Origin of the sequence: Nocardia harenae NBRC 108248, assembly GCF_001612885.1 — a bacterium.
Classification (GTDB): Bacteria; Actinomycetota; Actinomycetes; order Mycobacteriales; family Mycobacteriaceae; genus Nocardia; species Nocardia harenae.
The window spans coordinates 224,585-281,080 of record NZ_BDBH01000004.1; the positions used below are offsets into that span (position 1 = coordinate 224,585).

Here is a 56,496-nt window from a genome sequence, read left to right on the forward strand (position 1 = left end):
CCACGGTGTGCGCGGGGATCGGCCCGGCGGCGGTCTCGGCCGCGAGGTCGTGCATGGAGATATCGATGAGGCGGGCGTGCTCGTCGAGCAGTGCTTCGGCGGCTTCGGCGGCGGCCACCGCGCCGGTGAGGGGATCGGCGAGGGCGTCGCCGCAGGGGAGGGGGGTTCCGCCCGCGGTGGCGTGCAGCCCGGCGCAGGCGGCGATGTCGTCGCCGAAGCCGACGCGGTCGGACCCGCGGCCGCGGGCGCTGATCGACAGCCAGGAGACTCCGGCGGCCACCAGCGCGTCGGCGTCGAGGCCGAGGCGGCGCAGGGCGCGCGGACGGGACGCCTCGACCACGAGGTCGGCACCGGCGACCAGCCGGGCCAGGCGGTCGCGCTCCGCCGCGTCGTCGAAATCGACCGCGACGCTGTGCTGCCCGTGGTGCAGGAGGTCGTAGAAGGCGGTGGGACCGGTGCGGGCGCCGTCGGGGCGGCTGCGGCTCTCGACCTTGATGACCTCGGCGCCGGTCCGGGTCAGCAGGTGGGTGCAGAGCGGGCCTGCCCACAGGGCGCTGAAATCGATCACGCGGGGTCGCTCGGCTCGGCGCGCTCGGCGGCCGCCGGTGGTGCGGAGGACCGGTTTCCGGGTGGCGGGGGAGCCCAGTGCGCCACCCGGCAGGCCGAGCAGGGCGATGCGGTCGTCGGCGACCCGGGCCGGGAGATTCCGTGCCCATGCGGCGAGCGCGGCCGAGGGATCGGCGCATTCATCGCTCTCGACCAGCGCGGGGACGAGGGCGATGTCGTCCGGGCGGGCCAGGGACAGGCCGATGAACCCGTCGCGTGCGGGCACCGCGCGGAAGCCGCCCCCGCACGACAGGGGCGCGTTGCGAGCGAAGCCGGTGAACGCGGCGCGCTCGCCGAGCAGGGCGACCCCGGGCAGTTCCGGTGCGCTGCCGGTGCGCACGGCCGCCGCGGCGGCGACCCGTTCCAGCGCTCGCTCGACCGCGAGGGCGGGCGTTCCGGGCGCGGCCAGGGGAGGCCCGGCCGCGTACCCGGTCAGCGCCATCGCACCCGAGCGCGCCCACCCGGCCAGCGCCCGCTCGGCATCGGCCTCCGGCAGCACCGCGGCCCTACTCCCGTTCCCGCGACGAATCCGCCAGCCCCCACCGCACCGCGGTCGCCGCATCCACATACGCCCCGGTCAACACCATCCACGCCGCCCGCCAGCGCCCGATCCGATGCACCACCCCGACCGTCCCGCCCGCCCCCGGCACCAACCCCATGGACAACTCCGGCAGCCGCAGCCGAGCATCGGCGGCGACGTGCACGCGGGTCGCGAAGGCGGGAACCTCGAGCCCGGCCCCGATACACGCCCCGTGCAGATGCGCGTGCACGGTCGTCCCCGGCCGGGTCGCCAGCCGGTGCACCGCGTACCCGGCACTGCGCTGCAGCCGGACGGCGTGCGAGGTCGGCCCGTGCGTGGCGGTCCCGAACTCGTCCAGATCGCCGCCGCTGCAGAAATCCGGCCCGGCCCCGTGCAGGTGCACCTCCCGCACATCGGGGTCGAGCGCCGCGATATCGAGCGCCTCCAGCAGCGCCTCGCGGACCTCCCGCGCGAAGGCATTGCGCCGCTCGGGCCGATTGAGCGTGAGGTCGAGCCGATTCCCGCTGCGCTCGGCCAGTACCGGCGGAGCGCTCGGGGCGGGAATCGGCCGCACCGGCCGGGCGGCGCGCCACGCGGCGAACTCCGCACCCGCGAGCAGCATGGAGTACGCCAGCGACTCCGCGACCAGCGCAGGCCCCACCGGCGCACCGGCGGTGAGCCGCAGCAGCCCGTTCATGGCCAGCGCCGCGAGCGGCGCCCGGTCGACCGCGGCGGCGATCGACGGCAGGCTGCCGGGCGCGGCGACCACCTGCGGTGACCACTCCTCCGGCCCCAGCGTGCAGGTGAGCGCCTGCAGCAGCGGCTCGGCCGCCGGTGGCGGACGGCGGGTGGCGATACCGATGGCGACCGGGCTCGCCGGGTGCGCGAGCACCGCGGTAGCGGCTCGCACCACCGAGGCGTCCCGGCCGATGCCGTCGAGTTCGACGACGACAAGGGGCGTCGACGGAACCCCGTCCGCATCCAGCGTGCTGAACGACGCGCCGAGCGCACTCTCGGCAAGCTCCCGCACCGAGACGGCGGTCAGGGTCGGCGACGATGTCATCCCCCGATGGTCGCACGGCGCATTCCCGGTTGCATCCAGAGGTGAACGTGTGTTCACCTCACAGGGAACGTTCGTTTGTCTCGGTAAGGAGCCCGTGTGCACAGTCCGGCGAAAGCGCCGCCGAATCGGCTGCTCACCGCGGTGCTCTGCCTCTCCGGCATCGTGGTGGCGCTGCAGCACACCCTGGTGGTGCCGCTGCTCGGCACATTTCCGGAGATTCTGGGGGTCGACTACGCGAGCGCCTCCTGGCTGGTGACGATCACGCTGCTCAGCGCGGCGGTGGCGACGCCGATCCTGTCCCGGCTCGCGGATATGTTCGGCAAGCGGCTGATGATGCTGGTCTCGCTGGCAACCATCGTGGCGGGGTCGGTGCTCGCCGCGGTCGGCGGGACCTTCCTCGCGGTGCTGGTCGGTCGCGGGCTGCAGGGGCTGGCCTCGGCGCTGGTGCCGATCGGCATCGCCATGCTGCGCGACGAGCTACCGCGGGGCAAGGTCGCAGGCGCGACGGCCATGATGAGCGCGACGCTCGGCATCGGCTCGGCGCTCGGGCTGCCGCTGCCCGGCGTGCTCTACGAGCACCTGGGCTGGGAGTCGATCTTCTGGCTCTCCGCCATCGCGGCGGCGGCGCTCTTCGCGGCGGTGCTCGCGGTGGTGCCGGAGTCCGCGGTGCGCACCCGGGGGCGCTTCGACATCGGCGGGGCGGTGCTGCTCTCGATCGCGCTGGTGGCGCTGCTGCTGGTGATCTCGCGGGGCGGCTCGTGGGGATGGACCAGTGGGTACACGCTCGGCGCTGCGGCGATCGCGGTGCTCGGGTTCGCGCTCTGGTTCCCGTTCGAGCTGCGGGTGAGCCTGCCCATGGTCGACCTGCGCACCTCCGCGCGGCGCCCGGTGCTGCTCACCAATGTCGCGGCGCTGCTCTGTGGCGTCTCCATGTACGCGAACATGCTGGCGACCACCCAGGAGCTGACCATGCCGGCGAGCACCGGGTACGGCTTCGGGCTCTCGGTGCTGACGGCGGGGCTCTGCATGATGCCGGCGGGGCTCATGATGGTGGTGTTCGCGCCGGTCTCGGCGCGGATGATCGGGCGGATCGGGGCCAAGCACACGCTGGTGGCGGGGACGTCGCTGCTCGCGGTCGCCTATGTGGTGCGCGCGCTGCTCAACGGCTCGGTGCCGCTGATCATCGGCGGCGCCATGTTCGTGGTGGTCGGCACCGCCATCGCCTACGCGGCCATGCCCATGTTGATCATGGGGTCGGTGCCGATCACCGAGACCGCGTCGGCGAACGGGCTCAACACCCTGCTGCGCTCGGTGGGCACCGCGACCTCGAGCGCACTCATCGCCGCGCTGCTCACCACCGTCACCGTGGAGGTGAACGGGGAGCGGCTGCCCGCGCTCGCGGCCTTCCAGTTGGTGTTCGTGATCGCGGCGGTGGCGGCCGCGGTAGCGACGGCGGTCGCGCTCTGCATTCCGCGGGTCGAGCCGCCCGCCGATCCGGCACCCGACGACGAGCGGATCCCGGACGAGCTGGTGGTCACCGGCACGGTGCAGGGCAGCGGCGGCGAGCCGATCCGGCACGCGGTGGTCACCGTGCTGCGCACCACCGGCGAGCCCGCCGACTGGGGGCGGGCCGACAACGCGGGGGAGTTCACCGTGGTGCTGCCCGCGCCCGGGCCGTACCTGGTGATCACCGGCGCGGACGGGTGGGCGCCGGAATCCCGGGTGATGGACCTCGCCGCGGGCTCCGAGCGGCCGCGGGTGGTGCTCACCCGGCGGCTCAGCCTCCGGGGCCGGGTCACGGCGGCGGGGGTGCCGTGCGCGGGCGCGATGATCAGCCTGGTCAAGGTCACCGGGGAGTACGTGGCGGCCACGGTCACCGGCGGTGACGGCAGCTACGAGCTGGCGCAGCCGCCGAGCGGGCGCTACCTGGTGACCGTGCTCGCCGCCGACCGGCGCACCGCCACCAAGCACGTCGCCGTGCTGACCCGGCCGCCCGCCGTCGACTTCGAGCTGGACCCCGCGCTGCTGGCCGTCCGGTGAGCGACCGCTCCTCCCGCGACACCGTCATCGCGGCCGCCCGCGAGCTCTTCGCCCGCCGCGGGTACACCGCGACCACCATCAAGGACATCGCCGCCGCGGCGGGCTGCTCCCCCGCCCTGGTCATGAAGCTGACCGGCAGCAAGGCCGAGCTGTTCGCCGCGGCCGACCCCTCCGGCGCCGCCCTGGACGACGCGCCTCCGCCTGCCGGTGAACCCCCCGGCTTCCTCATGGTGCGGCGGCTGGTGGAACGGCGCCGCGCCGACGAGCCGGAGCCGTGGGCCATGGCGCCGGTGCTCATCCGGGAGTCCGAGGATCCGGCGCGCACCCGAGCCGATATCCGCACCCGCTACCTGGACGTCGTCGCCGGGCGGATCGGCGACACCGCGCCGGACCGGCTGCGCAGCCAGCTCGTCATGGCCCAGCTGCTCGGGCTCGCCGCCGCGCTCCGGCACCTGGAGCTGCTCGACCCCGCCGCCATCGACGACGAGGCGCTGATCCGGCGCTACGGTGCGCTGGTGCAGCGGATCGTCGACGGCGACGGGTGAGGGGGCGGTGACGCCGGCGCGGACCCCGCGCTCGCGCCGGAAGCGGCGGTGCTCGAGCGTTCGACGGCGAGGTCGCGCCCGCCGTCGCTACTCCCCGAGCGCCGCCAACCCCGCCGCCACCAGCGGCCCGACCGCCCGATGCGCGTGCTCGAACCCGTCCCCCTCGGTCGCCCCCGCCCGGTGCCGATGGGTGATCCCCTCGGCGATCACCGCCAGCTTCAAATGCGCGAGCCCCAGGTAGAAGCCCCACGCCTCGAGGTCACGCCCGGTGCGCTCGGCGTAGCGCTGGGCGATTTCGGCGGCGGCGGGCAGCCGGGGGCTGGTCCAGGCGGCGGTCACGCCGATGACGGTATCGAGCGCGGGGTGGCGGTACGTGCACATCTGGGCCAGGTCGGCGAGCGGGTCGCCGAGCGTGGAGAGCTCCCAGTCCACCACCGCCGCGACCCGCCCCGGCGCGGCCAGGATGGTGTTGTCGATGCGGTAGTCGCCGTGCACGATCGCGACCGCCGAGCGGGCCGGGATCGCGGCGGCGAGCCGGTCGTGCAGCCGGTGCAGGTCGGGCAGCTCGCGGGTCCGCACCCGCTCCCACTGCCGCCCCCACAGCGTGACCTGCCTGGTCAGGTACCCCTCGGGGCGGCCGAAGCCGTCCAGCCCGACCGCGCCGGGCTCGACCTCGTGCAGCGCCGCGAGCACCCGGATCAGCTCGTCGGTACAGGCGGTGACCTCGGCGTCGGCGAACGCGGCGAGGTCGTCGGCGGTGCGGACCACCCGCCCCTCCACGAACCCGGTCACCGCGAACGGCGCGCCCATCACCCGCTCGTCGGTGCAGAGCGCGACCGTCGGTGCCACCGGCACCCCGCTGCCCCGCAGCGCGTGGCAGACCCGGTACTCGCGCGCCATGTCGTGCGCCGACGGGGTGAGCCCGGCGGTGGGCGGGCGGCGCAGCACCCAGCGGGTGCGGTCGTCGGCGATCAGGAAGGTCAGGTTGGACTTGCCGCCGGAGATGAGCTCGGCCCGCAGCTCGCCCTCGACCGGGACACCCCGCTCGGCGAAGAACCGCTGCAGCGCAACCAGATCCAGCCCCTCGTGCACGGTGGCGGTCACCGCGCCTGCTCCCGTGCGGCCCGCTTGGCCGCACCGACGACCCGCTTGGCCAGCGCCCAGCGGTGCACCTCGGACGGCCCGTCGTAGATCCGGAAGGGCCGCACCTCGCGGGAGAGCCGGGCCAGCGGCAGGTCGTCGGAGACGCCGAGCCCGCCGCACATCTGCACCGAACGGTCCACGATCCGCCCGATGGCCTCGGCGCCGAAGGTCTTGGCGATAGCGGTCGCATCGGCCGCCGGCTCGCCCTGGTCCAGCTCCCAGCAGGCGCGCACCAGCAGGGCGCGGGTGGCGGCGATGTCGATCTCGTTGTCGGCCACCAGCTGCTGCACCATGCCGAGATCGCCGAGCGCCGAGCCGAAGCCGCGGCGCTGCGCCACGTGCGCCACCGCGATGTCGTGCGCGCGCCGCGCGGCGCCGAGCCAGCGCATGACATGCGTCATCCGGGCCGGACCGAGCCGCACCTGGGCGTAGGCGAAGCCCTGGTCGACCGCGCCGAGCACGGCCTCGTCGGGGACGAAGAGATCGTCGAAGAAGACCTCGCAGTGCCCGCCGACCATGGACCGGTCGAGCGTGCCGATGTGGCGCTCCACCCGCAGCCCCGGCGCGTCGGCCGGGCTGAGGAACATGGTGGCGCCGCCGCGGTCGCCCGGCGCGCCCGCGGTGCGGGCCATGATGATGAAGAACCCGGCGCCGTCCGCGCCGGTGATGAACCACTTGTGGCCGTTGATCTTCCAGCCGCCGGGCGCCTTCTCCGCGCGGGTGGTGAGCGCGGAGGGGTCGGAGCCGGCGCCGGGGGCGGGCTCGGTCATGGCGAAGGCCGAGCGCTGGTCGCCGTGGGCCAGCGGCGCCAGGAACTGCTGCTTCTGCGCCGGGTCGGCGACGTGCGCGAGCAGGTGCACATTGCCCTCGTCCGGCGCGGCGATATTCACCGCGAGCGGCCCGAAGAGCGAGTATCCGGCGGCCTCGAAGACCGGGGCGCGATCGCTCATGCCCAGCCCGAGCCCGCCGTACTCGACCGGCGCGTGCGGGGCGAAGACACCGCGGCTCCTGGCCTCGCCCTGCAGCTCCACCCGGATCTTGTCGGAGCCCGCGACGGCGATATCGCCGCCATTGGCGTCCTCGACCGGGAGCACCACCTCGCGCACGAAGGCCTCGGTGCGGGCGACGAGGCCGGTGACCTCGTCCGAATACGACAGCTCCACCGTCATGGCGCGCCCTTCGGAGTCTCGCCCGCCCATCGGCAGGTGCGGGCTAATGACCATTAGCCTAACGTGCCGCTGGATTCCTCGTCCACGACGGGCATACGGCTACTCCTCCGTTGCCGCCGGAATCCGGTCGGATCGCCGACGGGCAGTGCGGGTCGCGCGGGCGGCGTCGCGGGTCAGCGCATCACGCGAGCCCGAGGAGTTCGGTATTGCCGTGCTTGGCGGCCTCGGTCGCCAGGGTGGTCCCGCGCCGGAACGGGTCGCCCGACCCGGTCGTGATCAGGTCGCGCAGGCTGGTCGTGAGGTAGCCACCCCAGGCGTTGGCGCACACGTCGTAGCACTCCCCGGACGGCCGCAACCCGACGTGGGTGAAGCGGATCTCGGTGCGGCCGTCGCGCTCGGTGAGGTCGAAGACCACGTCGGTGTCCTCCCACTCCGCGGTGTCCGCGACGAAGGAGAGGAACGAGTCGGTCACGTGCCAGACCAGGCGCTCGCCCGGGACCGACTCGGTGGTGGTCATGGTGCAGCGGTGCACGCCGGGCACCTCGAAGCGGTAGCTGTCGCCCACCGCGCCGGAGCTGCCCTCGATCGTCTCCGACCACCAGCCGCGGACGTCGTTGACGGCGGCGAAGGCATCGGCGGGGGTGGCGTCGACGGTGATGGCGACGGTGAAATCAGCTGTACTCATGGGGTTTTCCCTCCTGGGTATCGAGATGGTGGCGGAGTGCGGCGAGCGGCCCGTCCCAATCCCGCGCCAGCGCGGCGAGGAACTGCTGGGCCACCCGCATCGGGGCGGAATCGAGGCGGTAGCGGACCCGGCGGCGCTCGCCGGGCTCGGCGATCACCAGCCCCGCCTCGGCGAGCAGGGCGAGGTGCTTGGCGATCGCCTGCCTGGTGATGGGGAGCCGGTCCGCGAGGTCGGTCGCGGTGGCCGGGCCCGCCGCCGCGAGCTCGGCGAGGATCGCGCGCCTGCTCGGGTCGGCGAGCGCGGTGAAGACCCGCTCGGCGGTGGCCTCCGGCTCAGGCGGCATCGAGGTACCGGTCGAGCTCGGCGAGCTCCTTGGCCCAGCCGTCGGTATTGCCGTCGAAGGCGATCTTGTGTGCGTCCGCGCCGAGCTGGGCGAACCCGGTCTCCACCACGGTGAGCCTGGTGCCGGTGCCGGTGGGTTCCAGGGTGAACTCGACGTAGGTGCGGCGCGGATCCTCCTCGGGCAGGCCGTGGATGTGCCAGGTGAAGCCGAAGACCGACGGCTCCTCGACCCGCTCCACCCGCAGGTGCGCGGTGTGCTCACCCGACCAGGTGAGCTGTGCGGCGCCGCCGGGGCGCAGGTCGATGCTCGCGCTGTCGCCGAACCAGCCGCCGAGCCCCTCGGCGGTGGTGATGGCAGCCCAGACGGCGGCGGGCCGGTGCGCGAGGTCGACGGTGCGGACGATGCGATCGGGAAAGCTCATGATGTGCTCCTTTATGGCAACCATTTGATTGCTATCGACATTATTGCAACCTATGGGTTGCGTCAAGCGGTGAGCCGATTCGGTCAGTTGACCAGTTTTCCGGTTGTCGCCTCGCCCAGCGGCTACCTACCATCCGGTAACCGGACCCCCTGCCCACGAGGACTGCGACGATGCCTTCCCATCCCGGCACCGGCGGAATCACCCGCCGCGGCCTGCTCGGCGGCGCGGCGGCCGCCACCACCATCGCCGCGCTCGGCGCGAACCGGGCCTTCGCCGCGCCGGCCGGCGCCGACGCGGATGCCATCGTCGTCGGCGCCGGGCTGGCGGGGCTGGTCGCGACCAGCGAGCTCGTCGCCGCGGGGCGGCGCGTGCTGCTGCTCGACCAGGAGCCGGAGGCGAGCCTCGGCGGACAGGCGTTCTGGTCGCTCGGCGGCCTCTTCCTGGTCGGCTCGCTGGAGCAGCAGGCCGCCGGGATCGCCGACTCCGTCGAGCTGGCGCGCGCGGACTGGTTCCGTACGGCGGGCTTCGACCGCGGGGTCGACGACCCGCTCGGCGAGGACTACTGGGCCGCCCGCTGGGCCGAGGCCTACCTGCACTTCGCCGCCGAGGAGAAGCAGGCGTGGCTCTTCGCCGAGGGCGTGCGCTTCGTGCCGATCGTCGGCTGGGCCGAGCGCGGCGAGGGGCCGGAGACGCCGGGCAACTCGGTGCCGCGCTTCCACCTCGCCCTCGGCACCGGGCCCGGGGTGGTCGAGCCGTTCGAGCGCAAGGTGCGGCAGGCGCCGGAGCGGCTGCTCACCCTCGCCTTCCGGCACCGGGTCGATGAGCTGGTCACCACCGGCGGCGCCGTCTCCGGGGTGCGCGGGCGCATCCTGGAGCCGAGCGGCGCCGCGCGCGGCACGCCGAGCTCCCGCACCGAGCTCGGCGATTTCGAGCTGCGCGCCCCGATCGTCGTCGTGACCTCCGGCGGCATCGGCGCCAACCACGACCTGGTGCGCCGCAACTGGCCCGCGCGGCTCGGCGCGCCGCCCGCCCGGCTCATCACCGGGGTGCCCGCGCACGTCGACGGGCGCATGCTCGGCATCAGCGAGGCGGCGGGCGCGCGGCTGGTGAACCGGGACCGCATGTGGCACTACACCGAGGGCATCACCAACCACTCGCCGATCTGGCCCGGCCACGGCATCCGGGTGCTGGCCGCGCCGTCCTCGATGTGGTTCGACGCCACCGGGCGGCGCTTTCCCGCCCCCGGCATTCCCAGCGTCGACACCCTCGGCACGCTCGAGCTGATCGCGGCCACCGGCTACGACTACTCCTGGTTCGTGCTGAACAAGCGAATCGTCGACAAGGAGTTCGTGCTCTCCGGCTCCGAGCAGAACCCGGAGCTCACCGCCGAGGATCTCGTCGGCTACCTCGCCATGCGGGCCTTCGACGACACGCCCCCGCCGGTGCGGGCCTTCCTGGACCGGGGCGCGGACTTCGTCATCGCCGATGCGCTCCCCGAGCTGGTCGCGGGCATGAACCGGCTCACCGGCGCCGACCTCATCGCTCACGACGACCTGCACGCCCAGATCGCCGCCCGCGACGCCGAGATCGGCAATCCGGCGAGCACCGACCCCGGCATCGTCGCGCTGCGCCGCTCCCGCGCCTACATCGGCGACAGCCTCGCCCGCACCACCGAGCCGCACCGCCTGCTCGACCCCGCGGCCGGGCCGCTGATCGCCATCCGGATGAACATCCTCACCCGCAAGACCCTCGGCGGTCTGCAGACCGACCTCGCCGGACGGGTGCTCGACGCCGCGGGCGCCCCGATCCCCGGGCTGTACGCGGCGGGTGAGGCGGCCGGATTCGGCGGCGGGGGAGTGCACGGCTACCGCGCGCTGGAGGGCACCTTCCTCGGCGGCTGCCTCTTCTCCGGGCGGGCCGCCGGACGCGCCGCCGCCCGCGAAAGCGCCTGATCCCCAGCGGTCCGCGACCGTATGATCGGCGCATGTCGACGGTGGGTTTCCTGCTCCTGATCGCGGCGCTGCTCCTCGCCGTCGTGCTCGTCATCGGGTTCATCGCCTCGGTGGCGGGGCGGTCGAAGGATTCGCCGGAGCCGGGGGAGTGGCCGTCCGGCGACAGCGACCGGTTCGACGGCGGGGGCGATTCCGGCGGCGGGGACTGAGATCCAGGCCCGACGCCGATGCGCCGCAGAGGTTTCGGGGGATCGGCCATTGCTTTCCGCGGGGGCGGCGGTAGCATGACCGCCGATGGGGCTCGCACCGCCGGTGCGGGTCGCATCATCTCGGATACCGAGCTGCCGAGACCTTCGGGTCTCGGTAGTCTCCGGCCGGGTCGCAAACATGTACACATTGCGCTATGCGCATCAAATGATCAGTCCAACTCGACGGGGTGGGAGAATAGCAGCAGGGACGGCGGGTGACGGTATGCGACGGAGTTGTGACCTGCGCCGACCCCGGCGGGCGTCCGGAGCGGGCGCTGCTCGCGGGTGGCGGGCTGCCACCCGGCGAACTGCCGGGAGGCGCGCGCGACCTGCGCTTTCCCGCGCCGCGGATCTCGATCCGGTCTCGGCTGCCCCGGCCGGGCGACGGTCCGGTAACAGCTTGGCGGCGTAGTGATTTCGATCGGCACCACCCGATGCCCCACACCGCTCCCGTATTGCCGCCTTGCACCGCGCGGCCTACGGTCGAACCCCACCACGTTCGTGATCACGGCGGAGCCCGCCGGATCGGGGTCCCCTGGAGTGCGCGATGGGTCAGAAACCTAGGCCGACGACGGCGCCGCCGGGGCGGGCGCGCCCGGTGTGCCTGCGCGACTACTGGGCCAGCCCGGCGCGGGTGCTGCTGGTCGAGGACGACCCGGCCACCGCGGAGATGATCGCCATCGTGCTCGCCGGCCAGAGCCTGGTCGTCGACCACCTCGCGGCGGGCGGGGAGGCGGCCGAGTACGCGCGGCGGCACCGGCCGGGGCTCGTCCTGCTCGATCTCATGCTCACCGATCTGCACGGAGTCGCGGTCTGCCGGGCGCTGCGCGCGGTCTGCGCGGCGCCGATCGTGATCGTCTCCGCCACCCGCGAGGAGGGGGTGATCGCCGCGGCCATGGCGGCGGGCGCGCACGGCTACCTGCCCAAGCCGTTCGCCGTGCACGACCTGCTCGCGCACGTCGACACCCACCTGTCGCCCACCTCCGCGCCCCTCCCGATCACCCTGCCCGGGCCGCGATCGGCGTCTCCGCTGGCAGGTGCGGCGACGGGCGCGCACCGCACGGTTCGCTGAACCGAAAGCTCCTCGCGGACAGGGGGATTGTCTTACGCTGTACGGGCTGGGGGACGGACCGACCCGGGAGAACGATGGCGAGCCTCGAACAGCGCTATACCGATCTCGTCGAGGCCATCGAGGAGATCGCCACGGTGCCCGATCCGAGCAGGCTGGCGGAGCTGCGCGAGCAGCACGCCGAGCTCGACGCCCGGTGCAGACGCAGCACCCTCGACGCACACGAGCGGCACCGCCTCCGACGGGCCAGCCTGGAGGCGGACCGGCTGCTCACCGAGGCGGAGGCGCGGGCGCGCACCGCCGCCGGTGCCGCGCCGTCGAGCTATCCGGTCTCGGCAGGCGGCGGGCTCAGCGCGGACACCATCACCCACCTGCGGGCGGCGCTGGATCGCTACCACGATCGGAGCCGATTCCACTAGCACTCCGTGCGCTCCAGCAGCAGGGCGCGCCCGGCGGTAGTGCCGGGCAGGTCGGCGACGTCCCTCGGGGCCGGGGCCGCGGCTCGAGCACGCCGCCCGCGGTCAGAGCGCGCGCACGCGGGCGCAGACCGCGCGGTAGATGGCGGCGAGCCCGGCGCCCGCGTCCGCCTCGACCCACTCCTCGAAGGCGAGATGCAGGGCGATCTGCGCCACCTGCAGGATCAGCCGGAGCCGGGCGCGGTCCGCGGGTGCGCAGCGGCCGTCGAGCAGCGCCAGCGAGCGCCGGGTGCTGCCCGCGTGGGCGGCGACCGCGGCCCGGCTGAGCGCGGCGTCGGTGGCGACCAGGGTCTGGATCCGGCGGGCGGTCTCGGCGACCTCGCCCTGCTCGTCGGCGCCGATGCTCGCGATCACCGGGGTGAAGGCGGCCTCCACGTCGGCCAGGGTGAGCGTGGCCGGGTCGGCGTCGGCCAGGCAGCGGTCGAGCGCGGTGTCGAAGCCGAACATGTCGAAGAGGACGCACTCCTCCTTGGTGGCGAAGTGGCGGAAGAAGGTGCGCTGGGAGATGCCCGCGGCGGCCGCGATCTCGTCGACGGTGGTGCGCTCGGCGCCCTGGCGCTCGAACAGCGTGAGCGCGGCGGCGCGGATCTCGGTGCGGGTCGCGTTCCGCCTGCGCGCGCGCAGATCGGGCGCGGCCTGAGAATTCACCGGGTCAGGATACGCACCGGCGTGCGATGTCAACATGGCAGTCACTGACATTATTGGATAGTCTGCCCCGGTACCGCTACTGCGAGGATCGGATGAGCACGTGACAGAGACCGAGGTGGCGGCCGACGGCACCACCGGCGCGGCCGGGCGGCAGCCGGGCACGATCCTGCTGATCGGGCTGCTGCTGATCGCGGCCTTCGTGGTGATCCTCAACGAGACAATTCTGTCAGTCGCGCTGCCGACGCTGATGGTCGACCTGGGCATCACCGCGGCCACCGCGCAGTGGCTGACCAGCGGATTCCTGCTCACCATGGCGATCGTCATCCCGACCACCGGGTTCGTGCTGCAGCGCTTCTCGCTGCGCGCGATCTATATCGCCGCCATGGCGCTGTTCACCGCGGGCACGCTGATCGCCGCGCTGGCGCCGGGGTTCGAGGTGCTGGTGGTGGCGCGCGTCGTGCAGGCGGTGGGCACCGCGCTGATGATCCCGCTGCTCATGACGACGATTCTGAACGTGGTGCCCGCGGAGTCGCGCGGCCGGACCATGGGGCTGGTGTCGATCGTGATCTCGGTGGCGCCCGCCGTCGGCCCCACCGTCTCCGGGCTGATCCTGCAGTCGCTGAGCTGGCGCGCCATGTTCTGGATCGTGCTGCCGATCGCGGTCGCGGTGCTGATCCTCGGCGGGATCTTCGTGCGCAACGTGACCGAGCCGCGCCCGGCCCACCTGGACGTCGTCTCGGTGCCGCTGGCGGCGCTCGGCTTCGGCGGGCTGGTGTACGGGCTGAGCAGTATCGGCGAATCGGCCTCCGGGCACGCGCCGGTGCCGCCGTGGGTCTCGCTCACCGTCGGCGCGGTGGCGCTGGCGCTCTTCGTGGTGCGGCAGCTCGAACTGGTGGACCGCGGGCGGGCGCTGCTCGACCTGCGCACCTTCGCGGTCGGGCCGTTCCGGCTGGCGGTGGCGCTGATGGGCAGCCTCATGCTCACCCTGTTCGGCGCGCTCATCGTGCTCCCCATCTACCTGCAGAACGTGCTCGGCAAGGATGTGCTCACCACCGGGCTGGTGCTGCTGCCCGGCGGGCTGGTCATGGGGCTGCTCGCGCCCTTCGTCGGCGCGCTCTTCGACCGCTGGGGCGCGCGGCCGCTGGTGCTGCCCGGCACCATCGCGCTGAGCGCCGGGGTCTGGGTGCTGGCGACGCTCGACGAGCACTCCTCGATCGCGCTGGTGATCACCGCCCACGTCATCGTCAGCGCCGGGATCAGCTGCGGGCTCACGCCGCTCATGACCTCCGCGCTCGGCGCCCTGCCGCCGGAGCTGTACTCGCACGGCAGCGCCACCGTGAGCACGGTGCAGCAGGTGGCGGGGGCGGCGGGGACCGCGCTGTTCATCACCCTGATGACGCGCGGAACCGAATCGGCGCTGCGCGCCGGGACCGAGGCGGTGGCGGCCACCGCCGACGGGGTGCACACGGCGTTCCTGGCGGCGGGGGTGCTGTCGCTGGTGCTGGTGGTCGCGGCGGCCATGGTGCGGTCGCCGAAGCAGGTGGTGGCGAGGTAGTACGCGCGCCGCGCAGCTGTCTTGACGGCCGGATGGACATCCGTCTAATTTCAGGGCTGTACCGCGGTGGCTCCGGCCGCTAGCCCGAGACGATGATCGAGGTCCTGCGATGGGTGATCCGACCGAGCCGCTACTGGGCAGAGCCGCGCTGGTGACGGGCGCCGCCAGGGGCCAGGGCCGCGCGCACGCCGTGCGCCTGGCCGAGCTCGGTGCCGACCTGATCATCGCCGACGTGTGCGCGCCCATCTCGCCCACCGTCACCTACCCCGCGCCCACCGCCGACGACCTGGCCGAGACCGCCCGGCTGGTCGAGGCGGCCGGGCGCAAGGTGCTCAGCCGCGTGGTCGACATCAGGGACCTGGCCGCGCAGCAGCAGCTGGTCGCCGACGGGGTCGCGCTCTTCGGACGGCTCGACGTGCTCGTCGCCAATGCCGGAATCCTGAGCTGGGGCCGGCTCTGGGAGCTGAGCGAGGAGCACTGGGACAGCGTCGTCCAGGTGAACCTCTCCGGCACCTGGCGTACCGTGCGGGCCGCGGTGCCCGCCATGATCGAGGCGGGCAACGGCGGCTCGATCATCATCGTGAGCTCGTCGGCCGGGCTCAAGGCCACGCCGGGCAACGGCCACTACGCCGCCGCCAAGCACGGGCTGGTCGCGCTCACCAACACGCTCGCGCTGGAGGCGGGGGAGTACGGCATCCGGGTCAACTCCATCCACCCCTACTCGGTGGACACTCCGATGATCCAGCCCGACGCCATGCTGAAGCTCTTCGGCGAGCACCCGTCCTTCCTGCACAGCTTCCCGCCGGTGCCGCTGAAAACGGCCTCCGACGGGCAGAGCGGGTTCATGCCCGCCGGGGACGTGGCGGAGGTCGTCGGCTGGCTGGCCGGCCCGGGGTCGGGGCCGCTCACCGGGGTACAGATCCCGGTCGACGGCGGCGCGCTCAAGTACTGACCGTAACCCCGACGCTGGTCCTCTTCGGCGCCGAGACGGTGGTCAACGACGCCGAGGCGGCGGCCGCGCGCGCCCGCGCGCACATCCCGGTGGTGGAGACCCGGCTCTACCCCGGCATCGGCCACGACCTGCTGTGGGCGAACCCGGACGAGGTGATCCCGCACCTGCTCGGCTTCGCCGGCAGGCACGAAGCGGCCAGGGCCTGACCGGTCGAGCGCGCCGGGCCGGCGACGGTGCTCGGCGGGTGTGCCGTCGCCGCCGCGCCGTGAGCCCCCGGAACAGGACGGAACGCGGCGCTCGCCGAACCGGTGATTCGGTATCCCGCCGACTCCTCGATACGGTGGAATCAGGCAACAGCGGGCGTCGGACTATCCGGGGGCGATGGCAGGTGAGCAGAGGCGAGGACACGATGGATTTCGTGGTGTGGAAGGTCGCCGACGCGCCGCCGCTGCCCGCCCGGGTCGCCGCGGACAATATCGCCCGCCGCGGCGGCGCCGCCGTCGACTGGCGGGTGGTGGCCGAGGCCAGCGCGGAGGCGGTGAGCGCCCGGCCCAAGGGGTGGACGCATCGGGAGTGGCGCGAGCACGGGCGGCAGCTCGGGCTGCGCGGCTACGAATTGTTCGCCTGGAGTGAGCTGTTCGCCCGCCCCATCGAGATCGCCGCGAACGGCGCGCAGTGGGTCGACGGCATGCACCGGGCGGCGCTCATGGCCGAGGCGGGCGCCGAGCGGATGGCGGTGCTCGACCCGGACTGGATGCCGGACTGGGAGCCGGACGGCTCCGACCGGGTCTGACCGGCACCGGGCGCGGCGCCGCCGCGCGTGCGGATGCGAGACCGGGTGCCTGGTTGTAGCGTTCTTGCTGGTGGGGCTGCGCATCGCGGCGAAAGCCGCCGGGCGGGAGCGCAGTTGACCACCGCAGGCCGCCCGGCGCCGTGCGGCCCCCGGCCGAGGGCCGTCGGTGATCGTCGGGAGGAGACCGCATGCGCAGCGAAGCCGAGTTCGCCGTCTACACGGCGTTGCCGGTCGAGTACCGCCAGCTCGTGGATGTGGTCGACCGCTTCCCGCACGGCGTGCAGGCCCGGCGGATCGCCCGGATGACCTACCCGGGCATGTGGGACATCGACGAGGCCGATATCGATACCCGCGTGGTCGGCACGCTGCGCGACAAGCTCTCCCAGCTGGCCTCGGCCGGTTTCGTCGCCATCGAGCGCAGCAGCGAGTACGGCGATATCTACCGGCCGGTGAACAGCCCCCTGGATATGGCGACCTGGACCCTCGAGCAGGGCCGCGAGTACTACGCGACCAGGCACGCCGAGCGCTTCGGCGCCGACCAGCTGCCCGCCGCCGCCTACTCCATGGTGCTCGGCGCCTGGCGCACCACCCTGGTCGAGGACGCGCACGCGGGCGACGGGCTGAACCGGATCAGCGACGGCGAGATGTTCGCCGCCAATGTGGGGGCCTTCCGCATCATGCGCGCCTTCCTCACCGCCGCGGACCGCAGCCCCGAAGCGTGGCAGCGGCTTTCGCACACCCTCGTGGACCCGGAGCGCGTCGCGGCCGGCCGCCGGACCGTCGCCGACCTGCTCGGCGAGCACTACCGGGAGTGGGCCGCCGACTGCGCCGAGGCGGTCCGCTATTACGCCAGGCTCACCGGCCCGGACGACCACGACATGGCCTGGTTCATCGCGGTGAAATCGTGTTTCGGTGCGGTGAGCGGGAATTGGTTCGGGATGCCCGGCTGGGCGCGGGTGGTCGAGGCGTTCGCCGCGCGCGCCGAGCCCGCCCTCCCGGAGACCGTCCGCAGCACGCTGCTCACCGCGCCGGACCGGCTCGATCCGGTGCAGCTGGAGCGGTACGTCCGGGCCGGTATCGGCACGCTCTGAGCGGTGCTCGGCGCACCCGGACGGCACGCTCGAGCTGAGCACCGGCGAGCCGAGCACGCCACCGCGCTGATCCTGTCAGCCCCGAGGTGCTGCGCCGGCTCGTCGGCCGGGCGGTCGCCACCGTGCCGCCGCCTGCGCCCGTACCGCTCCCCCCGCGCGAACGGGAACTCGTCGCGCTCGTCGGCTCCGGGCTCAGCAACGAGCAGATCGCGCGGGCCATGCACGTCGGGGTCACCACGGTGAAGTCCTACCTCACCGCCGCCATGGCGCGGACCGGGGCGCGCAACCGGGTCCAGCTGGCGGTGTACGCGGTGCGGCACGGGCTGGTGTGAGCCCGCGGCTCAGCCCGCCGTGAGGTGCTCGATGATCAGCCGGTTGACCAGGGCGGGCTGCTCCAGGTGCAGGAAGTGCCCCGCCCCCTCGACCGTCACGACCCGGCTCCCGGCCGGGAGCCGGCGCTCCAGGCCGCGGAACAGCCCCGGCCGCAGGCAGCCGTCGGTGCCGCCGTGCAGCACGAGGAGCGGGTGCCGCGGCTCGGCGAGCAGCAGCCGGTCCAGCTCGCGGTTGCGGGGGCTGCGGGCGCGCCGGCGCAGCAGGAAGCGGTAGTAGTCGGTGGCGGCGGCGCGGTGCGCGCGGGTCGGGGTGGCGGCGGCGAGGTGCGCCAGGTCCTCGGTGGCGTCGTACCCGGGCGACCAGGTGCGCCAGAGGAACGCGGTGAGCCGGACGAAGGCGCGCTCCGGCAGCGCCGGGAGCTGATTGGCCAGGACGTACCAGCTGTTCCGCGACTGCGCGAGGGTCTGGGCCAGGTGCGGAACCAGGTTGTCCCGGGCCGGGGTGATGCTCGCGAAGGGCGGCACCGCCAGGCTCACCACCGCGCGGAACGGGGTGCCGTCCAGCGCCGCCAGCGCGGTCGCGGTGCAGCCGCCCCAGTCGTGGCCGATCAGCACCGCCTCCGGCGCGCCGATCCGCGCGGCGATGGCGAGCGCGTCGGCCACCCTGGCCCCGGTGGAGAGGTCGCCGTCGGCGGGCATCTCGGAGGGGGCGTAGCCGCGGCTGAACGGCGCCACCACGTGGAAGCCGCGCGCGGCCAGCTCGGGGCCGAGGTGGCGCCAGGTCCAGGCGGTGTCGGGGTAGCCGTGCAGGCACAGTGCCAGCGGGGCGCCGGGCGCACCCCAGGTCAGGGCGTGCAGCGTGACGTCGCCGAGGTCGAAGGTGTCGCGGTTCACCACGGGTTCAGGGTACGAGGCGGGGAGTGGCCGCGCGGCGGTGTAGGCGCGGGCAGCCGCCGACACTGCCGAGCCGGCCGTGATTCTCGACGGTGCAGGAGCCTGCACGAGGCGGCCGTTCCCTCCGGCCGAGCGCAAGACCGCTACGCACTCGGTGCCGGGAGACTTCCCACGGCACCGTCGCCGCGCCCGACCTGGATCCCGACCACGCAGGTGTCGTCGTCGCTGTTGGCGTCGCTGTGGTCGAGCAGGTGGTCGAGCCGCTCGTCCAGGGTGCCGGTGAATCCGGCGTTCATGTCGAGCAGCCGCTGCACGCACTCGTCGAGGTAGCGGTCGCGGCGCTCGATCAGGCCGTCGGTGTAGAGCAGCAGGATGTCGTCGGGCGCCAGTTGCTCGGCGCCCTCCTCGTAGACCGACTCGGCGACCGCGCCGAGCAGCATGCCGGAGAGCTCCGGCAGGTTCACCGCGGTGCCGTCGCGGATGAGCATCGGGGGCAGGTGCCCGGCGCGGGCCCAGCGCAGCACCCTGGTCTCCGGGTCGTAGAGCCCGCAGACGGCGGTGGCGAAGATGTCGTCGGTGAGGTGGTGGGTGACCAGGTTGAGCCAGGTGAGCATCTGGCCCGGCCCGGCGCCGGTGGCGGCCAGGCCACGTAACGCGTTGCGCAGCACCACCATTCCGGTGGCGGCCCGGATGCCGTGACCGGTGATGTCGCCGACCGAGACCATGATCTGCTTGCTCGGCAGCACGATGGCGTCGTACCAGTCGCCGCCGACCAGGTGGTCCTGCTCGGTGGGGCGGTAGCGCACCGCGATCTGCAGCCCGAACGCCTCGATGGCGGGCTGCGCGGCGGGCATGATGGCCTGTTGCAGTTGCCGGGCGAGCCTGCTCTGCTCGGCGGCGTGCTGCTCGGTGTGCGCGAGCCGATCCTGGGTGGCCGAGAGCGCGACCTCGGTCCAGTGCTGGGCGGAGATGTCCTGGTAGGCGCCGCGCACCGCGAGCAGGTGGCCGGCGCTGTCGACCACCGGCTCGGCGATGATCCGGATGTGCCTGGTGTCGCCGTTGGGGCGGATGAGCCGGAATGCCGTCGAGCCGGGGCGGCGGTAGCGCAGCAGCGCGCGCAGCAGCCGCCGCACCGCCTCGGTGTCGTCGGCGTGCACGTGCTCGGGGAGCCGTGCCAGCGGGATCGGGTCGGCGCCGGGTGCGAGGCCGTGCAGTGCGAAGAGATCGCTGCTCCAGGTGATGTCGCCGCTGGCGGCGTTCTCCTCGAAGCCGCCGACCCGGCCGAGCCGCTGGGCGTGCTGCAGCAGCGCGGCCAGCCGGGCGGTCTCGTCCTCCACCCGCCACACCACGAGCACCGCGACGCCGTGCCTGCTGATGCCGAGCGCCGCGGAGACGGTGAGCGGCACCTGGTCCACCAGCTCGGTGAGCTGCACCCGGTCGGCGCGGTAGGTCTCGCCGGTGGCGAAGACGTGCTCGATGTGCTCGAAGAGCCTGCCCTCGCTGGCCGCCATCGGGTACGCCTCGAAGAGCAGCGCGCCGTCGACCAGCCCGCGCGGGCGGCCCGCCGGGTCCACGAAGGAGGCATTGAGGTGGTGGATGCGGAAATCGGTGAGGGTGCCGTCCGGGCCGAGGTGGGGGAGCAGCACGAGTGCCGGGTCGAACAGGCTGTCGGCCAGCCGCACCAGGTCGGCCACGCCGGGCCTGGCCGGGGCGCCGACCGCCACCGGGTCCGACTCCAGGGTGTGCGCGCACAGCTCGGCCAGCGCCTCCAGCTGGCGCCGCACCTGCGGCGGCTGCGGCGCCAGCGGGGTCGGCCAGCACACCTCGAGCACGCCGATCAACCGGCCGCCGAGCGCCGCCGGAATGGCGGCGCGCCCGCCCGCCCGCACCCCGATGGAGGGCAGCCCGGAGCCGGCGATGTCGGCGATCCACTGCGGTGCGCGCAGCGCCAGCGCCTGGCGGGCCGGGGTCACCACGCCGGGCGGCAGGTAGCGCCAGCGCTCGGCCTCGGCGCGGTCGATACCGGCGAAACCGGCGAGCGTGAGCGAGGAGTCGGCGCCGACCGCCCAGATCGCCACGGCGGTGGCGCCGAGCGGCGCCGCCGCGTGTTCCAGCAGCGACTGCGCGACCCGCTGCGGGTCGCCCGCGGCCAGCAGCCCGCTCTCCGCCGTGCGCAGCCGGACCGCCTCGGCCGGTTGCCGCGACACCGGGAGCGCGCTGCCCTCCGCAGGCGCGGCCCGGTCGACCAGCTCGGCCGCGAGCTCCAGCGGGCTCACGCCCGAGCGCTTGGCCAGCGCGTCCAGTTGTCGCGCCGCCTGCGCCGGGCCGCAGTGCAGCCGCTCGATGAGCACGCCCTTGGCCATCTCGACCAGCGCCCGCCCATCCGCGCCCGCCTGCGCCAGCTGCACCTCCGCCCGCAACCGTTCGACGGTCGCCGCGAGCCTGGTCACCACCGGTTCCGCCGCATCGGATGCGCCCCCCGCCGTGCCGGGAACGCCACCCCCCGGCTCGATCCGAGCCCCGCTCACCGCGCCCCCAGCCAGTGCTGGATGCAGGTGAGCAGCGCATCGGCGTCCACCGGCTTGGTGACGTAGTCGTTGGCGCCCGAGGCCAGGCTCTTCTCCCGGTCGCCGAGCATGGCCTTGGCGGTGACCGCGATGATCGGCAGCTTCGCGTAGCGCGGCATCTCCCTGATGGTGGCGGTGGCGGTGTAGCCGTCCATCTCCGGCATCATGACGTCCATCAGCACCAGGTCGGTCTCCGGGTGCGCGACCAGCGCCTCGATTCCCTCGCGGCCGTTCTCCGCGTGCAGCACGGTGACCCCGTGCAGCTCCAGGATGCTGCTCAGCGCGAACAGGTTCCGCGCGTCGTCGTCGACGATGAGCACGGTGCGCCCGGCCAGCCGCCCGTCCGGGCGCTGCGGCGCAGGCGCGGGCTTCTCCTCGCCGCGGACCAGCGGCAGCACGTCGCCCGGCGCCTCGGCGGTGATGTGCAGCGCGATCCGCTCGCGCAGCTCGTCCAGGCTGGAGAGCAGCTCCAGCGGCCGCTGCGCGGTGCGCTCCTGGAGCAGCCGCTCCTGCTCGGAGCCGAGCCTGCGGTTGTTGTGCGCGAGAACGGGAACCGTGCGCGCGGCGCTGTCGCCGTCCATGGTGGCGAGCAGCCGCAGCGCGGCGTCGCCCGGCATGTTCAGCTCCAGCACCACGCAGTGGAACACCTCCGCCGCCATTGCCGCGGCCGCCTCCTGCACCCCGATCGCGGTCACCACCTGCACCGGCCCGCGCGGGTCGTTGTTGTCGGCGAGATCGGCGACCGCGCTCTGCGCGACCAGCGAGAGCAGCCCCTGCGGCCGCTCCTCGACCACGAGCAGCCGCCGCGGCTGGGGCGGCCCGGCGGGGAGCGGAATCGGTTCCGGGCTGCGCACATCCTCGCGCGCGGGGGCCTCCCGGAAGTCCGGCCGCGCCACCGGCAGGTAGAAGGTGAAGGTGCTGCCCCTGCCCACCGAGCTCTCCGCGGTGATGGCGCCGCCGAGCAGGTAGGCGATCTCCCGGCTGATCGAGAGCCCGAGCCCGGTGCCGCCGTACTTGCGGCTGGTGGTGCCGTCGGCCTGCTGGAACGCCCCGAAGATCGACTCCAGCTGGTGCTCGGCGATCCCGATGCCGGTGTCGATCACCCGGAAGGCGATGGCCGGGCCGTGCCTGCGCGCCGCCGCGGGCAGCTCGCCGGGCGCGGCCGGTTCGATGCGCAGCTCCACCGACCCGGTCTCGGTGAACTTCACCGCGTTGGAGAGCAGGTTGCGCAGCACCTGGCGCAGCCGGGAGTCGTCGGTGAGCAGCTCGGCGGGCAGTCCGGGCGCGGTGCCGACCCGGAAGCCGAGGCTCTTCTGCGTGGTCATCGGCCGGAAGGTGGCCTCGACGTAGTCGAGCAGCTTGCGCAGCGGCACCTGCTCGGGGGCCAGCTCCATCTTGCCCGCCTCGACCTTGGAGAGATCGAGGATGTCATTGATGAGCTGCAACAGGTCCGAGCCGGCCGAGTGGATGATCCCGGCGTACTCCACCTGCTTGGGGGTGAGGTTGCGGTTCGGGTTCTGCGCGAGCAACTGGGCGAGAATGAGCAGGCTGTTCAGGGGCGTGCGCAGCTCGTGGCTCATATTGGCCAGGAACTCCGACTTGTACTTCGAGGCCAGCGAGAGCTGCTGGGCCCTGGTCTCCAGCTCCTGGCGGGCCTGCTCGATCTCCAGGTTCTTGGCTTCGATATCCCGGTTCTGGGTGGCGAGCAGCGCCGCCTTCTCCTCCAGCTCGGCATTGGAGCGCTGCAGCTCGTCCTGCTGCACCTGGAGCTCCTCGGAGCGGGCCTGCAGCTCGGTGGTGAGCCGCTGCGACTCCACCAGCAGCTCGTCGGTGCGGGCATTGGCGATGATGGTGTTGACGTTCACCCCGACCGTCTCCATGAGCTGGTCCAGGAAGTCGCGGTGGATGCGGGTGAAGCGGTGCAGCGAGGCCAGCTCGATCACGCCGAGCACCTGGTCCTCGACCCCGATCGGCAGCACGAGCAGGTTCATCGGCGCGGTGCGGCCGAGCCCGGAGGAGATGGTGACGTAGTCGCCCGGCACTTCGTCCACCGCGATGGTGCGCCTGCTGCGCGCCGCCTGCCCGACCAGCGACTGCCCGAACGCCAGCCGCGGCGCGCTGTTCTCCGGGCTGCCGTAGGAGCTGATCAGCCGCAGCTCCGGCCGCTCGGCGGTGTCGTCGGCCAGGTAGAAGGCGCCGAACTGGGCGGAGACCAGCGGGGCCAGCTCGTCCATGATCAGCTCGGCCACCACGTCGAGCTCGCGCTGGCCCTGCATGAGCCCGGAGATCCGGGCCAGATTGGTCTTGAGCCAGTCCTGGTCCTGGTTGGCGGTGGTGGTCTCGCGCAGCGAGCCGACCATCGAGTTGATGTTGTCCTTGAGCTCGGCGACCTCGCCGGAGGCCTCGACGGTGATCGAGCGGGTCAGGTCGCCCTCGGCGACCGCGCTGGTGACCTCGGCGATGGCACGCACCTGCCTGGTCAGGTTGCCCGCCAGCTCGTTCACGTTCTCGGTGAGCCGCTTCCAGGTGCCGGAGACGCCTTCGACCTCGGCCTGCCCGCCGAGCCGCCCCTCCGACCCCACCTCGCGGGCCACGCGGGTGACCTCCGCGGCGAAGGCGGAGAGCTGGTCGACCATGGTGTTGATGGTGGTCTTGAGCGCCAGGATCTCGCCGCGCGCGTCCACGTCGATCTTGCGGGTCAGGTCGCCCTGCGCCACCGCGGTGGTCACCTGGGCGATATTGCGCACCTGGTTGGTCAGGTTGTTGGCCATGGAGTTGACGTTGTCGGTGAGGTCCTTCCAGGTCCCCGCCACATTCGGCACCCTGGCCTGGCCGCCGAGCATGCCCTCGGTGCCCACCTCGCGGGCCACGCGGGTCACCTCGTCGGCGAAGGCGGAGAGCGTGGTGACCATGGTGTTGATCACCCCGGCCAGCGCCGCGACCTCGCCCTTGGCCTCCACGGTGATGGTCTGGCTCAGGTCGCCGCGCGCCACCGCGGTGGCGACCTGGGCGATCGAGCGCACCTGGTTGGTCAGGTTCGAGGCCATCACATTGACGTTGTCGGTGAGGTCCTTCCAGGTGCCGGAGACCCCGCGAACGGTTGCCTGCCCGCCCAGATTGCCCTCGGTGCCCACCTCGCGGGCCACGCGGGTGACCTCGTCGGCGAAGGCGGAGAGCTGGTCGACCATCGTATTGATGGTCTCCTTGAGCTCCAGGATCTCGCCGCGCGCGTCGACCCGGATCTTCTGGGTGAGGTCGCCGCGGGCGACCGCGGTGGTCACCTGGGCGATCGAGCGCACCTGGGCGGTCAGGTTGTCGCCCATGACGTTCACCGACTCGGTGAGGTCCTTCCAGGTGCCGGAGACGCCCTTGACGTCGGCCTGCCCGCCGAGCCGCCCCTCGGTGCCCACCTCGCGTGCCACCCGGGTCACCTCGTCGGCGAACGAGGAGAGCTGGTCGACCATGGTGTTGATGGTGTTCTTGAGCTCCAGGATCTCCCCGCGCGCGTCCACCGTGATGTTCTGCGTGAGGTCGCCGCGGGCCACCGCGGTGGCGACCTGGGCGATCGAGCGCACCTGCGCGGTCAGGTTGCCCGCCATGAAGTTCACCGAGTCGGTGAGGTCGCGCCAGGTGCCGGAGACGCCCTTCACATCGGCCTGCCCGCCCAGGCGGCCCTCGGTGCCCACCTCGCGGGAGACGCGGGTCACCTCGTCGGCGAAGGACGACAGCTGGTCGACCATCGTGTTGATGGTCTCCTTGAGTTCCAGGATCTCCCCGCGCGCGTCGACCCGGATCTTTTGCGTGAGGTCGCCGCGCGCCACCGCCGTGGTCACCTGGGCGATATTGCGCACCTGGGCGGTGAGGTTGCCCGCCATGGCGTTGACCGAATCGGTGAGGTCCTTCCAGGTGCCGGAGACCTCGGGCACCTCGGCCTGGCCGCCCAGCCGCCCGTCGGTGCCCACCTCGCGGGCCACCCTGGTCACCTCGGAGGTGAAGAGCGAGAGCTGGTCGACCATGCCGTTGAAGACGGTCGCGATCTCGCCGAGCAGCCCGTCGGCGTCGGCGGGCAGCCTGGTGCCGAAATCGCCGTCCCGCACCGCGGTAAGCCCGGCCAGCAGCTGTCGCAGCTCCACCTGGTCGCCGGGCAACGCTGTCTCGATCATGGCCGTCCTCGTTCCGGGGTGCCGGGCCGGGCCGGGATCGCACCCGCCGGGCTCGCTGTGTTCGCAGAAATGCGTGCGCGGGCGTGCAACCGATATCGTCGCTGTGAAAGCATGGCTCCGAGGGACTTTCAAGTCGGGTCGGAGCGGCGCCCGGAGCACGCGCGGCGTGGCATCGGGTCGGTGCTCGTCACGGGCGGGCGGCTACACCGTGCCCCGGCCCGAAGCGGGCGACTCGAGGTCACCTCGGAAGTCAACCAGACCGGCCGGGCGCGCGCACGTCGCTTGCCGCAACACGTGCCGCCCGGGCGGGTTCGGCGGCGCCGATCCGGGGAAGTCCGACGGCGTGCGCGCACCGCGCACGACAGCGAAGGGATCGTGGATGGCCACCTTCATCGACCTCGGCGACGAGTTCGAGGGTTTCGTCAATGCCGAGCAGGTGGTCCGGATCGGGATCCGGAACGATCGGGCCTGGATCTACACCGCCGAGAACCGGCACCGCTTCCCCGGCGGCACCGACGGCACCGAGCCGGTGCCCGCCGCGACCGTGCTGGAGCAGCTGCTGCACGAGCTGAGCGAACCGGCGGTGCTGCCGGGCACCAGGGTGATCGCCTTCGCGAGGGGCCGGGTCGTCTCCCGCTACATCTGACCGCGGCCCCCGCGCTTCAGCAGATTTTTGTGGCGGGCCCGCCGCCGGCCAGCACCCGGCCCGCCTCGGTCACCGAGGCCCCGACCTTGATGCAGGTGCGGCCCGGCGCGAACACCTGCGGCGAGATCTGCCGTCCGGTGCGCGCGGCGGTGCGCTGGTAGCGGATGTCGGTGGCGGCCACCGCGATCAGGAGGTGCACCTCGGCCGCGGGGTAGGGGTTGTCGATCTCCACCCAGGTGGTGTCGCAGGCCGCCGAGCGCAGCACCCGCAGCGTGAGCGCGGTGGTCTCGCCCCGCTCGTCGGGGAGCGGCAGGTTCGCCGCGACCACCGCCTTCGCCGCGCAGCCGGTCGCCACCGGGTCGGTGCCGTTCAGCGACATGTCGGCGCCGGCGGGGCCCGACCCGAGCGCCGCACCGCACAGCGCGAGCACCGCACCCACCGCGACCATTCCTGACCTGCTCACCTGACCTGCCTTCCGACGAGTTGCCCGATAGTTCCGGGACTGTGTCGTGGCAGTGCGGTCCGGTGTAACGGCCGGGCGAAACATATCGCCCGGTTCGGGTGCGGCGCCGACCGGCGGTCGGTATCGAGGGCGCGGTCCGGTCCCCGGGATCAGCGCTTGGCGTAGTCGGCGACCCCTTGCCAATCGATCATGACGCAGGGTTCGTCCCCGACGGTCCAGGCATCGTGCCCGGGCGGGACGACCATGAGATCGCCGGGTCCGTACTCCTGCTTCTCACCGTCGTCCATGACCACCGCCAGGTGCCCCGAGACGCAGTAGCCCAGGTGCGGCGCCTGGCAGCTGTCGGTGCCTGCGATCGGAGCGACGTGCTCCGACCACCGCCAGCCCGGCTGGAAAACGGCCCGGCCCACCGGCCCGCCGTCCAGCTCGACCAGATCGAGGCGGCCCGTGTCCCGCTCGAAGGGGCGGGTCTCCTCGGGTGAATCGAAATTCTTCCGTACCAAATTGGACATGACTGATCTCCTCGGTGCTCGCGCCCCCGGAAGTGATTGTGATGGGGGTCACACTTTACGCCGAGGTCGGCGGTAACGGCCAGGTGCGCGACCCGGTGGTTCAGCGGCCCTGGGAGTCGTCCTCGTCCGGTTCGGTGAGTTCCGGCGCATGCTCGCGGGTGGCCATGCCGCCGTCCCCGCCCTGATCGGTCGGGCCGGGTCGGCCGCCCTTCGGCTCGTCGTCGGTGTGCTCGGGCTCGGTCACGGCCGCTCCTCTCGTCGGGTACCGGGGTGGTACCCCGGAGCGGCCGCCGTGAACGGGTCAGCCGTTCTCGGTGACGGTGGTGTCCGGGTGCCTGCGGCTGGTCTCCGGCTTGACGAAGTGGCCGGTGATGGCCGATCGGTCACGCCGGTCGTCGCCGTCGTGCGGCTCGTTCTCGCCGAGCGTGGTGCGCGGGTTCCGTGCCGCGGTCTGCTCGCTCACGTACTCGCCGGTCTCCGCCGAACGGTGGCTCTCCGCCATTGTCATCGCCTCCTGCTGCACGAATGTCTTTGCATGAGGGGTGATGCCACGGGAAGCCGGGGGAAAACGTGGGCGGCGCAGCCCGTTCGACCGGCAGCGGGTCGAACGGGCTGCGCCGCAACGCTTTCCAGCCGGTGAAATTTCCGGGGATCAGCCGCGCGCCGCGAGCCGGTGCAGCGCGGTGCGCAGCCCGGTGTGCGGCCGCCCCGGAATCCGCACCGGCGGCAGCGGGGCGTGCGCGAACTTCTGCTCGGATGCGGTCTCCGGGGCGTCGTGACAGTCCGCCGTCAGGAAGCGGTCCGGCAGCGAGAGCTTGTGGATGGTGCGCAGCGTGAGCAGGTACTGCGCGAGCAGCGGCCCGCTGGTGTAGGGCAGGTCGTAGCGCTCGCAGACCGCGCGCACCCGCACCGCGATCTCGGCGTACCGGTTGCTCGGCAGCTCGGGGAACAGGTGGTGCTCGATCTGGTAGCAGAGGTTGCCACTCAGGAAGGCGAGCGTGCGCCCCGCGTCGAAGTTGGCGGTGCCGAGCATCTGGCGCAGGTACCACTCGGCCCGGCTCTCCCGCTCGGTGACGCTCGGATCGAACTTCTCCGCGCCGTCCGGGAAGTGGCCGCAGAAGATCACCAGGTACGCCCAGACATTGCGGACGACATTGGCGGTGACGTTCGCGGCCAGCGTGCGCTTCCAGCGCCGCCCGCTCAGCAGCGGCAGCACCAGGTAGTCCTTGCCGAGCTGACGCAGCATCTTGGCGCGCATGGCGGCCAGGTGGCCGCTGCGCTCGCCCTTGCTGATCGAGCGGTCCAGCTCGGCGTAGAGCCCGTGCAGGGCGATGCCCCACTCGAAGGTCAGCGCGAGCAGCAGGTTCTGGAGCGGCGCCAGCAGGTGCGCCGGGCGCCACTCCTGGTCCCTGGTGACCCGCATGACGCCGAAGCCGAGGTCCTCGTCGTGGTCGATGACGTTGGTGTAGACGTGGTGCTGGTAGTTGTGCGAGTACCGCCAGTGCTCGGAGGCGCCCATCATGTCCCACTCCCAGGTGGCGGAGTGGATCTCGGGGTCGTTCATCCAGTCCCACTGGCCGTGGCCGATGTTGTGGCCCAGCTCCATGTTCTCGATGATCTTGGCGAGCGCGGTGCCCGCGGTGCCGAGCACGACCGCGGTCCGCGACCGGCCGAACACCGTCAGGGCGCGGGAGACCACGTCCAGGGCACGCTGCGCGGCGATGGTGTGCCGGATGTAGGCGGCATCCTTCGCGCCGAGGCTGTCGGTGATGTCGGCGCGGATGGCGTCGAGTTCGCGCCCGAGTTCGTCGATGTCGGTGGGGCTCAGGTGCGCGTAGGCACCGACCTGGGTGATGGCGATGGGGGGATCCTCCCGGGTTGCCCGGCGGGTCAGCGCCGGGGGCGGCGGTGCGGCGCGGGGTCGAGGTCGCGCGGCTGCGTGGAGTTCGGGTTGCTGAACACCGGGGTCGGCACCGCGCCGGTGTCTGGCTGCTGCTCGGTCTGCTCCGCTGCCGGGGCATGGCTGAACAGTTCGGGCATGTCGTTGCTGGTCACAGGGTCCTCGAAATCGAATGCTGGGGGAGCTGGGCTCCGGGTGTGCGGCCCGGCGGGGACCGGAAGGGGTCCGCCGGGTGGCCGCGGCGCGGGCCGTGGTCCGGAAAGCTCCTGTCCTGATCGTGCCGTGCGCCGTCGGGCTCCGGCGCCGTGCGCCGAGTAAAGGCCGCGATACGTCTGCCGGATGCCTCCACCCTACCCGTCCCCGTCTCCTTCTCCGGCCCGGTGCGGCCGGAGCGAATCGGGCGAAATCGGACATTGCGCGCGCATGCATGGGAGGCAATGCTTTTCGTCGCTCGGGATGCTCCGCTGCGGCCGACGGGTTTCGCCGCGAGCCGACGGCGCGTAGGGTACGGAAGGGTAAGGCCGCCGCGAGCCGATGCTTCGACATATCTCTTTCCGGTCATCGCGGGGCGGCCCGCCAGGAACCCTCTGGGTGGAGTGAACCGCTGAACAGGGTCGGCTGGGTCTGAATTATGCGTTTCACAACGGAAGGTGCCTCGATGCGCCCGACGAACTCTGCTGTGCGCGCCCGGCGCGGCCCCGATTCCTACGACGACCTCGAGCCCCGGCTGGCCGAACTCGCCGCGCTCGACGACGGCGATCCGGCCCGCGCCCGGCTGCGCGACGACATCATCACCGCGGCGCTGCCGCTTGCCGAGCACATCGCGACCCGTTACGGCGGCCGCGGCGAGGCGCTGGAGGATCTGACCCAGGTCGCCGTGGTCGGGCTGGTCCAGGCCGTCGACCGGTTCGATCCCGGGCTCGGCAGCCCGTTCCTCGCCTTCGCGGTGCCCACCGTCATGGGCGAGGTGCGCAGGCACTTCCGCGACAAGTCCTGGGGCGTCCGGGTGCCGCGCCCGGTGAAGGAGCTGCAGCAGCGGCTCGGCGCCACCGTCGAGCTGCTCTCGCAGCGATTGCAGCGGATGCCGACGGCCCGCGAGATCGCCGCCGAGCTCGATGTCGACGTGGTCGAGGTCACCCAGGCGCTGCTGGCCCGCAACGGCTACCGCTCGGAGTCGCTGGAGGCGATGAGCGCGGGCGGGGACGATTCCGGCTCCGCGCCCGCCGCCGTCGAGCAGCGCAGCGGCGCCGTCGACCCGTCCTACCGCCTGCTCGAGGAGGCCATGACGGTCGGCCCGCTGCTGCGCGAGCTGCCCGAGCGGGAGCGGCAGATCCTGGTCTGGCGGTTCTTCGAGAACCTCACCCAGAGCCAGATCGCGGCCCGGCTCGGCATCTCCCAGATGCAGGTCTCGCGGATTCTGAGCCGGACCCTGGAGCGGCTGCGCGAACAGGCGCTGGCCGAGCCCGCCGCCTGAGCGGGCCGCGCCCGCGCGCGACGGGCCGCGGCCCGCCCGCGGGGAACCGTCCGCCGCATCGGTGTCGCGCACCTCCACCGTGGCGGACTTCACCACCGTAGCGCAGCGCGGAATGATCGGAAACTTATTCGTTGAAATACCCCGCTGTCAGGGTGTTTTCGGATAGTGCGATTGAAATCGCGCGCTGACATCGACGCGCCGGCCCGGTAACGCGCGGGTGGATGCGGGTTGACTATCGCGAACGATGTAGTTCACTGAACAGCGACACACGGTTCAGCCAGCAGCCGTGCGCGGGGCGGGCCGAGCCCGCCGCGGCACTGGGCAGAGGGCGGTGACGGGTGCGGAACCTCACGTTCGACAGCACGAACCTGAGCGAGACCGAAGAGTTCCTGAACCGGAATTACACCAGCATGCAGATCGGCAACGTCGGCAGGCGGGCCGCCGAGACGCACGTCCGCCGCGACCTGCTCGGCCCGGTCAGCCTGGACCGGCTGCACCTCGCCTTCGACATGGCCTACGACGCCGCGCCGCTGCACAAGATCTGCCTGGTCAGCGTCTACACCGGCGCGGTCGAGGAGAACTACCACGATGTCGGGCCGGATACCTTCCTGCCCGGCGAGACCGGGCTGCTCACCCCGCACGACCTGCCCTTCTCCGGGGTCATCCGCTCCGCGCGCTACGACATCACCATGTTCGACCCCGCCCGGCTGGATCGGGTGGCCGCGCGCGGCGGCGAGCCGGTGCGGCTCACCGGCCACCGCCCCCTCGACGCCGCCGCGGGCGAGCGCCTCACCGCCGTGATCAAGCACCTGCAGCAGATCGCCGCAGGCCCGGAGTTCGCCGCGGACTCGCTGGTCGCCGGCACCGCCGCCGACTACCTGGCCGCCACCGTGCTCGCCACCATGCCGACCACCGCGCTCGCCGACCCCACCGCCACCGACCGCCGCGACGCGCACCCCGACACCGTGCGCCGCGCCATCGCCTACCTGGAGACGCACCTGCGCGAGGACATCGCGCTCGCCGACGTCGCCGCCGCCGCCTTCGTCACCCCGCGCGCCCTGCAGCTGGCCTTCCGCAAGCACCTCGACACCACCCCGCTGCAGTACCTGCAGCGGTTGCGGCTGCACGCCGTGCACGAGCAGCTCATCACCGCGGGGCCGGGCACCGGCCGGACCGTCGCCGCCATCGCCAGGGAGTGGGGCTTCGCGCACGCGGGGCGCTTCGCGCTCGCCTACCGCAAGCTCTACGGCCGCTCACCCAGCGCCACGCTGCGCGGCTGAGGGCGGTGCGTCGGGCACGAGGGCGACGTCCGCACCCGTGCCGCCCCGTCGTCCGCTACCGGGTACTCCCTAGTGGACCTTGCGGAACCGCGCATCGAGGAACGCGAAGAACGCGAACGCCGTCAACCCGGCCGCGACGACGAGCAACAGCACGGGGCCGTACGGTTGCGCCGCCAGCGTCCTGAGCGCCACGTCCAGCCCGGTCGCCTTCTCCGGCCTGCTCTGCACCGCGGCCACGATGACGAGCACCCCGCCGCCCGCGTACACCGCGCCGACGGCGGCGTACCCGACCTGCCCGAGCCGGAGCACGACCCGCTCCGTCGTCCGGCTCGCACCGCGGAAGTCCTGCTCCTCGCGGAACCGCTTCGACCAGCCATGATGCGCGATGAACAGCCCCGCGACCACGATGGCGAGCCCGATGGCGATCACCACGGCCCTGCCCCACTCCTGCCGGAGCAGGCCGTCGATGATCGCGAACTGCGCCTGGTCGGTCGAGGAGGCGGGAGAGCCTTTCGCGAGCTTGGCCGCGCTGTAGGCGAGGTAGCCGAACAGCGCCGCCTCACCGGCGTTCATCGCCCGGAGCAGCTTGTCCTTGCGGCTGCTCCGGGCGCCGGTGGCAGCCTCGAGCAGCTGCCACAGCACGGCGACGCCGAGCCCGCCCGCGATGAGCCACAGCACGAACGCGCCCTCGCCGTTCTCCGCGAGGCTCTGCAGCGCGCCGGTCTTGTCTGCCTTGCCGACGGCATCACCGAGTGCGAGCTGTACGCAGAGCCACGCCACGAGCAGGTGGACCACGCCGTATGCCACCAGTCCCGCCCGCGCCGCCAGCTGGAACGGCGCACTCCTCGACACCTCGCGTTGAACTCGACTCGACCTGCTCACGGGAAGACCGTAACCGTGCGTCACAGGTCACCCATCGGGATCGGACGGCGCATGATAGTGACGCACATTACAGTCGCAGTCCCGGAGAACCGGGTGGTACCTGTCCGCGCGGTTATGCGGCGACGACCGTGCCAGGCGTTACAGTCGAAGTCACGTGATCACCGGGACTCGGACTGCCGCTCGAGCTGAGACCGCGAAGGGAACCCCTGTCGGTGGGAGTCGCACCGATCTCGTGCGGCACGGGACGCAGCCTCTGACCCGGCTGCAGGGAGAAGGTTCCGCATGGCCTACTACCGCACCGTCGGGCGAATTCCCCCCAAGCGTCATACGCAGTTCCGGCAAGACTCCGGCGAGCTGTACTCCGAGGAACTCGCCGGTGCCGACGGCTTCTCCGGGGACTCCTCCCTGCTGTATCACCGCGGGACCCCGGCGGCCATCACGGCGGCCGAGCCGTGGCAGCCCGGCGATCTGAGTCTGGCACCCAACGCGCCGCTGCTTCCCCGGCACCTGCGCCTGCACGACCTGTTCCGCACGGCCACCGCGGACATCGTCACCGGACGCCGGCTGGTACTCGGCAATGCCGACGTGCGCATCTCCTACGCGGTCGCGTCGGAGCCGTCGGAGCTGTACCGCAACGCCACCGGCGACGAATGCGTCTACATCGAGCGAGGCTCGGGCGTCCTGGAGACGGTCTTCGGCGCACTCGATTTCCGCACCGGCGATTACGTGCTCGTGCCCCGCGCCACCATCCACCGCTGGCTACCCGCGGAAGGGACGACGGTCCGCGCCTACATCATCGAGGCGACCGGGCACATCGCACCACCCGGGCGCTACCTGTCGCGGTTCGGGCAATTCCTCGAGCACGCCCCCTACTGCGAGCGGGACCTGCACGGCCCGACGGCACCGTTGCTGCGCGAGGGCACCGACGTGCGGCTTCTGGTCAAGCATCGCGGCGTCGACGGAATCACCGGCACCCGCTACCTGCTGCCCGCGCATCCGTTCGACGTCGTCGGCTGGGACGGCTGCCTGTACCCCTACACCGTCAATATCGAGGACTTCGAGCCGATCACCGGGCGAATCCACCAACCCCCGCCCGTGCACCAGGTCTTCGCGGGCCACAACTTCGTGATCTGCAATTTCGTGCCCCGCAAGGTCGACTACCACCCCCTCGCCGTCCCGGTGCCCTACCACCACTCCAATGTGGATTCCGACGAGGTGATGTTCTATTGCGGCGGTGACTACGAGGCGCGCAGGGGTTCGGGGATCGGGCTCGGCTCGATCTCGCTGCACCCCGGCGGGCACACGCACGGCCCGCAGCCCGGTGCCGCGGAGCGTTCGCTGGGTACGGAGCGGTTCGCGGAGACCGCGGTCATGGTCGACACCTTCGCCCCGCTCGGGCTCGGCGCGGGCGGGCTGGCCTGCGAGGACCCGGAGTACGCCTGGTCGTGGGCGTGATCGCGCCGTACGGGGTGTTCTCGGTCGCGGGGGGTGCGCCGCGCGTGGGGGTCCGGGTGGGGGAGGGGGTGATCGATCTGGCGGCCGAGCTGGGCGACGAGGTCTTCGCCCGGCCGAGCCTGAACGCCTTCATGGCGCAGGGGCCCCGGAGGTGGGCCGAGATCGGTTCGCGCGTAAACGAACTCGACGCGACATACGCGCTGGACGAAGTCACTCCGCGGCTGCCGGTGGCGATCGCCGACTACGTCGATTTCTACGCCTCCGAACACCACGCGAGCAATCTCGGAAAACTGCTCCGGCCGAATGCCGCTCCGCTGCTGCCGAATTGGAAACACATGCCGGTCGGGTACCACGGCAGGGCGGGGACCGTGGTCGTCTCCGGGACCGATATCGTCCGGCCGTGCGGCCAGCTCGCGACGCCGGACGGCCCCGTTTTCGGGCCTTCCCGGCGGCTGGATATCGAGGCCGAGCTGGGTTTCCTGGTGGGGGTGGGCGGTGCGCGCATCACCCCGGCGAACGTCGCCGAGCACGTCTTCGGCGTCGTCGTGGTGAACGACTGGTCCGCCCGGGACATCCAGTCCTGGGAGTACGCGCCGCTCGGGCCGTTCCTCGGCAAGAGCTTCGCGACCTCGATCTCCCCGTGGGTCACGCCGCTGGCCGCCCTCGACGCCGCCCGCATCCGCACCCCGATCCAGGACCCCGAGCCGCTGCCGTACCTGCGCGGGGCCGAACGCTGGGGCCTTGATATCGACCTCGAGGTCCGCTGGAACGGCCGGCTGGTCTCCCGCCCGCCGTACGCGGGCATGTACTGGTCACCGGCGCAGATGCTCGCCCACCTCACCGCCAACGGCGCCACCGCGCGCACCGGCGACCTCTTCGCCTCCGGCACCGTCTCCGGCCCCGCCCGCGACCAGCGCGGCTCCTTCATCGAGCTGACCTGGAACGGCGCCGAGCCGATCGCGATCGGCGGCGAGCCGCGCACGTTCCTGGAAGACGGCGACGAGGTCACCATCGCCGCCGCCGCACCCGGGCCGGACGGCACCCGCGTCGAACTCGGTGAGGTGCGGGGCCGGATCCTGCCAGCGTGAAGCCGTCAGCCGGTCTGCCTGCCGGACCGGCCGAAGGCCGTGGGATACCCCCGCTACCGCGTGGCGAGGTCAGGAAGGGGTGTCACCCTCGGATTGCATCTCCGCCGCCTGCTCCTCGGTGTTCGGCGGGGTCTGGTCGGTGGAGTCCGGCCGGTGCTCGACGTCGTCGCGGCCGGCTTCGACGCTGTTCTTCCGCTCTTCGGGGTCGCTCATGATCGGGGAGTTGACCGGAACGGCGCGCGGAAACAGCTCCTCGGGATCGAGGGGGCTCGGCAACCGATATCACCCCGAACGGGTGATGACCACGACCCCACGGACGCGGATCATCGGAGGCGCCGATTCCGACCGGGAGGTGCGCCGTGCACGCGAAAACCGATTCCGCGCAGCCGAGGCAGTCGCTGCTGGCCAAGGTCTCGACGGGGCAGTGGCTGGCGCTGGTGTTCGTGGTGCTGGCGTTGATCTTCGTCGTGTCCAACCGGGGGCGGGTGAACATCGAGTTCCTGCTGGTCACGGTGACCTCGCCGATGTGGCTCATCCTGCTGATCATGTTCCTGATCGGGCTGCTCACCGGCGCGCTGCTCACGCGGAGGAAGGGGCGCGCGCCGCGCTGAGCGATCGGCTTTCGGGTGGCAGTGCGGCCGCTCGTCGCGTGACACCGCATTCACGGACCCGTGAAGGAGGGCGACCGTGTACGCCTACCCACCCATTGCCGACCACGGAATGGTCGGCGACCTGCAGACCGCCGCGCTGGTGTCGTCGGCGGGCGCCGTCGACTGGTGGTGCGCCCCGCGTTTCGACTCACCCAGCCTCTTCGCCGCGCTGCTCGACGCCGAGCGCGGCGGCTCCTGCACCATCACCGCCGACCCGGCCGCGGGCGAGGTCACCACCAAGCAGCTCTACCTCTCCGACACCGCCGTGCTGATCACCCGGTTCATGACCGCGGGCGGCGTCGGCGAGATCGCCGACTTCATGGAGCCGCTGCGCGACCCGGTCGCCACCGACCGGCACCGGCTGGTCCGCGTCGTGCGGGTGGTGCGCGGGAGCATGACCTTCGACCTCGCCTGCCGCCCCCGCTTCGACTACGCCCGCGCCGAGCACACCCTGGAGCTGAACACCGACGCCGTCTTCCGCGGCCCCGGGCTCGACCTGCACGTCCAGATCAGCGGCCCGATCGAGCTCCACAGCGAGAACAGCGATCTCACCGCGCATTTCACGCTGCAGGCGGGCCGGACGGCGGCGATCGTGCTCACCACCGCCGAATCGAACAGCGCGCCCCCACCCGCCCCGGACGCCGAATCGGTCTTCGCCGCCTTCGACCGCTGCTGCCGCTTCTGGCACACCTGGCTGCGCGGCAGCAGCTACCGCGGCCGCTGGCGCGACATGGTCAACCGCTCGGCCATCACCCTCAAACTGCTCACCTACGCCCCGACCGGCGCGCCGATCGCCGCGCTCACCGCGGGGCTGCCCGAACAGGTCGGTGGCGAGCGCAACTGGGACTACCGCTACACCTGGATCCGGGATGCCTCGCTCTCCGTGCGCGCCCTGCACGACCTGGGGTTCACCGCCGAGGCGCAGGCCTTCCGCCGCTGGCTGCGCGACCGGCTGGAGGCGGGCGCGACGGCGTCGGGGGAGCCGCTGCAGATCATGTACCGGGTCGACGGCGATCCCGAGCTGACCGAGGAGACCCTCGACCACCTGGCCGGCTACCGGAACTCCCGCCCGGTGCGGATCGGCAACGGCGCGGCCGGGCAGATCCAGCTCGACATCTACGGCGAGGCCGCCGACGCGCTCGCCCAGACCACCGATATCGCGGTGCGCGGCTGGCAGTACTTCGCCCGGCTGGTCGACTGGCTCTGCGACAACTGGGACCGCCCGGACGAGGGCGTCTGGGAAACCCGCGGCGGACAGCAGAACTTCACCTACAGCCGGTTGATGACCTGGGTCGCCTTCGACCGCGCGGTCCGCGCCGCCACCGCACACGCCCGCCCGGCCGACCTGCCGCGCTGGACCGCGGCCCGCGACGCCGTCTTCGAGCAGCTCCTCGACCGCGGCTGGAACGCGAAGCGGCGCGCCTTCACCCAGCACTACGACACCGAGGTGCTGGACGCCGCGCTGCTGCTCATGCCGCGCATGGGCTTCCTCTCCCCGCGCGACCCGGACTGGCTGAGCACGCTCGACGCCATGGAGGCCGAGCTGGTCAGCGACAGCCTGGTGTACCGCTACGACCCGGCCGCCGCGCCGGACGGGCTGGCCGGGGCCGAGGGCACCTTCACGCTCTGCAGCTTCCTGTACGTGGAGGCGCTGGCCAGGGCGGGGCGGCTGACCAGGGCCCGCTACGGCTTCGACAAGATGCTCACCTACGCCAACCACGTGGGCCTCTTCGCCGAGGAGATCGGGGCCTCCGGCGAGCAGCTCGGCAACTTCCCGCAGGCCTTCACGCACCTGGCGCAGATCGCGGCGGCGCTGGCCCTGGACGAGGAGCTGGATCGGGCCGAATCGCGGCCGGATCCGGGCGCCGGGGTGGCGGCGGAGTTCCGGTGACCGGGCGCGGGGTGCTGATCCCACTGGCGCTCGCCCAGTTCCTGTGCAGCTTCGCCGGGTCGAACATGACGGTGATGATCAGCGATATCAGCGCCGACCTGGACACCACGGTGCACGGCGTGCAGGTGACGATCACGCTGTTCCTGCTGGTGATGGCGGCGCTCATGATCCCGGGCGGGGTGCTCGCCGACCGCTTCGGGCGCAGGCGCTGCTTCACCGCCGGGCTCGCGATCTACGGGCTGGGGGCGGCGCTCAGCGCGTTCGCGCCCACGCTCGGGATACTGATGCTCGGGAACTCGATCCTGGAGGGGATCGGCACCGCGCTGCTGATCCCGCCGATCTACATCCTCACCAGCCTGCTGTGCACCGGGACCGCCGAGCGGGCCACGGCATTCGGCGCGATCATGGCCGCGGGCGGGGTCGGCGCGGCGGCCGGGCCGCTGATCGGCGGGGTGATCACCACGGCGGTGAGCTGGCGGGCGTCCTTCGCCTTCCAGACGGTGGTCGTGGTGTTGATCCTGGTGTCGAGCAGGCGCATCCGCGACCCGCTGCCCCCGGACCCGGCGCGCCGCATCGACGTCCGCGGGGCATTGCTCTCGGCGTCGGGGCTGGTGCTGATGGTCGCCGGGATCCTGGCCGCCGCCACGAACCTGCTGGTGACGTTGGGGCTGGTGGTGCTCGGCATCCTGCTGCTCGCCGGCTTCGCGGTCTCCGCGCGCGCCGACGAGCGCGCGGGGCGCAGGCCGCTGCTCTCGCTCGGCCTGTTCCGCAATCGGGTCTCCGACCTCGGGCTGCTCACCCAGAACCTGCAGTGGCTGCTGCTGATGGGGATCTCCTTCGTGGTCGCGGCCTACCTGCAGGTGGAGCACGGCTACAGCGCCATCGGGACCGGGGTGGTGTTCACCGCGGCCACCGCCGGGCTGCTGGTCTCCTCGCTGGCCGCCGGACGGCTGGTGCGCCGCCACCCGCGCCGCACGCTGGTGCAGGCGGGGTTCGCGCTCACCGCCGCCGGGATCGCGCTCCTGCTGCTGCCCGGAGCGGCGGCGGTGTCGGCATGGGCCCTCGCGCCCGGGCTCGGGCTGGCCGGGCTCGGCCTCGGAGTGATGCTCACGCCATCGGTCGACCTGGTGCAGTCGGCCTTCGACGAGCGCAGGCAGGGGGAGATCTCCGGGCTCTCGCGCTGCGTCTCGAATCTGGGGTCGGCGCTCGGCACCGCCGTCGCGGGGACCGTGCTCGTGCTGAATCCAGGGGGCAGGGGGTACGGCGCGGCCATGGTGCTGCTCGGCGTGCTCGCGCTCGGCGGGCTGGCCGCGGCCGCCCTGCTGCCGAGGGAGCCGGTCACCCCGCGTGGGTGATCTGCGCCCGGGGCGGGGTGCGTGGTGCGGGTCACCCGGATCGGATGAGGGCGGGGTGGGGTGCGCGGCGCGACACTCGAGCTCGTCAGCCGGATCCGGGAGAGAGGAACTGCCGTGTCGTTCTGGGAGATCGTCGGAGTCGTTGTGGTGTCGTTCCTGTTCGCGGCCTACCTGATCGTGCTGTTCCGGATCGTCACCGATCTGTTCCGCGACCACACCACCTCGGGGTGGGGCAAGGCGGGCTGGATCGTCGCGCTGGTGCTGCTGCCGCTGCTCGCCGCGGTGCTCTACGTGGTGCTGCGCGGGCCGGGAATGGCCGAGCGGGCACAGGCCGCGTCGCTGCGCGAGTGGGAGGCGCGCAACGACTACATCCGGGTGATCGCGGGCACCGACACGGTCGCCCGGATCGGCGAGGCGGGCCGCCTGCTGGACAGCGGGACGATCACCGAGGCCGAGTTCGCTCGGATCAAGGACTCGGTGATCGGCCGCTGAGCCCCGCGGCGGGCCGGTCAGAGCAGCCCGGCTCGCCGCGCGTGCTGGAGCGTGCCCGCCCGGCTGCTGGTGCCGAACTTCGCGTAGATGCGGCGCAGGTGGGTCTTGACCGTGTTCACCGAGACGCCGAGCGCGTCGGCGATCTGGCGGGCGGTGCGGCCGCTCGGCAGCTGCGCGAGCACGGTGCGCTCGGTCTCGGTGAGCAGCGGGGCGGCCGCGCGCTCGGCGCCGGGGTGGGTGCGGATCGCGGTGACGAAGGTGTTGTGCGCGGTGAAGGTGCCCGCGTTGTCGTCGAGCAGCTTCAGGATGCCCGGGGTCTCCAGGAAGGGGCGGATGATCCGCTCCGGCCCGGCCAGCTCCAGTGCGCGGGCCAGCGCGGCACGGGCTTTGCCCGGTGTCCCGATGGCGGTGTGCGCGCCCGCTTCGAGCAGGTGGACCAGCACCGTGTGCTGCGGAACCGTCGCGGACGGGTCGCGTTGCAGCGGGTCGAGGAGCGCGCGGGCGAGGTCGGGGCGGTGCAGCCCGGCGGCGAGCACCGCCCTGGCCAGGAGCACGCCGGGCCGGTCGCCGAGTTCGGCGCGGGCGTGGCCGAGCAGCAGCCGCGCGGTGCGCGGCGTTCCGGCGTCGAGCAGCGCCCGGACCACGTGCGGCAGCAGCAGCTCGGCGGCGACGCGGTCGGGGAGCGCGCCGGTGCGCAGCAGCTCGGTGATGTGGTGGCGGAGCTGGTCGGCGCGGCGGTGCCGGTCGGCGTCGTCGCCGGTGGCGGTGAGCCCGTCCAGCACGGCCCCGAGCGTGCCCCGGGTAGCGGGCGGCAGCTCCGCGGCGCGCAGGAGGGCGATGTAGGCGGCAGCCGAATTCGCCTCGTCGAGTGCGGAATTCAGGCCGGAGACCGCCGCTGTCGCCTGCGCGGCGGCGGCCTGCTCGGCACCGGCGGTGAGCCGCCCGCTCCAGCCGAGCAGCGTCGCCAGCCGGGATTCCGCGCGCAGTACCAGCCGCGGGTCGCCTGCCACCCTTGCCAGTGCCAGCGCCCGGTACAGGTCATCGATCCCGGTCGCGCGGTCGCCGCGCATCGCGCGGGCGGTGCCGGACTGGACGGCGGTGTAGGCGTCCACCCCCGGGCTGCCGGAGGCGGGGACCACGTCGGGCAGCTGGACGTCGTCGAGTCCGGTGGCCATGGCCAGCGCGGTGGCCAGCGTGGCCGCCAGGATGAGCGCGACCAGCTGCCCGCGCGGCACCGCGGTGCCGTTGCCGGTGCGGCGGCAGGCCAGGTCCAGGTAGGTGAGCGCGTGCGCGGGGTCGGCGCGCTCGACCGCGTCGACGGCCCGCAGTGCCCAGACGGCCGGGTCGTCGGCCTCGACGCTCTGCGCGCCCGCCAGCCCGTCGAAGAGCGCCCGCCCCGCGCCCTGCAGGATCATGCGCAGCGCCGGGTCGCCGAGGAACGCGGGCAGCCCACGCTGACCGTTCTCGCCGAGAACGTGCGGCAGCGCGGCGGCGGGCGCGCCCGCGCCCAGGTGCCAGGCGGCGGTGATCCGATGGCACTCGGCCCCGGCCCCGGCCCGCTCGGCGGCGCCGAGCAGGTGCGCGCGGACCAGCGGGTGGTAGCCGAACCACAGCGCGCCGTCCCGGTAGACCGGCGCCAGCGGGAAGTTCTCCCGCAGCAGCCGATCCAGGATCTCCGGCGCGGCCTCGCCGGCCAGCCGCCCGGCCAGCGCGGTGGTGAAACGCTCCGGAATGCTGGTGCGGATCAGGAATTTTCGCACCGGCGCCTGCTGCGGCGCCACCAGGGTCTCGGTCAGGAAGGCGCCCGCCTCGGTGCTCGGGTCGAGCAGCGCGGCGGCCGCCGCGCGCACGTCGGGGCGGCCCGCCAGCTCGGTGGCGGCGATCCGCACCGGCGCCGCCCAGCCGTGGGTGAGGCGCAGCAGCGCGTCCAGATCGACCCGCTCCGGCCGGATGCCGCACCCGGCGAGCAGCTGTGACGTCTCCTCGCGGTTCAGCGCGAGCTCGGCGGCGCCGACCCGGACCACCCGCGTCTCCAGCACCAGCGAATGCCACGCGAGCGGCGGGTCGCGGCGCGCGATCAGCACCAGCGCGGTGTCCGCGCCGTGGTGCATGAGGTAGTCCACCGCGGCCAGCGAACGGGGATCGCTGACGAGATGCGCGTCGTCGATGACCAGCACCCGCGCCGGAGCGGCGGGGCCGGTGGGGGCGGCCCCGCCGGTCCGCGCCGGTGGCAGCAGCTCGGCCATCGGCGGGCCGGTGAGATGACATGTCACCCAGTGCATCTCGGCTTCCGGCGCGCTTTCCCGGAACTTGCGGAACCATTCCGCCACGGCCACGGTCTTGCCGCTGCCCGGTGGCGCGCAGATCAGCACCACCCGGCGCGGGCGGGTGGCCACCGCGGAATCCAGAATGCGCTGGATCCGGCGGCGCGGGACGGGGTCGAACGCGAATTCGGGTGAAAGGGTCATCTTCTCCTGCTCGGGTGGGGGAATAGCGGCCGGACACCGGGCCGCGCGACCCCGGAGACTCCGGGATCGCGCGGCGTGCGGTGGCTCTCAGGACGGCAGCAGCAGGGCGAACGGCGCGTAGTCGCGCACGTGGCCGTCCACCCACTGCCAGACCGTCGTGGTGTCGACGGCGACGCCGTTCTGCAGGCAGAGCAGCCAGCCGTGCTCCGCGCGCACCCAGACGTCGCCGTCGCGATCGCGGTAGACGCCGGGTGCGGCCGGCTCGGGGGCGGAAGGGCGCGGTGCGGGCGGGGCCGGGGCGGCGATGTCGGTGCCGGTGGCGGTCATGGGCAACTCCCGTTCGACTCGGAGACAATTCCTGCGCAATATTCGCCTGCCCCGCTGAATATTCACTTCCGCGCCGATTCCGTATTTCTTCGGAGATTCTTTGTTATGCAGTGTTGACCTTTTTCGGATGGTAGTTACGCGGATGTCGTGAATAGAGTGTCGGTGTTCTCCGGAGAGGTCGGGGACAGGCGAGAGGCGGAGTTATGGATTGGCGCAGTGGCGCCGCGTGCACTGGGATCGCGCCGGGGCTCTTCCTGCCCCCGCTGCCGCCGCGGGGCGACCCGCGCCAGGCGCTCGAATATTGCCGTCGCTGTCCGGCTCTCGTGGAATGTGCCGAGAGTTCGCTGCGTACCGGGCAGCGGCACGGTGTGGTGGCCGGAGTCTGGCTTTCGGCCGACCCGCGTGCGCACGAAATGCTGCGCGAGATTTCCGCGGGGCGGGTGCGGCAGCGGCGGTGTGTGCGCTGCTGGCGGGTACTGGATCCGGGTGCCGCCGAGCGGTCCTGTGAATTGTGCGGATTCGCCGAGGTTCCGGTTTGAGCCGAAATCTCGCGCGCGATCGTGTTTGTGAGCACAACTGTTACCTACCGTTTGTCAGTTGTGTGAACGGGCGGTAATTTACCGGTCGGTTTATCTGTGCTCGAGGACCGGATGTGAAATATCCGGCGGCTGAGGGGTGTCGTTTCATGACAGAGGTGCGAGTTCAGGTTTTCGGTCCGCTGCGGGTGGTGCTCGACGGCAGGGCCGCCCGCCTCCAGGCGGGAAGGCAGCAGGCGCTGCTCGGCAGGCTCGTGCTCGCCGGCGGCACGACAACGCGGGTGGATCGCCTGATCGAGGATGTGTGGGAGGGCAGCCCGCCGGCTCAGGCCGCCTCGGTGCTGCAGGTGCAGGTGCACAATCTGCGGCGCGTTCTGGAGCCGGCGAGGCCGCCGCGGACGCCCGCGTGCGTTCTCGTCTCCGAGGACGGGGGATACGCGCTCCGGCTCGATGCCGACAGCGTGGATTCCTGGCATTTCGAGCGGTTGCTCGCCCGGTACGAACATCATCTGCGAGAGCACAGGGACACCGGCCCGGCCGAGCGGTACCGGATGCTCGACGAGGCACTGGCGTGCTGGCACGGTGAGGCGTTCGAATCCTTCGCCTCCGCCTCGTGGGCCTCTGCTGAGGTTTCCCGGTTGTCGGATCTGCGGTCCACCGCCATGGAAATGCGCGCCCGCGCGGCGCTGGAGATGGGGCTGGACGCCGATGTCGTCGCGGCACTGCACCAGCTCGCCCGCGACAATCCGGGCCGCGAGGAGAGCGCGCGATTGCTGGCCACCGCGCAATACCGGCTCGGACAGCAGATCGACGCGCTGGAGACCGTGCGCCGCACCCGCGAACATCTGCGCTCGGAATACGGTATCGACCCCGGAAGGCCGCTGCACGAACTGGAAATGGCGATCCTGAACCATTCGCTGGAACCGGAAAGTCCGCCGCCGGGCACCGCGCTGGTGGTGGCCGCCGTGCCGCGCCCGGAAAAACCGCCGCCGCGGTCGGCCTGCTACCCGGACGAGGCGGCCGCCGTCCACGCCGCGGCCGCCGCGGCGGCGGCCGGGGAGCCGCGACTACTGTGGCTGGTCGGCGCCGCGGGGTCGGGCAAGACCACGCTGCTGACCGGCGTTCTCGCGGAACTGGCCGCGCGCGGGAGCCACACCGCGTACGCCTCCTGCCCGGAACTCGACGGCGCGCCGGAGGCATGGGCCTGGAGCGAGTTGCTCGAGGGGCTGCCCGGCGCCGCCGAGGTCACCGCCGCCGACGGCGTCTTCGGCGTGGTGCGCGCGGTCTACCGGCGCAGCCACGAGCTCGCGCTGCGCGGGCCGGTGGTGATCGCGCTGGACGGCGCGCACCGCGCCGACGCGGCGACGCTGCAGGGCATCCGGCAGCTCATGACCTGGCTGCACGGCGAGGCGGTGCTCGTGGTCGTCGCGGTGCGCGACACCGAGCCGGGGCACGCGCCCGCCGAGGCCGCGCTGGCCGACCTGATCACCGACCGGGTCGAGCTCACCGGCTTCGATCTCGCCGGGACCAGGGAGTTCCTGAGCCGCGGCGGCATCGACGGCGGTGACGATGCCCTGGTGCGCAGCCTGCACGAGCGCACCGGCGGAAACCCCATGCTGCTGCGGATCTGGGCCCAGGTGATCGCCGCGCGCCCGGATTCCGGCGAGCCGCCGCACCGGATCCGGGCCCTGGTCCTCGATGTCGCCGAGCGGCTGCCCGCCGGCTCGCTCGCGGTGCTGCGCGCGCTCGCGCTCTGGGGTGCGCCGATCGACGTCGACGCGCTGGCCCGGCTCGCCGACCTCGCCGAGGAGCGGGTCGCCGACCTGCTCGACAATGCCATGGCCGCCTCGCTGGTGCGCTTCGACGGCACCGGCCGGGTGACCGTCCGCGACGAGCTGGTGCAGCGCATCGTGCGCGACAGCATTCCGCCCATGCGGCGCAGGCGGATGCACGGCCACATGGCCGAGTTCGCCGCCGACCGGATCGCAGGCGGCGCGCTCGACGAGGCGGGCCCGGCCGCGCTCGCCGTGCACGCGCTGCACGGCAGCACCCCGGCCAGCGCGGGCCGGGTGCTGGAGCGGCTGGTCGAGGCGGCTAGGCGCTGCGCGGGGGCGGGCAGGCGCGGCGAGGCGGCCACGCTGTGGCGAGCCGCCGCCGAGCTGAACCGGCGCGCCGCCCCGGTCGAGGCCGAGGCCGCGGGCGAGCGCGCCGCGCTGATCGACGCGCTGTGCCTGCTCGCCGACGCGCTGGCCCACGAGGGCGACCGCACCGCCGCCGCGGCGGCCCGCGAGCGCGCGCTCGACCTCGCCGAGAGCCTCGCCGACCCCGCCTCGGTGGCCCGCGCGCTCACCTGCTTGACCGCCCCGGTGATCCCGGGCATGCGCTACCGCGGCACGGGCAGCCCGCGCATCCGCGCCGCGCTCAAACACGCACTCGCCGAGCCGCTCCCCGACCACACGAGGGCCCGGCTGCTGATCACCCTCGCCGCCGAGTCGGACGGCGCGGTGCCCGCCGCCCAGCGGTACGCACACGCGGGCGAGGCACTGGCACTCGCCTACCACGCCGGTGACCACCCGCTGGTCTGCGCGGCGCTGAACGCCGTCGCCTGCGCCCTGGTCGACGCGGGCGCCGCCGACCTGTGCGGCCCGGCCACCGCCGAGCTGGTGCGGGTGGCCGCGCTCACCGAATCGCCCGAGCACCAGGCGCTCGCGCTGTACCTGCGCTTCCTCGACGCGTGCAGGCGCGGCGACCTGGTGGCCGCGGCCCGCTGCGCGCTGGAGTCGCTGGCCGCGGCCGAGCCGGGGCACTTCCCCGAGCTGCGCCAGGCCCTGCTGTGCTTCGTGGCGGCCACCGACCTCATCCGGGGCGACCGGGCCGCCGCCGAGCGGCGCTACGCCGAGTGCCGCGCCGCCGCGCGCGCGGTCGGCGCCTGGCAGCCGGACGCCCTGCTGCTCACCGATCTCGCCGTCGCCTGGGACCGCGGCGACCTCACTCCGCTGCGGGACGTGCTCGAGCGCCGCTACGCGCAGGAGCCGGAGCGCTTCGCCCACGTCTACGCGCTCGCCCTCGCGCAGGCGGGCGAGCCGGCGCGGGCCCGGCTGATCTTCCGGGAGAACCCGCCGCTGCAGCGCGGCCCCGGCCGCCCGCTCATGACCGCCTTCTCCGCCTGCGCCGCCGCCGCGCTCGGCGAGAGCGAGGCCGCCGCGCTGCTCTTCGAACGGCTCACCACCTGGTCCGGCTCGACCGTCGGGCTGGACACCGGGCTGGTCGGCATGGGCCCCATGGACCTGGTGCTCGCCCGGCTCGCCGAGGCCGCGGGCGACGAGGTCTCCGCCCGCACCCTGCGCGAGCGGGCCGCCGCCCAGCGCGAGCACCTGCGCGGGATCGCCGAGTCCATCCGCCCGCAGACCGACCTCGTCGCCGCCCGCTGCGCCGGCGCGCCCGCCCCGGTCCTCGCCTGCCCGGACCCGCACGCCTCCATAGCCTGAGCTGCGCCGATCCGTTGCTCACCCGGTATGGATGACCCCGCCCGCCGCCTCCGTCACTAGCGTCGCCCGGCGTACGTTCCCCCGACGAAGGAGAAGCCCATGGCCGGAACCCTGACCGTCTGGAAGTTCCCCACCGAGACCGGCGCCGAGACCGCCGCGACCAGCCTGCGCGAACTCACCCAGCAGCGGCTGGTCACCGTGCACGACGCGGCGATCGTCAGCTGGCCCGCCGGAGCGCCGAGGCCGAAGACCAAGCAGCTGCACAGCCCGACCGGCGCGGGCGCGCTCGGCGGCGCCTTCTGGGGACTGCTGTTCGGGCTGCTGTTCTTCGTGCCGCTGCTCGGCGCCGCCGTCGGCGCGGGCATCGGGGCGCTCGCCGCCTCGCTGGCCGATGTCGGGATCGACAACGCGTTCATCGCCCGGCTGAAGGAACAGCTGACCCCCGGGACATCGGCGCTGTTCGTGCTCTCCTCCGACGCCGAGCTCGACCGGGTGCACGAGGAGTTCCGGCACCAGACCGCCGAGCTCGTCACCACCAACCTCAGCCACGAGCAGGAGCGGAAGCTGCGCGCGGTCTTCGCCGAGTAGCGGGTCAGGAGTGGTCCGGGCCGAGGTGCTCGCCGAACCACACCGAGGCCAGGTAGGCCGACCAGCTGCCCAGCCGGTCCCGCGGGACCGGCTGGGTGGTCACCGCCAGCTCGGTGATCCGGGTCGGGGCGGGGACGAGCGCCGCGGCCGTCCGGACGCACCGGCGGATCCGCTCGTCGGTGCCGCCGGAGACGAACAGGGTCGGGGCGAGGACCTGGGTCAGCCGGTCGGCGGCGAGGTCGGGGCGGGCGCCGTGCACCACGACGGTCCCCAGCCGGATGTCCGGTTCTCCGGCGGTCCAGAGCGCGACCGGCGCGTCCGAGCCGATGCCGAACAGCCCGACCGGCATCCAGCTGTGCGGGGACCCGGCCAGCCAGTGCCTGACCGCGAGCAGCCGCCTGCCGAGCAGGATGACATCGAAGACGAGGTCGGTGGTTGCCTCGGCCGGGGTCAGCAGGTCCAGCGTGAGCGAGCCGAGGCCGCGGGCGGTCAGCTGCCCCGCGATGTGTGCGTTGCGCGGGCTGTCGCGCCAGGTGCCGCTGCCGTGCGCGACCAGCACGATGGCGCGCGCACCGGGCGGGATCCGCAGGTGGCCGCGGAGCGCGGCGCCATCGGCGTAGACGGTGAGCTGCTCGTCGGACTCCAGGGCGGTGAACGTCTCGGTCATGGAATCAGTCTGTGCGACAGCGCTTTCCGGGCGCTTCCGCACCGATTCCGGGCGCCGGGCGAGAACTCACCCGCCCGCGAGCACGACCGCCCTGCCGTTGGCGGACTGCGCGGGCCGATTCGTGTGCGGGAAGCGCGCCAGATAGCGCTCCACCTCGTCCCGTGCCACTGGAACCGGGTGCCGGAGAACGGTCCAGGCCACCCCTTCGGTGCACGGCGGGGTGGTGAGCGAGCCGGTGTAGCGGAACTGCGCGAGGTCGCCGGGGAGCAAGGTCCGTGGATCGAGCGCGGCGGCGAGGCGCGACCCGCGCACCGGAGGCAGCTCCCCGAGCACCGGCAGCAGAGCCGCCCCCTGCTCGGCGACCTGCATCAGCACTCCGAGCACGGCGATCGCCCCGTCCTCGGCGACATGCACCAGGTGCAGCTCCATGTCCGCACCGACACCATCGACGGTGTGCTCACTCGGCGCGTGGAAGTGGAACTGGGTCAACGCGAACCGCCGCCCGTCGACGGTCACGTGCTGACCGGCGCCCGCGGGGATGTTCGCCTGGATCGTGTGGCCGTTGTCGACGATCTCGACGCCCCGCACCGGGCCGTAGCCGATCTCGATGTGGTCGGCGGGCGCCACCCGCGTCGGATGGCCGAGGTCGATCGGGGACTGCCCGGCGCCGGTGCCGCACATGCGGTAGCGGCCGTCGAGCTCGGCCCAGTGCGCAGGCCCGTCCGCGTCGTAATCCCAGTGCGGCGGGCTGTCGTCGGTGTGCGACCCGGTCGACGCGCACCCCGAAACCATCAGCAGTGCGGCGGCGGCGAGCATCCGGCGGCGGGTGATCGGGCTGGTCGGCCGTGACATCGAGACTCCTCGCGGAATGGGCACGCGGACCGCCCCAGCGACGATCCGTGCCGATTGCGTTGTCGAGCAACGTGATCGAGTCAGGCTAGCCCCGCCGCCGAATCTCCGACAGAGGGTAGTAGAGCGACCTGCGTCACAGGGCCGCATCGCGCTCGCCGCCGTGGCCTCCTGGTCCAGCTGCCGTGCCGTGGGGCGGGGAGACCCGGTGCCGGGCGGCGAAACCCGGTGGGTCGAAACATTCGTCGCGGTTCGGGGGTGGAGAAAGACCTCGGGCCCGGTTCCCGATCACCCCCGGGCTGCGGGTGCGGCGCTGATGAGGGCGTGGGTGCCGCGGGTGCGCCAACCGGGTTCGCGGGTGTCGAGGGTGCTCTCCTGCTCGGCGCCGAGCCCGACCACGACATCGGACTTCACGGTCCGCAGCGCCACCACGGCGGTGGGGAACCGCTCGACCGTCTCGGCGAACGGCGTGGTGGCAGGCCAGTGCAGGTCGCCGACCAGGCGCCGGTAGTTCAGGTCGCCCTTGAGCACCGTGACCCGCGCGCCCGCCAGCTCCCCGGCGAGATCCTCCGGCATCTCGGTGAACGGCAGCGGGGCGCAGAAGAAGTCGTGGGTATCGATCCTGAGCCGCGCGGTGGTGATGTGGCCTTCGAGGCGACGGCCGAGGCCGGTGGCGGTATCGCGCAGCAGCGCGAGCGTGGCCAGGACATCGGCCGTGGTGGCGTCGGAGACGTAGTACGGCGCCGGCTTGACCCACAGGCGGACCTCGGCGGCGAGCCCGGCGGTCAGCAGGTGGTCGATGAGGACCAGGTCGGGCAGGAGCTCGCCCGCGGCGTTGTCGGCGATCAGGTCCAGCCGCGGTGCCTCCGCCAGCATCGACCACAGCACGGCGCTGTCGTCGATGAGCAGCGCGCCGGAGGCCTCGCTCTCGGTGGCGGTGAGCTGGAATCCGAGGTCGGCGCGGTTGCCCCACAGGCAGGCCAGCAGCAGCTGCTCGCGGTCCGGGGTGTCGAGCCGGGCGAGGGTGTCGAGCTGGCCGGCCACCGTGGCGCCGTGCAGTTCGGCGGTCTTGAACGGGGCGAAGGGATCGATGCCCTGCCAGGGGCCGGGGCGGTGGTAACCGGTGGCCTGGAGCAGTCGCCGGTAGAAGAAACTCTCCGCCCACAGGAACGGCGCCTCGGCCCACGGCTTGCCGTAGTGCTCGGCGCCCCAGGCCAGCCAGCGGTCGCGGTCGGCGGTGGGCTCCGCCAGCGGCCGCATCACCCCGGTGGTGCTCTCGGCGAGCAGCTCCTCCAGCGCGGCGCGCTGGGCGGGCGGGTACGGGAGGGCGCTCAGGACGCGCTCGATGAGCTTCGGGTGGCGTTCGTGGAAGACGGCGCGCGCGAAGGAGCCCGGAGTGCCTGCGAGGATGGGTTGCGGGGTCGGTGGTGTCAGCGCCCTGTCCTTTCTTCGGTGGTCCGGTCGATCATCGTCGCCGTCGTGCTCCGAAGGGTGACGGGCCCCGCCCCGGGGGTGGCCGGCCGCCCTACGTCAGCGAGCGCACCTCGGCGATGTCGTACTCGGCCACCGACGCGGCGAGCATCTGCGCGCTCTGATCCGCCCCGGGCCCGCTACCCCGGAACGCCTCCACCGCCGCCTGCGACTCCCAGCGCTCGAAGATATCGATCCGCCCCGGATCGAGGAGATCCGCGCTGATCGAGAAGTCGAGACAGCCCGGCGCGCGGCGCGCCTGCTCGACCACGGCCACGCATCCCGCCAGGTAGGACTCGCGATCAGCGGGGTCGACGGTGATGTGGCCTGCGACGATAACCATGGACGGCTCCTTCTCGTGGTGTCGGGTATACCGACGACGGAGGTGGCCGAAGTTCATCGGTCGAAGGAATCGCGGCGCGCTTCGTCCGGTCCATCGGGTGGCCTTTGGTTGGCTCCGCCCCGGTAGGGACTGTCGTCGACCCTGGCAGGGGATCCGGGGCGGAGCCGCACCCGGACCGGAGATGAGCGGTCCGTCCCGGGTGCACCCTGTAGTTCTACCCGGCCCGGCGCCGGTTTCCTGTCCGTCGTTCGCCCGATGCCGTTACCGTTCGCTATGAGGTAACTGGCCTGTCGATGAGGCGGTGGCCGGTTCGCGCGTCACCGGCTTTCCTCCGGGTCGGCACAGGTCTCGGCGGCGGCGAGCTCGGGAGCGAGAAAGACTGTCTGCGCCATCATCCGGTAGCCGGACATGCGCTCGCGGAACACCTCCACCGACTCCTCCGGGTGCACCGAGTCGATGACGGCGTGCGGGCCGACGGCATTGAACTGGTGGCTCACCCCGCGCGGGATCTGCATGTCCACGAAGGAGCAGGGCGGCACGATCAGGTTGTGCCGGGTGCGGTGCACGCCGGGCGGGGTGCCCGGCAGGTCGTCGGTGAACTGCCGCGGCGCGAACGGGGTGACGCCGGGGACGTCGGTGACCACGAACGGCGACAGGCTGCCGACCCGGATGCTGGTGCCCGGCCCGGTCATCATGCGGACGAAGCGCAGCCCGGTGTGCAGGTGCATGCGCGAGCAGATGCCGCGCTCGGCGGTGTCGTAGAAGTCCATGAGGTAGCGGTCGGCGAAGAAGCCGTCGAAGGGCTTCTCGACCATGTAGACGTCGCCCTCCTCGAAGGTCTGCGAGCGGACGATGCCGTCGGAATCCGCGGTGGTCGCCGCGGAGCTGGCCTTGGCGGTGCGCACGATCTGCGCGAAGGCGCCGACCACGGCGGCGGCGACCTCGGGGGCGAAGCGGGCGACCGGGGTGACCACATTGCGGCCCGGGTCCGCGAAGGTCGCCAGGTCGTGGATCTCGTTCTCGGCGTCGGCCGCCACCTTGAGCCGGGTCATCCGACCGGCCCGCCCACGTCGAACGAGCGCAACCACAGTTCCAGCGACAGCACCAGCCAGAGTTTGCCACCCTGCCGCGGGAGCAGCGCGCCCTCCCCGCGCAGCCAGCCGCGCACCGTCTCCTGGCGGAAGAGCCCGCGGTCCCGCGCGGCGCGGGAGAGCAGCAGGTCGTGGCCGAGGTCGCGCAGCGGGCCGTCCAGCCACTGCTGCACCGGCACCCGCATGCCGCTCTTTGGGCGGTCGACGATGGTGGCGGGGAGCAGGTCGCGCACCGACTCCTTGAGGATCCACTTCTCGCTGGTCCCCGCGAGTTTCAGCGCGGGCGGGGTGGCGAAGGCGCGGTCGATCACCGCGCGGTCGAAGAGCGGGGCCCGGCCCTCGATGCCGCTGGCTGCGGTGAGCCGCTCCACCTTGGTCAGGATGTGGTGCGCGCCCTTGGTGCGCAGATTGACGTGCAGGAGCTGGTTCAGCAGCGTCGACATCCGGCCCTGGCGCAGGTAGGGGGCGACGTGTCCGGCCGGGCCGGGGGCGGATTCCAGGGCGGCGAGGGTGCCGGGGGTGAGCAGGGCGGGCAGGTCGGCGTGGCACTTGCGATAGCTGTCGATGTAGGCGCGGGCGCGGGCATCCGGGGCGGGGTCGGAGCGGAAGAGCTCGAAGACGAGCATGGGCAGGTTCTTGGGGCCGCCGAAGACCGGGTCGCCGCCCTCGCCGTTCAGCGCGACGGTGGCGCCGTCGGCGGCGACCGCCTCGGCCAGCATGGCGTTCGGGACGGTGAGGGGGTCGCCGACCGGGGAGTCGAGCAGGCCGATGGTGTCGGCGAGGCGGGCGGCGACGGTGGCGCCGGGCACCGTGAGCACGCGGTGTTCGGTGCCGCAGTGCGCGGCGACCAGACCGGAGTAGCCGAGTTCGTTGGGGGCGGTGTCGCCGAAGCTGATCGAGTAGGTGCGCACCGGGTGGTCGTGCAGCTCGGCGGCGAGCGCGGTCACCAGGCTGCTGTCGATGCCGCCGGAGAGCAGGACCGCGACCGGCTCACCCACCGGGAGCCTGCGGGTGACCGCCTGTTCGAGCAGGGCGCGCAGGGCGAAGGCGTGGTCAGGGCGGTCGTCGATCAGTTCCTCTGGCTCCCAATAGGTCTCCTCGCTGCTGGTGCCGTCGGGGTGCAGCCGGACGCAGCGGCCGGGGAGCACCTCGTGCACGCCGTGCAGCAGGGTCTCGCGGCCGGGGAGGTAGGCGAAGGTCAGGAAGGTGCGGACGGCGGGCAGGTGCAGCCCGGTGCGCAGGGCGGGCCAGCGGCGCAGGGCGCGCAGGGAGGTGGAGGCGGCCCAGCCCGCGGCGGCGTGCGCGTGGAAGAGCGTGCGGGCCCCGACGTGGTCGCGGATGAGCACCAGGTCGGGGCCGTCGATGACGGCGAGGGCGAACATGCCGTCGGCGGCGGCGATGCCGGGCAGGCCGAAGCGTTCGTAGAGGTGCAGGAGCACGAGACCGTCCGGGCTGCCCGGCGGTGGTGCGGCCGGACCGAGGGTGGTGCGCAGCTCGGCGGTGTTGAACAGGGTGACCTCGCCGACGGCGGTGAGCGCGCCCGCGGTGAAGGGGCCCGCGGCCACGCCGGGGCCGTCCAGCAGGCCGAGGGCGTGCGGTCCCTGCCGGGTGCGGAGTTCGGCCCCGACGGCCCGCACGTGGCCGGCGGGGTCGGTCGCCTGGAAGGCGCACCAGCGCGACATCACATCACCCGAAATCGTCGTCGTCGCCGTAGCTGTCGTCCCAGTCGCCGGAGCCGCCGCCGTCGTCCCCGCCGCCGGAGCGGCTGCCCGCCGCGGCCTGGTTGCGCAGCTCCTCCTCTTCGTCGGGGCTCAGCACCAGCGGCGGCAGGATCAGCGCGCCGAGCAGCGCGCCGCCCGCGACGGTGGCGAGCACCGCGCCGATCCGGCCGCCGAACGAGCTGCGGTTCACCGTGAGCACGCCGTCGCCCCAGAGCGTGCGGCCGTACCCCGCCTCGCGGCCGTAGAGGACGCCGCCGGGGTGGTCGCGCCGGATGATCTTCGGCCCGAGCGGCTCGTCGCGGCCGGAGCGGCCCTGATTGTCCCGCCACAGCACGGTGCCGCCGGGGCCGCGGCTGCGCCACTCCTGGCGGCCGTCGCCGTAGCGGCGGTGCACGGTGCCGTCGGCGAGCAGCTCATCGGTGTAGTCGACCTGCCGGTACGGGGGCACGGCGGGCTCCTTTCGGGGTGCAGGTCATGCGACGGGCCAGGTGAGAAAACCCGAGTCCCTGGTGCGGCGGAGCTCCGACAGCGGGGCGCGCGGGGTGCGGACCCCGCGGACCAGGCGGTGCACGGTGCGCAGCAGGGCGGCCGGGCGCACGGCCTCGAGTTCGACGGTGTGGCCGCGGGCGAGCCAGCGGCGTTCGCGGTCGTCCGGGGCGGGCGGGGGCTCGGTGGGCGGGCCGGGGAGGTGGAACAGGTGCATGGCCTCGGCGTGGCGGGGGCGGAGGCCGAGGGGGACCACCGCGACCTCGTCCGGGAGGGCGGCGAGTTCGCGGACCCGGGCGGCGAATGCGAAGCCCGCGATGCTCGCGTCGTGCAGGACGTAGGCGGTGCCGGAGACGCCGGCCAGCATGCTCGCGACACCAGGGTGCACCGGGAGTTCCGCGGCGCTGAGCACCGGGCAGGCCGACTCCATCGGGAGGCCGTTGGCGCGCAGCATGTGCGCGATCTCGTGCGATCGGCAGATGAGCAGGCGGGGGAGGCCGTAGTCGAACAGGTCGGGTTCGGGGGTGTGGCGGCCCGGCTCCTCGCGGTCGGGAGGCGGTACGGAGAGTACGGGCTGCTCGCCGAGCGCTGCCCGGAAGGTGCTGTAGCGCAGTGGAACTCGTAGCGTGAAGCCGGGGCCGGTGCGCAGCCGGTGCGCGGGGGCGAGCAGGCGGCACAGCTCGTAGTACAGCTGGCGCTCGGTGACTTGCAGCCCACTCGGGGCGGTCGCGCGGGCGACGGCGAGCGGCAGCAGCCGCTCGATCACGCCGGGGTGGGCCACGTCAGGAAACCTACCTGCCCGGCGCGGCGGTGGTCCGGGTCGGCGGCCTCGGCCACCCGGTCCACGCCGCGCTGCACCAGGGCGAGCAGCCGTGCCGGGGGCAGCGCGGCGACCGGGGACCACCAGCCGTCCAGCAGCCACTGCCGGTCCTCGGCGCCGATGGCGGGCGGCAGCTCCGCCGACTCCACCGGCCGCTCCTTGACCCGCACGGCCCACTTCGCGGTGCGCACGGTCGCGGGGGAGAGGCCGAGCAGGACGGCGCGCGGGCCGAATGCCGCGCGCACCTGGCGCGCCCAGCCGATTCCGGCGATACCCGCATCGTGCAGTACCAGCACCGGAATCCCGGGCGGCACCTGCTCGGGCCGCTCGCACAGCGCCAGCTGCCAGCTGGCCGACGCGCCGTTCGCGGCCAGGCAGGTGAGGGTGGGCCGGTCCGGGCAGAGCAGCGCCACTCGCGGTTGCGGCACCGCCTGCGGCCGGAAGTCGTCGCGGGTCAGCCCGGCGGGCGGCCCACCGTAGATCCGCTGCCACGGCCGCAGCACCCGCGTGCTGAAGTCGGCGTAGCCGGGCTCCGGGTGAACGGTGGAGCGCCGCGCCAGCTGCGGCCGCATGAGCAGCAGGATCAGGTTCACCACCAGGATCGTCGCGGCGATCCCGGCCAGTCCTGGCCCTACCGGGACCCCGATGAGCAGCAGCACGACCCCGATGATCCCGATCAGCACCGAGTAGCCGACCGCGGCGAAGTGGTAGTGCCGCCCGGTGCTCGGCAGCGTCTTGCGGCCGGCCGCGAAATACAGCTGCGGGCCGGTGTAGAGCAGCCCCCTGCCGTCGGAGAGCTTCTCCGCCAGGCGCCGCAGCCGCAGGTCGTGCAGGCGGAACGGGCTCTCCTTCGGCTCCAGCGCGAAGGGCCGCCCGCACGACGAGCAGACACGGTTCGGGCGCTGCCGGTAGAGCAGGCTGGTCTGGCAGTGCGGGCAGATCACGCCCTATATTCGCGCATCCGCTGCGGATCCGCGAGCGATCCCGGTGAGAATCGGTGTTGACTCTCCAGCTACTGGAAACCCGAGGCTGATTCCCGTGAGTGACCGCGACGAACTGTTCCCCATCGGCGAGCTGGCTCGCCGCACCGGGCTGTCGGTGCGGACCATCCGCTTCTGGTCCGACGCCGGGGTGGTGCCGCCGACCGACAGGTCGCCGACCGGCTACCGGCTCTACGACGCCGAGGCGGTGGCCCGGCTCGACCTGGTCCGCACCCTGCGCGAACTGGGGCTCGACCTGCCTACCGTGCACAAGGTGCTGCTGCGCCAGAGCTCGGTGGCCGAGGTGGCCGCCGCGCACGTGCGGGCGCTGGACGCCGAGATCCGCACCCTGCGGGTCCGGCGGGCGGTGCTGCGTTCGGTCGCTCACCGAGGAAGTTCGACCGAGGAGATGAGAATCATGCACAAGATGGCGAAGCTGTCCGCCGCCGAGCGGCAGCAGGTGATCGATTATTTCGTGGACGCGACGGTCGCCGGTATCCCGGCGGACGCACCCGGTGCGCACATCGCGCGGGAGATGCGGTCGCTGCCCACGGAGCTGCCCGACGATCCGAGCCCCGAGCAGGTGGATGCCTGGGTGGAGCTGGCCGAGCTGGTCGGCGACTCCGGGTTCCAGGAGCGGGTGCGGGAGATGGCGGTCACCGGGGCCGAGGGCGCCCAGCCGGAGTTCGCGCCGGACCCGGGGCGGGTGTCCGCGGTCGCCGCGCAGGCGCTGAGCGAGGGGGTCTCGCCCGATTCGGTGCGGGGCAGGGAGCTGCTGGATCAGCTCGTCGGCCCGGCTCTGCCTGCCGCCGATCGGGTGCGGCTGGCGGATTCCATGGCGGTGTTCACCGACCGGCGGGTCGAGCGGTACTGGCAGTTGCTCGGGGTGCTGAACGGGTGGCCCGCCCGCGAGCCGCAGGTTCCGGCCTGGGAGTGGTTCATCGGGGCGCTGCGCGCCGGCGCGTAGCGGGTCATCGACGGCGGTTCGGTCCTCGAACCGGAGGATCGGACCGCCGACAGCGACCCGCTCGGGCCGCACGCCGGGACACCCGAGAATCCCTGCGTCGCTTGTTGTTACGCGGAGTAACACGGTGCCGGGCGGACCGGTGCCGGAACGCGGGTCGTGATTTCGGCGCCCGCTCGGCGGCGTGGATCCGATGTGGCCGGGTATCTCGGAGACTGGTGCCCGGATCGCTCTTTCTCGCGCGTCGCGCGATCCGGGGGCCAGGCCCGCCCCGGTCGTCCCTGTCCTCGTCCGGGGCGGGTCCGCGCACTCGAAGTCGTCAGCGCTTGACCTTG

55 protein-coding genes (1 of these 55 running past the window's edge) are annotated in these 56,496 nt (G+C 72.9%); 25 read left to right on the forward strand and 30 right to left on the reverse strand.

From position 1 onward, the window contains the following. On the reverse strand, positions 1-1,105 hold the 5' portion of the coding sequence (locus tag NH2_RS07175; protein WP_218021669.1) for a CoA transferase. Its footprint begins 128 nt before the window's first position; only the first 1,105 of its 1,233 coding nucleotides appear in the window; its start codon is at positions 1,103-1,105; its stop codon lies off the left edge, out of view. Positions 1,106-1,112: 7 nt separating this feature from the next. After that, positions 1,113-2,189 carry an enoyl-CoA hydratase/isomerase family protein gene (locus NH2_RS07180; protein ID WP_067650173.1) on the reverse strand — a complete coding sequence of 359 codons (1,077 nt, stop codon included), beginning with the start codon at positions 2,187-2,189 and terminating at the stop codon, positions 1,113-1,115. 96 nt (positions 2,190-2,285) lie between these two features. Between NH2_RS07180 and NH2_RS07185 the strand changes: the two genes are divergently transcribed. Next, positions 2,286-4,229: an MFS transporter gene (locus NH2_RS07185; protein WP_067650176.1), complete on the forward strand. Its 1,944-nt coding sequence runs from the start codon at positions 2,286-2,288 to the stop codon at positions 4,227-4,229. After that, positions 4,226-4,774, forward strand: a complete 549-nt coding sequence (locus NH2_RS07190; RefSeq protein ID WP_067650179.1) for a TetR/AcrR family transcriptional regulator — start codon at positions 4,226-4,228, stop codon at positions 4,772-4,774. The genes NH2_RS07185 and NH2_RS07190 overlap by 4 nt, the downstream gene beginning before the upstream one ends. Before the next feature lie 87 nt (positions 4,775-4,861). Here NH2_RS07190 and NH2_RS07195 read toward each other — a convergent pair whose 3' ends face one another. The 5 genes from NH2_RS07195 to NH2_RS07215 form a co-directional block, all read right to left on the reverse strand. Beyond that, the gene (locus NH2_RS07195) at positions 4,862-5,878 is read right to left on the reverse strand and encodes a phosphotransferase family protein (protein ID WP_067650182.1); all 1,017 of its coding nucleotides are present in this window, start codon (positions 5,876-5,878) and stop codon (positions 4,862-4,864) included. Next, on the reverse strand, positions 5,875-7,086 hold the full coding sequence (locus NH2_RS07200) for an acyl-CoA dehydrogenase family protein (protein WP_067650185.1): 1,212 nt from the start codon (positions 7,084-7,086) through the stop codon (positions 5,875-5,877). The genes NH2_RS07195 and NH2_RS07200 overlap by 4 nt, the downstream gene beginning before the upstream one ends. A gap of 181 nt (positions 7,087-7,267) precedes the next feature. Then, entirely contained in the window at positions 7,268-7,771 is a 504-nt protein-coding gene (locus tag NH2_RS07205; protein ID WP_067650188.1) for an SRPBCC family protein, read from the reverse strand. Further along, a complete protein-coding gene (locus NH2_RS07210; RefSeq protein WP_067650191.1) occupies positions 7,758-8,114 on the reverse strand; it encodes an ArsR/SmtB family transcription factor in 357 nt (118 codons plus the stop codon). Before NH2_RS07210 ends, NH2_RS07205 begins: the two co-directional genes overlap by 14 nt. Beyond that, positions 8,104-8,535, reverse strand: a complete 432-nt coding sequence (locus NH2_RS07215) for an SRPBCC domain-containing protein (protein ID WP_067650194.1) — start codon at positions 8,533-8,535, stop codon at positions 8,104-8,106. The genes NH2_RS07210 and NH2_RS07215 overlap by 11 nt, the downstream gene beginning before the upstream one ends. Positions 8,536-8,705: 170 nt before the next feature. Here NH2_RS07215 and NH2_RS07220 point away from each other — a divergent pair, with 170 nt between their 5' ends. The 4 genes from NH2_RS07220 to NH2_RS07230 all read left to right on the forward strand — a co-directional run bounded on the left by NH2_RS07220 (position 8,706) and on the right by NH2_RS07230 (position 12,223). Then, a complete protein-coding gene (locus tag NH2_RS07220) occupies positions 8,706-10,487 on the forward strand; it encodes an FAD-binding dehydrogenase (RefSeq protein ID WP_067650197.1) in 1,782 nt (593 codons plus the stop codon). Positions 10,488-10,519: 32 nt separating this feature from the next. Beyond that, complete coding sequence (locus NH2_RS28610) at positions 10,520-10,696, forward strand: hypothetical protein (protein WP_157103644.1); 177 nt, start codon at positions 10,520-10,522, stop codon at positions 10,694-10,696. Positions 10,697-11,282: 586 nt separating this feature from the next. Further along, the gene (locus NH2_RS07225; protein ID WP_084505294.1) at positions 11,283-11,807 is read left to right on the forward strand and encodes a response regulator; all 525 of its coding nucleotides are present in this window, start codon (positions 11,283-11,285) and stop codon (positions 11,805-11,807) included. A gap of 74 nt (positions 11,808-11,881) precedes the next feature. Beyond that, entirely contained in the window at positions 11,882-12,223 is a 342-nt protein-coding gene (locus NH2_RS07230) for a hypothetical protein (protein ID WP_067650202.1), read from the forward strand. Between the two features lie 102 nt (positions 12,224-12,325). Here the strand turns inward: NH2_RS07230 and NH2_RS07235 are convergent, their stop codons facing one another. Continuing rightward, on the reverse strand, positions 12,326-12,928 hold the full coding sequence (locus tag NH2_RS07235; RefSeq protein WP_218021670.1) for a helix-turn-helix domain-containing protein: 603 nt from the start codon (positions 12,926-12,928) through the stop codon (positions 12,326-12,328). Between the two features lie 100 nt (positions 12,929-13,028). Between NH2_RS07235 and NH2_RS07240 the strand changes: the two genes are divergently transcribed. The 6 genes from NH2_RS07240 to NH2_RS07260 all read left to right on the forward strand — a co-directional run bounded on the left by NH2_RS07240 (position 13,029) and on the right by NH2_RS07260 (position 17,651). Next, positions 13,029-14,483, forward strand: coding sequence for an MDR family MFS transporter (locus NH2_RS07240; RefSeq protein ID WP_067650205.1), 1,455 nt, complete (start codon positions 13,029-13,031; stop codon positions 14,481-14,483). Between the two features lie 109 nt (positions 14,484-14,592). Next, entirely contained in the window at positions 14,593-15,435 is an 843-nt protein-coding gene (locus NH2_RS07245) for a mycofactocin-coupled SDR family oxidoreductase (protein ID WP_067650208.1), read from the forward strand. Between the two features lie 38 nt (positions 15,436-15,473). Beyond that, the gene (locus NH2_RS28615) at positions 15,474-15,641 is read left to right on the forward strand and encodes a hypothetical protein (RefSeq protein WP_157103646.1); all 168 of its coding nucleotides are present in this window, start codon (positions 15,474-15,476) and stop codon (positions 15,639-15,641) included. A 182-nt stretch (positions 15,642-15,823) separates the two neighbouring features. Continuing rightward, the gene (locus NH2_RS07250) at positions 15,824-16,228 is read left to right on the forward strand and encodes a hypothetical protein (protein WP_218021671.1); all 405 of its coding nucleotides are present in this window, start codon (positions 15,824-15,826) and stop codon (positions 16,226-16,228) included. Between the two features lie 188 nt (positions 16,229-16,416). Beyond that, complete coding sequence (locus NH2_RS07255) at positions 16,417-17,319, forward strand: hypothetical protein (RefSeq protein ID WP_067650215.1); 903 nt, start codon at positions 16,417-16,419, stop codon at positions 17,317-17,319. Between the two features lie 86 nt (positions 17,320-17,405). Beyond that, complete coding sequence (locus NH2_RS07260; RefSeq protein ID WP_067650218.1) at positions 17,406-17,651, forward strand: response regulator transcription factor; 246 nt, start codon at positions 17,406-17,408, stop codon at positions 17,649-17,651. A 9-nt stretch (positions 17,652-17,660) separates the two neighbouring features. Here the strand turns inward: NH2_RS07260 and NH2_RS07265 are convergent, their stop codons facing one another. The 3 genes from NH2_RS07265 to NH2_RS07275 all read right to left on the reverse strand — a co-directional run bounded on the left by NH2_RS07265 (position 17,661) and on the right by NH2_RS07275 (position 25,275). Beyond that, on the reverse strand, positions 17,661-18,548 hold the full coding sequence (locus NH2_RS07265) for an alpha/beta fold hydrolase (RefSeq protein WP_067650221.1): 888 nt from the start codon (positions 18,546-18,548) through the stop codon (positions 17,661-17,663). 140 nt (positions 18,549-18,688) lie between these two features. After that, positions 18,689-20,995, reverse strand: a complete 2,307-nt coding sequence (locus NH2_RS07270; RefSeq protein WP_245650464.1) for a SpoIIE family protein phosphatase — start codon at positions 20,993-20,995, stop codon at positions 18,689-18,691. A gap of 74 nt (positions 20,996-21,069) precedes the next feature. Further along, positions 21,070-25,275: a HAMP domain-containing hybrid sensor histidine kinase/response regulator gene (locus NH2_RS07275; protein WP_067650224.1), complete on the reverse strand. Its 4,206-nt coding sequence runs from the start codon at positions 25,273-25,275 to the stop codon at positions 21,070-21,072. Positions 25,276-25,654: 379 nt separating this feature from the next. Here NH2_RS07275 and NH2_RS07280 point away from each other — a divergent pair, with 379 nt between their 5' ends. Then, complete coding sequence (locus tag NH2_RS07280) at positions 25,655-25,921, forward strand: hypothetical protein (RefSeq protein ID WP_067650227.1); 267 nt, start codon at positions 25,655-25,657, stop codon at positions 25,919-25,921. Positions 25,922-25,937: 16 nt separating this feature from the next. Here the strand turns inward: NH2_RS07280 and NH2_RS07285 are convergent, their stop codons facing one another. The 6 genes from NH2_RS07285 to NH2_RS29180 all read right to left on the reverse strand — a co-directional run bounded on the left by NH2_RS07285 (position 25,938) and on the right by NH2_RS29180 (position 28,951). Then, positions 25,938-26,384 (reverse strand): hypothetical protein, encoded by a 447-nt coding sequence (locus tag NH2_RS07285; protein ID WP_157103647.1) that lies wholly within the window; start codon positions 26,382-26,384, stop codon positions 25,938-25,940. Positions 26,385-26,533: 149 nt separating this feature from the next. Then, entirely contained in the window at positions 26,534-26,896 is a 363-nt protein-coding gene (locus tag NH2_RS07290) for a cupin domain-containing protein (protein WP_067650230.1), read from the reverse strand. 100 nt (positions 26,897-26,996) lie between these two features. Next, positions 26,997-27,140, reverse strand: coding sequence for a hypothetical protein (locus tag NH2_RS29175; protein WP_169811459.1), 144 nt, complete (start codon positions 27,138-27,140; stop codon positions 26,997-26,999). 57 nt (positions 27,141-27,197) lie between these two features. Further along, the gene (locus NH2_RS07295; protein WP_067650233.1) at positions 27,198-27,398 is read right to left on the reverse strand and encodes a hypothetical protein; all 201 of its coding nucleotides are present in this window, start codon (positions 27,396-27,398) and stop codon (positions 27,198-27,200) included. 150 nt (positions 27,399-27,548) lie between these two features. Beyond that, positions 27,549-28,757 carry a fatty acid desaturase family protein gene (locus NH2_RS07300; protein WP_067652433.1) on the reverse strand — a complete coding sequence of 403 codons (1,209 nt, stop codon included), beginning with the start codon at positions 28,755-28,757 and terminating at the stop codon, positions 27,549-27,551. A 29-nt stretch (positions 28,758-28,786) separates the two neighbouring features. Beyond that, positions 28,787-28,951, reverse strand: a complete 165-nt coding sequence (locus tag NH2_RS29180; RefSeq protein ID WP_169811455.1) for a hypothetical protein — start codon at positions 28,949-28,951, stop codon at positions 28,787-28,789. A gap of 503 nt (positions 28,952-29,454) precedes the next feature. Here NH2_RS29180 and NH2_RS07305 point away from each other — a divergent pair. Beyond that, positions 29,455-30,270 carry a SigB/SigF/SigG family RNA polymerase sigma factor gene (locus NH2_RS07305; RefSeq protein ID WP_067650236.1) on the forward strand — a complete coding sequence of 272 codons (816 nt, stop codon included), beginning with the start codon at positions 29,455-29,457 and terminating at the stop codon, positions 30,268-30,270. 338 nt (positions 30,271-30,608) lie between these two features. Next, entirely contained in the window at positions 30,609-31,550 is a 942-nt protein-coding gene (locus NH2_RS07310; RefSeq protein WP_067650238.1) for an AraC family transcriptional regulator, read from the forward strand. Positions 31,551-31,619: 69 nt separating this feature from the next. Here NH2_RS07310 and NH2_RS07315 read toward each other — a convergent pair whose 3' ends face one another. Then, on the reverse strand, positions 31,620-32,432 hold the full coding sequence (locus NH2_RS07315; RefSeq protein WP_169811460.1) for a DUF1206 domain-containing protein: 813 nt from the start codon (positions 32,430-32,432) through the stop codon (positions 31,620-31,622). Between the two features lie 282 nt (positions 32,433-32,714). Here NH2_RS07315 and NH2_RS07320 point away from each other — a divergent pair, with 282 nt between their 5' ends. Both NH2_RS07320 and NH2_RS07325 read left to right on the forward strand, forming a co-directional pair. Beyond that, on the forward strand, positions 32,715-33,887 hold the full coding sequence (locus tag NH2_RS07320) for a homogentisate 1,2-dioxygenase (protein ID WP_067650243.1): 1,173 nt from the start codon (positions 32,715-32,717) through the stop codon (positions 33,885-33,887). Next, positions 33,878-34,975, forward strand: coding sequence for a fumarylacetoacetate hydrolase family protein (locus NH2_RS07325; RefSeq protein WP_245650465.1), 1,098 nt, complete (start codon positions 33,878-33,880; stop codon positions 34,973-34,975). The genes NH2_RS07320 and NH2_RS07325 overlap by 10 nt, the downstream gene beginning before the upstream one ends. 69 nt (positions 34,976-35,044) lie before the next feature. Here NH2_RS07325 and NH2_RS07330 read toward each other — a convergent pair whose 3' ends face one another. Then, positions 35,045-35,188: a hypothetical protein gene (locus NH2_RS07330; RefSeq protein WP_157103648.1), complete on the reverse strand. Its 144-nt coding sequence runs from the start codon at positions 35,186-35,188 to the stop codon at positions 35,045-35,047. 146 nt (positions 35,189-35,334) lie between these two features. On the opposite strand from NH2_RS07330, the gene NH2_RS07335 reads away from it, so the two are divergent. The 4 genes from NH2_RS07335 to NH2_RS07350 all read left to right on the forward strand — a co-directional run bounded on the left by NH2_RS07335 (position 35,335) and on the right by NH2_RS07350 (position 39,363). Continuing rightward, the gene (locus NH2_RS07335; RefSeq protein ID WP_067650252.1) at positions 35,335-35,586 is read left to right on the forward strand and encodes a Z-ring associated ZapG family protein; all 252 of its coding nucleotides are present in this window, start codon (positions 35,335-35,337) and stop codon (positions 35,584-35,586) included. 76 nt (positions 35,587-35,662) lie between these two features. Further along, positions 35,663-37,516: a glycoside hydrolase family 15 protein gene (locus tag NH2_RS07340; RefSeq protein ID WP_067650255.1), complete on the forward strand. Its 1,854-nt coding sequence runs from the start codon at positions 35,663-35,665 to the stop codon at positions 37,514-37,516. After that, positions 37,513-38,871, forward strand: a complete 1,359-nt coding sequence (locus tag NH2_RS07345; protein WP_067650258.1) for an MFS transporter — start codon at positions 37,513-37,515, stop codon at positions 38,869-38,871. Before NH2_RS07340 ends, NH2_RS07345 begins: the two co-directional genes overlap by 4 nt. 114 nt (positions 38,872-38,985) lie before the next feature. After that, positions 38,986-39,363 carry a PLDc N-terminal domain-containing protein gene (locus NH2_RS07350; protein ID WP_067650261.1) on the forward strand — a complete coding sequence of 126 codons (378 nt, stop codon included), beginning with the start codon at positions 38,986-38,988 and terminating at the stop codon, positions 39,361-39,363. A 17-nt stretch (positions 39,364-39,380) separates the two neighbouring features. Here NH2_RS07350 and NH2_RS07355 read toward each other — a convergent pair whose 3' ends face one another. Together NH2_RS07355 and NH2_RS07360 are read right to left on the reverse strand one after the other, a co-directional pair. After that, positions 39,381-41,831 (reverse strand): helix-turn-helix transcriptional regulator, encoded by a 2,451-nt coding sequence (locus NH2_RS07355; RefSeq protein ID WP_067650270.1) that lies wholly within the window; start codon positions 41,829-41,831, stop codon positions 39,381-39,383. 87 nt (positions 41,832-41,918) lie between these two features. Then, the gene (locus NH2_RS07360; protein ID WP_067650273.1) at positions 41,919-42,158 is read right to left on the reverse strand and encodes a hypothetical protein; all 240 of its coding nucleotides are present in this window, start codon (positions 42,156-42,158) and stop codon (positions 41,919-41,921) included. Positions 42,159-42,361: 203 nt separating this feature from the next. Here NH2_RS07360 and NH2_RS30290 point away from each other — a divergent pair, with 203 nt between their 5' ends. The 3 genes from NH2_RS30290 to NH2_RS07370 all read left to right on the forward strand — a co-directional run bounded on the left by NH2_RS30290 (position 42,362) and on the right by NH2_RS07370 (position 46,770). Continuing rightward, positions 42,362-42,697: a WhiB family transcriptional regulator gene (locus NH2_RS30290; protein WP_084505299.1), complete on the forward strand. Its 336-nt coding sequence runs from the start codon at positions 42,362-42,364 to the stop codon at positions 42,695-42,697. Positions 42,698-42,852: 155 nt separating this feature from the next. Beyond that, complete coding sequence (locus tag NH2_RS07365; RefSeq protein ID WP_169811461.1) at positions 42,853-46,182, forward strand: ATP-binding protein; 3,330 nt, start codon at positions 42,853-42,855, stop codon at positions 46,180-46,182. 99 nt (positions 46,183-46,281) lie between these two features. Continuing rightward, a complete protein-coding gene (locus NH2_RS07370) occupies positions 46,282-46,770 on the forward strand; it encodes a DUF1269 domain-containing protein (RefSeq protein ID WP_067650279.1) in 489 nt (162 codons plus the stop codon). Between the two features lie 4 nt (positions 46,771-46,774). On the opposite strand, the gene NH2_RS07375 is transcribed toward NH2_RS07370, so the two are convergent. From NH2_RS07375 to NH2_RS07415, 9 genes are all read right to left on the reverse strand, one after another. Further along, positions 46,775-47,437, reverse strand: a complete 663-nt coding sequence (locus tag NH2_RS07375) for a dienelactone hydrolase family protein (protein WP_067650282.1) — start codon at positions 47,435-47,437, stop codon at positions 46,775-46,777. 66 nt (positions 47,438-47,503) lie between these two features. Beyond that, positions 47,504-48,289 (reverse strand): carbonic anhydrase, encoded by a 786-nt coding sequence (locus NH2_RS07380; RefSeq protein ID WP_067650285.1) that lies wholly within the window; start codon positions 48,287-48,289, stop codon positions 47,504-47,506. Positions 48,290-48,574: 285 nt separating this feature from the next. Further along, positions 48,575-49,720: a damage-control phosphatase ARMT1 family protein gene (locus NH2_RS07385; RefSeq protein WP_067650288.1), complete on the reverse strand. Its 1,146-nt coding sequence runs from the start codon at positions 49,718-49,720 to the stop codon at positions 48,575-48,577. A gap of 91 nt (positions 49,721-49,811) precedes the next feature. Beyond that, positions 49,812-50,099, reverse strand: coding sequence for a putative quinol monooxygenase (locus NH2_RS07390; protein WP_067652435.1), 288 nt, complete (start codon positions 50,097-50,099; stop codon positions 49,812-49,814). 317 nt (positions 50,100-50,416) lie between these two features. After that, positions 50,417-51,151, reverse strand: a complete 735-nt coding sequence (locus tag NH2_RS07395; RefSeq protein WP_067650290.1) for a hypothetical protein — start codon at positions 51,149-51,151, stop codon at positions 50,417-50,419. Then, the gene (locus tag NH2_RS07400; protein WP_067652437.1) at positions 51,148-52,872 is read right to left on the reverse strand and encodes an asparagine synthetase B family protein; all 1,725 of its coding nucleotides are present in this window, start codon (positions 52,870-52,872) and stop codon (positions 51,148-51,150) included. Before NH2_RS07400 ends, NH2_RS07395 begins: the two co-directional genes overlap by 4 nt. A 4-nt stretch (positions 52,873-52,876) precedes the next feature. After that, positions 52,877-53,359 (reverse strand): hypothetical protein, encoded by a 483-nt coding sequence (locus NH2_RS07405; protein WP_067650293.1) that lies wholly within the window; start codon positions 53,357-53,359, stop codon positions 52,877-52,879. A gap of 24 nt (positions 53,360-53,383) precedes the next feature. Further along, entirely contained in the window at positions 53,384-54,178 is a 795-nt protein-coding gene (locus NH2_RS07410) for a hypothetical protein (RefSeq protein ID WP_067650296.1), read from the reverse strand. Beyond that, positions 54,160-55,161, reverse strand: a complete 1,002-nt coding sequence (locus tag NH2_RS07415; RefSeq protein ID WP_067650299.1) for a hypothetical protein — start codon at positions 55,159-55,161, stop codon at positions 54,160-54,162. Before NH2_RS07415 ends, NH2_RS07410 begins: the two co-directional genes overlap by 19 nt. A gap of 94 nt (positions 55,162-55,255) precedes the next feature. Here NH2_RS07415 and NH2_RS07420 point away from each other — a divergent pair, with 94 nt between their 5' ends. Then, a complete protein-coding gene (locus NH2_RS07420; protein WP_067650302.1) occupies positions 55,256-56,164 on the forward strand; it encodes a helix-turn-helix domain-containing protein in 909 nt (302 codons plus the stop codon). Positions 56,165-56,496: the final 332 nt, after the last annotated feature.

Coding starts and splice junctions, on each gene's coding strand:
- NH2_RS07180 (WP_067650173.1), bottom strand. CDS start 2,189: ATGACATCGTCGCCGACCCTGACCGCCGTCTCGGTGCGGGAGCTTGCC.
- NH2_RS07200 (WP_067650185.1), bottom strand. CDS start 7,086: ATGACGGTGGAGCTGTCGTATTCGGACGAGGTCACCGGCCTCGTCGCC.
- NH2_RS07205 (WP_067650188.1), bottom strand. CDS start 7,771: ATGAGTACAGCTGATTTCACCGTCGCCATCACCGTCGACGCCACCCCC.
- NH2_RS07210 (WP_067650191.1), bottom strand. CDS start 8,114: ATGCCGCCTGAGCCGGAGGCCACCGCCGAGCGGGTCTTCACCGCGCTC.
- NH2_RS07215 (WP_067650194.1), bottom strand. CDS start 8,535: ATGAGCTTTCCCGATCGCATCGTCCGCACCGTCGACCTCGCGCACCGG.
- NH2_RS07220 (WP_067650197.1), top strand. CDS start 8,706: ATGCCTTCCCATCCCGGCACCGGCGGAATCACCCGCCGCGGCCTGCTC.
- NH2_RS28610 (WP_157103644.1), top strand. CDS start 10,520: ATGTCGACGGTGGGTTTCCTGCTCCTGATCGCGGCGCTGCTCCTCGCC.
- NH2_RS07225 (WP_084505294.1), top strand. CDS start 11,283: ATGGGTCAGAAACCTAGGCCGACGACGGCGCCGCCGGGGCGGGCGCGC.
- NH2_RS07230 (WP_067650202.1), top strand. CDS start 11,882: ATGGCGAGCCTCGAACAGCGCTATACCGATCTCGTCGAGGCCATCGAG.
- NH2_RS07245 (WP_067650208.1), top strand. CDS start 14,593: ATGGGTGATCCGACCGAGCCGCTACTGGGCAGAGCCGCGCTGGTGACG.
- NH2_RS07255 (WP_067650215.1), top strand. CDS start 16,417: ATGCGCAGCGAAGCCGAGTTCGCCGTCTACACGGCGTTGCCGGTCGAG.
- NH2_RS07275 (WP_067650224.1), bottom strand. CDS start 25,275: ATGATCGAGACAGCGTTGCCCGGCGACCAGGTGGAGCTGCGACAGCTG.
- NH2_RS07280 (WP_067650227.1), top strand. CDS start 25,655: ATGGCCACCTTCATCGACCTCGGCGACGAGTTCGAGGGTTTCGTCAAT.
- NH2_RS07290 (WP_067650230.1), bottom strand. CDS start 26,896: ATGTCCAATTTGGTACGGAAGAATTTCGATTCACCCGAGGAGACCCGC.
- NH2_RS07295 (WP_067650233.1), bottom strand. CDS start 27,398: ATGGCGGAGAGCCACCGTTCGGCGGAGACCGGCGAGTACGTGAGCGAG.
- NH2_RS07305 (WP_067650236.1), top strand. CDS start 29,455: ATGCGCCCGACGAACTCTGCTGTGCGCGCCCGGCGCGGCCCCGATTCC.
- NH2_RS07320 (WP_067650243.1), top strand. CDS start 32,715: ATGGCCTACTACCGCACCGTCGGGCGAATTCCCCCCAAGCGTCATACG.
- NH2_RS07330 (WP_157103648.1), bottom strand. CDS start 35,188: ATGAGCGACCCCGAAGAGCGGAAGAACAGCGTCGAAGCCGGCCGCGAC.
- NH2_RS07355 (WP_067650270.1), bottom strand. CDS start 41,831: ATGACCCTTTCACCCGAATTCGCGTTCGACCCCGTCCCGCGCCGCCGG.
- NH2_RS07360 (WP_067650273.1), bottom strand. CDS start 42,158: ATGACCGCCACCGGCACCGACATCGCCGCCCCGGCCCCGCCCGCACCG.
- NH2_RS30290 (WP_084505299.1), top strand. CDS start 42,362: ATGGATTGGCGCAGTGGCGCCGCGTGCACTGGGATCGCGCCGGGGCTC.
- NH2_RS07370 (WP_067650279.1), top strand. CDS start 46,282: ATGGCCGGAACCCTGACCGTCTGGAAGTTCCCCACCGAGACCGGCGCC.
- NH2_RS07375 (WP_067650282.1), bottom strand. CDS start 47,437: ATGACCGAGACGTTCACCGCCCTGGAGTCCGACGAGCAGCTCACCGTC.
- NH2_RS07380 (WP_067650285.1), bottom strand. CDS start 48,289: ATGTCACGGCCGACCAGCCCGATCACCCGCCGCCGGATGCTCGCCGCC.
- NH2_RS07390 (WP_067652435.1), bottom strand. CDS start 50,099: ATGGTTATCGTCGCAGGCCACATCACCGTCGACCCCGCTGATCGCGAG.
- NH2_RS07395 (WP_067650290.1), bottom strand. CDS start 51,151: ATGACCCGGCTCAAGGTGGCGGCCGACGCCGAGAACGAGATCCACGAC.
- NH2_RS07400 (WP_067652437.1), bottom strand. CDS start 52,872: ATGTCGCGCTGGTGCGCCTTCCAGGCGACCGACCCCGCCGGCCACGTG.